Annotated in this window: 52 protein-coding genes, 1 other RNA gene and 1 riboswitch; of the genes, 14 read left to right on the top strand and 39 right to left on the bottom strand. The window is 61.6% G+C overall.

Going from position 1 to position 52,081, the window contains the following annotated elements; genetic code table 11:
• The 7 genes from ACCC94_RS05600 to ssrA form a co-directional block, all read left to right on the top strand.
• Positions 1 to 341 (top strand): winged helix-turn-helix domain-containing protein (locus ACCC94_RS05600; RefSeq protein ID WP_413348395.1); only part of this gene is annotated, 341 nt, incomplete at its 5' end.
• Positions 338 to 1,741 carry a sensor histidine kinase gene (locus ACCC94_RS05595; protein WP_413348394.1) on the top strand — a complete coding sequence of 468 codons (1,404 nt, stop codon included), beginning with the start codon at positions 338 to 340 and terminating at the stop codon, positions 1,739 to 1,741. The genes ACCC94_RS05600 and ACCC94_RS05595, both read left to right, overlap by 4 nt.
• 86 nt (positions 1,742 to 1,827) lie before the next feature.
• Complete coding sequence (locus ACCC94_RS05590; RefSeq protein WP_024764813.1) at positions 1,828 to 2,094, top strand: hypothetical protein; 267 nt, start codon at positions 1,828 to 1,830, stop codon at positions 2,092 to 2,094.
• Between the two features lie 152 nt (positions 2,095 to 2,246).
• The gene (locus ACCC94_RS05585; RefSeq protein WP_413348393.1) at positions 2,247 to 5,531 is read left to right on the top strand and encodes a carboxyl transferase domain-containing protein; all 3,285 of its coding nucleotides are present in this window, start codon (positions 2,247 to 2,249) and stop codon (positions 5,529 to 5,531) included.
• A gap of 36 nt (positions 5,532 to 5,567) precedes the next feature.
• Positions 5,568 to 5,734, top strand: a riboswitch (yybP-ykoY riboswitch).
• A 57-nt stretch (positions 5,735 to 5,791) separates the two neighbouring features.
• Entirely contained in the window at positions 5,792 to 6,805 is a 1,014-nt protein-coding gene (locus ACCC94_RS05580) for a sodium:calcium antiporter (protein WP_413348392.1), read from the top strand.
• An 86-nt stretch (positions 6,806 to 6,891) separates the two neighbouring features.
• Entirely contained in the window at positions 6,892 to 7,569 is a 678-nt protein-coding gene (locus ACCC94_RS05575; protein WP_413348391.1) for a type 1 glutamine amidotransferase domain-containing protein, read from the top strand.
• 74 nt (positions 7,570 to 7,643) lie between these two features.
• Positions 7,644 to 8,001: a transfer-messenger RNA gene (gene ssrA / locus ACCC94_RS05570) on the top strand.
• A 39-nt stretch (positions 8,002 to 8,040) separates the two neighbouring features.
• Here the strand turns inward: ssrA and ACCC94_RS05565 are convergent.
• The 11 genes from ACCC94_RS05565 to ACCC94_RS05515 all read right to left on the bottom strand — a co-directional run bounded on the left by ACCC94_RS05565 (position 8,041) and on the right by ACCC94_RS05515 (position 16,256).
• Positions 8,041 to 9,069 (bottom strand): tyrosine-type recombinase/integrase, encoded by a 1,029-nt coding sequence (locus ACCC94_RS05565; RefSeq protein WP_413348390.1) that lies wholly within the window; start codon positions 9,067 to 9,069, stop codon positions 8,041 to 8,043.
• Positions 9,069 to 10,352, bottom strand: a complete 1,284-nt coding sequence (locus tag ACCC94_RS05560) for a hypothetical protein (RefSeq protein WP_413348389.1) — start codon at positions 10,350 to 10,352, stop codon at positions 9,069 to 9,071. The genes ACCC94_RS05565 and ACCC94_RS05560 overlap by 1 nt, the downstream gene beginning before the upstream one ends.
• Before the next feature lie 147 nt (positions 10,353 to 10,499).
• Positions 10,500 to 11,678, bottom strand: a complete 1,179-nt coding sequence (locus tag ACCC94_RS05555) for a zonular occludens toxin domain-containing protein (RefSeq protein ID WP_413348388.1) — start codon at positions 11,676 to 11,678, stop codon at positions 10,500 to 10,502.
• Positions 11,679 to 11,680: 2 nt separating this feature from the next.
• Positions 11,681 to 11,971, bottom strand: coding sequence for a DUF2523 family protein (locus ACCC94_RS05550; RefSeq protein ID WP_413348387.1), 291 nt, complete (start codon positions 11,969 to 11,971; stop codon positions 11,681 to 11,683).
• An 11-nt stretch (positions 11,972 to 11,982) separates the two neighbouring features.
• Positions 11,983 to 13,698 carry a virulence factor TspB C-terminal domain-related protein gene (locus tag ACCC94_RS05545; RefSeq protein ID WP_413348386.1) on the bottom strand — a complete coding sequence of 572 codons (1,716 nt, stop codon included), beginning with the start codon at positions 13,696 to 13,698 and terminating at the stop codon, positions 11,983 to 11,985.
• Positions 13,699 to 13,766: 68 nt separating this feature from the next.
• Positions 13,767 to 14,012, bottom strand: a complete 246-nt coding sequence (locus ACCC94_RS05540) for a major capsid protein (RefSeq protein WP_413348385.1) — start codon at positions 14,010 to 14,012, stop codon at positions 13,767 to 13,769.
• A 21-nt stretch (positions 14,013 to 14,033) separates the two neighbouring features.
• Positions 14,034 to 14,264: a hypothetical protein gene (locus ACCC94_RS05535; RefSeq protein ID WP_413348384.1), complete on the bottom strand. Its 231-nt coding sequence runs from the start codon at positions 14,262 to 14,264 to the stop codon at positions 14,034 to 14,036.
• Positions 14,265 to 14,479: 215 nt separating this feature from the next.
• Positions 14,480 to 14,827 (bottom strand): hypothetical protein, encoded by a 348-nt coding sequence (locus ACCC94_RS05530; RefSeq protein ID WP_413348383.1) that lies wholly within the window; start codon positions 14,825 to 14,827, stop codon positions 14,480 to 14,482.
• A 367-nt stretch (positions 14,828 to 15,194) separates the two neighbouring features.
• Positions 15,195 to 15,404 (bottom strand): hypothetical protein, encoded by a 210-nt coding sequence (locus ACCC94_RS05525; protein WP_413348382.1) that lies wholly within the window; start codon positions 15,402 to 15,404, stop codon positions 15,195 to 15,197.
• Complete coding sequence (pflM, locus tag ACCC94_RS05520; protein ID WP_413348396.1) at positions 15,401 to 15,703, bottom strand: lysogeny maintenance protein PflM; 303 nt, start codon at positions 15,701 to 15,703, stop codon at positions 15,401 to 15,403. Before pflM ends, ACCC94_RS05525 begins: the two co-directional genes overlap by 4 nt.
• 331 nt (positions 15,704 to 16,034) lie before the next feature.
• Positions 16,035 to 16,256 carry a DNA-binding protein gene (locus ACCC94_RS05515; protein WP_233297223.1) on the bottom strand — a complete coding sequence of 74 codons (222 nt, stop codon included), beginning with the start codon at positions 16,254 to 16,256 and terminating at the stop codon, positions 16,035 to 16,037.
• A 132-nt stretch (positions 16,257 to 16,388) separates the two neighbouring features.
• Between ACCC94_RS05515 and ACCC94_RS05510 the strand changes: the two genes are divergently transcribed.
• The gene (locus tag ACCC94_RS05510; RefSeq protein ID WP_413348381.1) at positions 16,389 to 16,661 is read left to right on the top strand and encodes a DNA-binding protein; all 273 of its coding nucleotides are present in this window, start codon (positions 16,389 to 16,391) and stop codon (positions 16,659 to 16,661) included.
• 55 nt (positions 16,662 to 16,716) lie between these two features.
• The gene (locus tag ACCC94_RS05505; protein WP_413348380.1) at positions 16,717 to 17,079 is read left to right on the top strand and encodes a hypothetical protein; all 363 of its coding nucleotides are present in this window, start codon (positions 16,717 to 16,719) and stop codon (positions 17,077 to 17,079) included.
• Between the two features lie 204 nt (positions 17,080 to 17,283).
• Here the strand turns inward: ACCC94_RS05505 and ACCC94_RS05500 are convergent, their stop codons facing one another.
• The 4 genes from ACCC94_RS05500 to ACCC94_RS05485 all read right to left on the bottom strand — a co-directional run bounded on the left by ACCC94_RS05500 (position 17,284) and on the right by ACCC94_RS05485 (position 20,041).
• On the bottom strand, positions 17,284 to 17,586 hold the full coding sequence (locus ACCC94_RS05500) for a hypothetical protein (protein WP_413348379.1): 303 nt from the start codon (positions 17,584 to 17,586) through the stop codon (positions 17,284 to 17,286).
• Between the two features lie 112 nt (positions 17,587 to 17,698).
• Positions 17,699 to 18,370, bottom strand: coding sequence for a YceH family protein (locus tag ACCC94_RS05495; protein WP_413348378.1), 672 nt, complete (start codon positions 18,368 to 18,370; stop codon positions 17,699 to 17,701).
• A 61-nt stretch (positions 18,371 to 18,431) separates the two neighbouring features.
• Positions 18,432 to 19,187 (bottom strand): cache domain-containing protein, encoded by a 756-nt coding sequence (locus ACCC94_RS05490; RefSeq protein ID WP_413348377.1) that lies wholly within the window; start codon positions 19,185 to 19,187, stop codon positions 18,432 to 18,434.
• A 107-nt stretch (positions 19,188 to 19,294) separates the two neighbouring features.
• The gene (locus ACCC94_RS05485; RefSeq protein WP_413348376.1) at positions 19,295 to 20,041 is read right to left on the bottom strand and encodes a FadR/GntR family transcriptional regulator; all 747 of its coding nucleotides are present in this window, start codon (positions 20,039 to 20,041) and stop codon (positions 19,295 to 19,297) included.
• Positions 20,042 to 20,345: 304 nt separating this feature from the next.
• Between ACCC94_RS05485 and ACCC94_RS05480 the strand changes: the two genes are divergently transcribed.
• Both ACCC94_RS05480 and ACCC94_RS05475 read left to right on the top strand, forming a co-directional pair.
• Complete coding sequence (locus ACCC94_RS05480; RefSeq protein ID WP_413348375.1) at positions 20,346 to 21,839, top strand: aldehyde dehydrogenase; 1,494 nt, start codon at positions 20,346 to 20,348, stop codon at positions 21,837 to 21,839.
• A 137-nt stretch (positions 21,840 to 21,976) separates the two neighbouring features.
• Positions 21,977 to 23,452, top strand: coding sequence for an APC family permease (locus ACCC94_RS05475; protein ID WP_413348374.1), 1,476 nt, complete (start codon positions 21,977 to 21,979; stop codon positions 23,450 to 23,452).
• A gap of 169 nt (positions 23,453 to 23,621) precedes the next feature.
• Here the strand turns inward: ACCC94_RS05475 and tagD are convergent, their stop codons facing one another.
• From tagD to ACCC94_RS05390, 17 genes are all read right to left on the bottom strand, one after another.
• Entirely contained in the window at positions 23,622 to 24,017 is a 396-nt protein-coding gene (tagD, locus tag ACCC94_RS05470) for a glycerol-3-phosphate cytidylyltransferase (protein WP_413348373.1), read from the bottom strand.
• Positions 24,014 to 28,222, bottom strand: coding sequence for a CDP-glycerol glycerophosphotransferase family protein (locus tag ACCC94_RS05465; RefSeq protein ID WP_413348372.1), 4,209 nt, complete (start codon positions 28,220 to 28,222; stop codon positions 24,014 to 24,016). The genes tagD and ACCC94_RS05465 overlap by 4 nt, the downstream gene beginning before the upstream one ends.
• A gap of 185 nt (positions 28,223 to 28,407) precedes the next feature.
• Positions 28,408 to 28,869 carry a hypothetical protein gene (locus ACCC94_RS05460; protein ID WP_413348371.1) on the bottom strand — a complete coding sequence of 154 codons (462 nt, stop codon included), beginning with the start codon at positions 28,867 to 28,869 and terminating at the stop codon, positions 28,408 to 28,410.
• Positions 28,870 to 28,884: 15 nt separating this feature from the next.
• On the bottom strand, positions 28,885 to 29,583 hold the full coding sequence (locus tag ACCC94_RS05455) for an ABC transporter ATP-binding protein (RefSeq protein ID WP_413348370.1): 699 nt from the start codon (positions 29,581 to 29,583) through the stop codon (positions 28,885 to 28,887).
• A complete protein-coding gene (locus ACCC94_RS05450) occupies positions 29,583 to 31,037 on the bottom strand; it encodes an ABC transporter permease (protein WP_413348369.1) in 1,455 nt (484 codons plus the stop codon). Before ACCC94_RS05450 ends, ACCC94_RS05455 begins: the two co-directional genes overlap by 1 nt.
• An 11-nt stretch (positions 31,038 to 31,048) precedes the next feature.
• Positions 31,049 to 31,594, bottom strand: coding sequence for a dTDP-4-dehydrorhamnose 3,5-epimerase (gene rfbC / locus ACCC94_RS05445; RefSeq protein ID WP_413348368.1), 546 nt, complete (start codon positions 31,592 to 31,594; stop codon positions 31,049 to 31,051).
• Positions 31,591 to 32,478 (bottom strand): glucose-1-phosphate thymidylyltransferase RfbA, encoded by an 888-nt coding sequence (gene rfbA, locus ACCC94_RS05440; protein ID WP_413348367.1) that lies wholly within the window; start codon positions 32,476 to 32,478, stop codon positions 31,591 to 31,593. Before rfbA ends, rfbC begins: the two co-directional genes overlap by 4 nt.
• The gene (gene rfbD / locus ACCC94_RS05435) at positions 32,478 to 33,377 is read right to left on the bottom strand and encodes a dTDP-4-dehydrorhamnose reductase (protein ID WP_413348366.1); all 900 of its coding nucleotides are present in this window, start codon (positions 33,375 to 33,377) and stop codon (positions 32,478 to 32,480) included. The genes rfbA and rfbD overlap by 1 nt, the downstream gene beginning before the upstream one ends.
• The gene (gene rfbB / locus ACCC94_RS05430) at positions 33,374 to 34,444 is read right to left on the bottom strand and encodes a dTDP-glucose 4,6-dehydratase (RefSeq protein ID WP_413348365.1); all 1,071 of its coding nucleotides are present in this window, start codon (positions 34,442 to 34,444) and stop codon (positions 33,374 to 33,376) included. The genes rfbD and rfbB overlap by 4 nt, the downstream gene beginning before the upstream one ends.
• 15 nt (positions 34,445 to 34,459) lie before the next feature.
• A complete protein-coding gene (locus ACCC94_RS05425; RefSeq protein WP_413348364.1) occupies positions 34,460 to 35,350 on the bottom strand; it encodes a glycosyltransferase family 2 protein in 891 nt (296 codons plus the stop codon).
• Positions 35,351 to 36,124: 774 nt separating this feature from the next.
• A complete protein-coding gene (locus tag ACCC94_RS05420; protein WP_413348363.1) occupies positions 36,125 to 36,796 on the bottom strand; it encodes a flavin reductase family protein in 672 nt (223 codons plus the stop codon).
• Positions 36,797 to 36,807: 11 nt separating this feature from the next.
• A complete protein-coding gene (locus ACCC94_RS05415) occupies positions 36,808 to 38,307 on the bottom strand; it encodes an amidohydrolase family protein (protein ID WP_413348362.1) in 1,500 nt (499 codons plus the stop codon).
• Entirely contained in the window at positions 38,304 to 39,503 is a 1,200-nt protein-coding gene (locus ACCC94_RS05410; protein ID WP_413348361.1) for an amidohydrolase family protein, read from the bottom strand. Before ACCC94_RS05410 ends, ACCC94_RS05415 begins: the two co-directional genes overlap by 4 nt.
• A 134-nt stretch (positions 39,504 to 39,637) precedes the next feature.
• Complete coding sequence (locus ACCC94_RS05405) at positions 39,638 to 40,690, bottom strand: extracellular solute-binding protein (protein WP_413348360.1); 1,053 nt, start codon at positions 40,688 to 40,690, stop codon at positions 39,638 to 39,640.
• 64 nt (positions 40,691 to 40,754) lie between these two features.
• Complete coding sequence (locus ACCC94_RS05400; RefSeq protein ID WP_138214195.1) at positions 40,755 to 41,546, bottom strand: ABC transporter permease; 792 nt, start codon at positions 41,544 to 41,546, stop codon at positions 40,755 to 40,757.
• Positions 41,543 to 42,454: an ABC transporter permease gene (locus ACCC94_RS05395; RefSeq protein WP_138214194.1), complete on the bottom strand. Its 912-nt coding sequence runs from the start codon at positions 42,452 to 42,454 to the stop codon at positions 41,543 to 41,545. Before ACCC94_RS05395 ends, ACCC94_RS05400 begins: the two co-directional genes overlap by 4 nt.
• Position 42,455: 1 nt before the next feature.
• Complete coding sequence (locus ACCC94_RS05390; protein WP_413348359.1) at positions 42,456 to 43,526, bottom strand: ABC transporter ATP-binding protein; 1,071 nt, start codon at positions 43,524 to 43,526, stop codon at positions 42,456 to 42,458.
• Positions 43,527 to 43,666: 140 nt separating this feature from the next.
• Between ACCC94_RS05390 and ACCC94_RS05385 the strand changes: the two genes are divergently transcribed.
• The gene (locus ACCC94_RS05385) at positions 43,667 to 44,353 is read left to right on the top strand and encodes a GntR family transcriptional regulator (protein ID WP_017516842.1); all 687 of its coding nucleotides are present in this window, start codon (positions 43,667 to 43,669) and stop codon (positions 44,351 to 44,353) included.
• 304 nt (positions 44,354 to 44,657) lie between these two features.
• Here ACCC94_RS05385 and yjiA read toward each other — a convergent pair whose 3' ends face one another.
• From yjiA to ACCC94_RS05365, 4 genes are all read right to left on the bottom strand, one after another.
• Positions 44,658 to 45,656, bottom strand: a complete 999-nt coding sequence (gene yjiA, locus ACCC94_RS05380) for a GTPase (protein WP_413348358.1) — start codon at positions 45,654 to 45,656, stop codon at positions 44,658 to 44,660.
• Between the two features lie 93 nt (positions 45,657 to 45,749).
• Complete coding sequence (locus tag ACCC94_RS05375) at positions 45,750 to 45,953, bottom strand: YbdD/YjiX family protein (RefSeq protein ID WP_015478970.1); 204 nt, start codon at positions 45,951 to 45,953, stop codon at positions 45,750 to 45,752.
• 12 nt (positions 45,954 to 45,965) lie between these two features.
• Positions 45,966 to 48,032, bottom strand: a complete 2,067-nt coding sequence (locus ACCC94_RS05370) for a carbon starvation CstA family protein (RefSeq protein WP_413348357.1) — start codon at positions 48,030 to 48,032, stop codon at positions 45,966 to 45,968.
• Positions 48,033 to 48,218: 186 nt separating this feature from the next.
• Complete coding sequence (locus ACCC94_RS05365) at positions 48,219 to 48,728, bottom strand: DUF3015 domain-containing protein (RefSeq protein ID WP_017520676.1); 510 nt, start codon at positions 48,726 to 48,728, stop codon at positions 48,219 to 48,221.
• Between the two features lie 179 nt (positions 48,729 to 48,907).
• Here ACCC94_RS05365 and ACCC94_RS05360 point away from each other — a divergent pair, with 179 nt between their 5' ends.
• Positions 48,908 to 49,276, top strand: coding sequence for a PilZ domain-containing protein (locus ACCC94_RS05360; protein ID WP_413348356.1), 369 nt, complete (start codon positions 48,908 to 48,910; stop codon positions 49,274 to 49,276).
• 106 nt (positions 49,277 to 49,382) lie between these two features.
• On the opposite strand, the gene radA is transcribed toward ACCC94_RS05360, so the two are convergent.
• The 3 genes from radA to ACCC94_RS05345 form a co-directional block, all read right to left on the bottom strand.
• On the bottom strand, positions 49,383 to 50,762 hold the full coding sequence (gene radA, locus ACCC94_RS05355) for a DNA repair protein RadA (protein WP_413348355.1): 1,380 nt from the start codon (positions 50,760 to 50,762) through the stop codon (positions 49,383 to 49,385).
• Positions 50,763 to 50,817: 55 nt separating this feature from the next.
• The gene (locus tag ACCC94_RS05350; protein ID WP_413348354.1) at positions 50,818 to 51,060 is read right to left on the bottom strand and encodes a hypothetical protein; all 243 of its coding nucleotides are present in this window, start codon (positions 51,058 to 51,060) and stop codon (positions 50,818 to 50,820) included.
• 76 nt (positions 51,061 to 51,136) lie between these two features.
• Entirely contained in the window at positions 51,137 to 51,379 is a 243-nt protein-coding gene (locus ACCC94_RS05345) for a YdcH family protein (protein ID WP_413348353.1), read from the bottom strand.
• 172 nt (positions 51,380 to 51,551) lie between these two features.
• Here ACCC94_RS05345 and mscL point away from each other — a divergent pair, with 172 nt between their 5' ends.
• Positions 51,552 to 51,968 carry a large-conductance mechanosensitive channel protein MscL gene (gene mscL, locus ACCC94_RS05340; protein WP_413348352.1) on the top strand — a complete coding sequence of 139 codons (417 nt, stop codon included), beginning with the start codon at positions 51,552 to 51,554 and terminating at the stop codon, positions 51,966 to 51,968.
• The last annotated feature ends 113 nt before the right edge of the window (positions 51,969 to 52,081 follow it).

Here is a 52,081-nt window from a genome sequence, read left to right as displayed (position 1 = left end):
ACCTCGGCCTGCCGCGCAAGGACGGTCTGGAAGTGCTGCAGCAGCAGCACGGCGAACTGGCGCTGGACCCGGCTACCCACCAGGTCAGCCTGGCCGGGGCACCGGTCGACCTCGCGCCACGCGAGTACGCACTGCTGCGCCTGCTGCTAGAACAGCGCGGCAAGGTCCTGTCGCGCACCCGCCTGGTGGAGGCGCTGTACGGCTGGGACGGCGACCTGGAAAGCAACGCCATCGAAGTCCATATCCATCACCTGCGGCGCAAGCTGGGCAACGGCCTGATCCGTACCGTGCGCGGCATCGGCTACGGCATCGACCGCCCCGAAGGCGCCGCGCAATCTTGAGCGGCACCGTGCGCCGTGCCGGCTCCATCAGCCGCCGCCTGCTGCTGACGCTGATCGGCGGGGTCTCGCTGCTATGGCTGGTGGCGGGCCTGTTCACCTACCAGCTGACCCGCGAACAGGTGAATCGCCTCTACGACCAGGACATGATCGATTTCGGCCAGGCGGCCCTGAGCCTGGTCGACGTCGCCGACGCCATCGACCCGACCTCCAGCGACGCCATGGAAATCCTCGCGCGCAGCCGCAAGGCCATCGAAGGGCTGCCGCTGATCCGCCGCGAAGCCACGCTCGGCTATGCCATCTGGTACCGCGGCCAACCGCTGCTCGCCACCCGCACACCGCCCGCAGGCATAGAAGCGCAGCCGCCGGGCTTCTCCGACCTGTACAGCGGCGGCGTCAACTGGCGCGTCCTGCAGATGCACACGCCCGGCGCCGATGAAGTGCGCATCTGGGTCTTCGAGAACCTGCACTATCGCCACAAGACGCTGCACCTGCTGCTGTTCAGCGCGCTCTTCCCCTTGCTGCTGGCCTTGCCACTGTTCGGCGTGCTGGTGTGGTTCGGCGTGCGCCAGGGCCTCGCGCCGCTGCGCAGCCTGATCGAACAGGTGCACCAGCGCGGCGCCCACAGCCTGCATCCGCTGGCCCTGAGCCGGGCGCCGGTGGAGGTGCACAGCCTGGTCAACGAGCTGAACCTGCTGCTGGAACGCCTGAATCTGGCGCTGGAGGCCGAGCGCCGGCTGACCAGCGACGCCGCCCACGAAATCCGCACGCCACTGGCCAGCCTGCGCACCCACGCCCAGGTGGCGCTGCGCTCGTCCGATCCGGCGGCCCACGCCCACGGCCTGCAACAGGTCAGCCGCAGCGTCGAGCGGATCAGTGCCTTGATGGAGCAGATCCTGCTGCTGGCGCGGCTCGATGCCGAGGAACTGCACGAGATCTTCGCCCCCGTGGACCTGCGCCTGCTCGCCGAGGACGCCATCGCCGACCTCGCCCCGCAGGCCATCGACAAGCAGATCGAGCTGACCCTGGACAGCCAGGACGCCAACCTGCCGGGCGTCGCAGCCTGGCTCGGGGTGATGCTCGCCAACCTGGTCGGCAATGCCCTGCGCTACACCCCCGAAGGCGGCCGGGTGGCGGTCAGCCTGGACGCCGGGGTGGATCGCCTGGTCCTCTGGGTGCGCGACAACGGCCCCGGCGTGGCGCCAGCAGAGCAAGCGGCGATCTTCACCCGCTTCTACCGCAGCCCCAGCGTTGCCAGCAGCCACGGCAGCGGGTTGGGCCTGCCCATCGTCAAGCGCATCGTGGAGATCCACCACGGACGCATTTCCCTGCACGACGGGCTGGACGGCCGCGGCCTGGGCGTCTGCGTCGAACTCCCGACGACCGCTGGGCAAATACTCTGAACCCCGCTCAAAAATTCGCAGTCCACCCTGTACGGCCCGCCGCTGCGGACCGCCGACCATCGGTCAGACGTGACAGGAGAACTGCCATGAAACGCGCCGCTCTGCTCATTACCGCCGCCCTGCTGGCCTCGCCGGCTTTCGCTGACGATCTGTGCAGCACCAACCTGCAGAAAGTCGACGACGCGGTGAAAACCACCACCAACAACACGCAGGCCCAGGAACAGGCCATGCGCCTGCAGGAAAAGGCCGCCCAGGCCCAGGCCGCCGGCAACACCAAGGAATGCATCGCGCACACCGAGAAGGCCCTCAAGCTGCTCAAGGACAACGCCGGCGACGGCGGAGCCAACGGGTGATGCCCGACGCGGCGGCCGGCCGCCCGGTCGGTCGCCGCCCATAAGGCCCGCGAAGCCTGTGCCATTCGCAACGCGGTAGTTGATTTCCCACACGCCTCGCCCGCCTAAGATGGTGCGATTCCCGCCCCCAGGAAGCACAACCGGAATCGCCAATGCCCGTCACCCGCCTGCTCATTGCCAATCGTGGCGAGATCGCCATCCGCATCGCCCGCGCCGCCGCCGAGCTGGGCATCCAGACGCTGGCGATCTTTGCCGAGGACGATGCCACCTCGTTGCATACACGCCAGGCCGACCAGGCCGCCCCCCTCAAGGGACGCGGCGCCAGCGCCTACCTCGACCAGCAGCAGATCATCGACATCGCCGGGGCCCACGGCTGCGACGCCGTGCATCCGGGCTATGGCTTCCTCTCGGAGAACGCCGGATTCGCCCGCCGCTGCGAATCGGCCGGACTCACTTTCGTCGGTCCGTCGGCGCAAGTGCTCGACGTATTCGGTGACAAGGCCCGCGCCCGCGACCTCGCCCGTGACCACGGTGTAGCCCTCGCTGCCGGCAGCAACAGCGCCACCTCCTTGGACGATGCCGAACGCTTTTTCCGCGAACTGCCCTCCGGCGCCGGCATGATGATAAAAGCGCTCGCTGGTGGCGGCGGCCGCGGCATGCGCGCGGTACGAAGCCACGATGAAATCGCTGAAGCCTACGCCCGCTGCCAGTCCGAAGCCCGTGCGGCATTCGGCGATGACCGACTCTACGTCGAGCGCCTGATCCAGCGCGCTCGCCACATCGAGGTGCAGGTGATCGGCGACGGCCGCGTCGTCAGCCATCTGTGGGAACGCGACTGCACCCTGCAGCGGCGCAACCAGAAGCTGCTGGAGATTGCTCCCAGCCCCAACCTGCACCCACGCCTGCGCGGTGCCCTGCTCGCTGCCGCCGTGCGCCTGGCCGAAGCCGTGGACTATCGCGGACTGGGTACCTTCGAGTTCCTGCTCGACGAGGACAACGGCGACTTCGTATTCATGGAAGCCAACCCGCGCCTGCAGGTGGAGCACACGGTTACCGAGGCGGTCACCGGCATCGACCTGGTCCAGGCGCAGCTGCGCATCGCCGCCGGCGCCAGCCTCGCCGAACTGAACCTGACCCAGGCGGAGATTCCCGCGCCACGCGGGCATGCCCTGCAACTGCGGATCAACCTGGAAAACCTCGCGAGCGACGGCACACCCCACCTCGCCTGCGGCACGCTCAGCGCCTACGAGCCACCCAGCGGTCCCGGCCTGCGCGTCGATGGCTACGGCTACGCCGGCTATCGCAACAGCGCGGGCTACGACTCACTGCTGGCAAAGCTGATCGTCCACGGCAACGGCGGTTATCCACAGCTGGTTCAACGCGCCTACCGTGCCCTCTGCGAATTCCGTCTCGAGGGCGTGGCGAGCAACATCCCGCTGCTGCTAAACCTGCTGCGCCAGCCGGCCGTGGCGGAGAACCAGGTCACCACCCGGTACATCGAAGAACAGCTGCCCACGCTCCTGGGCGCACAGGAACATGCCCACCCGCACCGATTCTTCAGCCATGTCGGTGCGACTTCCGAGATCCATCGCGTCGTGGACGCACCGGCCGGCTGCATAGCGCTCGCCACACCGAGTGCGGGGGTACTGGTCAGCCTGAACGCGGCCACTGGTGACGCCGTCGCCCTGGGCCAGACCATCGCCGTGGTCGAAGCGATGAAGATGGAATTCGAGGTGAAGGCCAGCGCCAGCGGCATCGTCCACAGCCTCGCCGCCACACCGGGCGACAGCCTGGGTGACGGCGACGCGCTGCTGTTCGTGGAGCCGGCGGAGATTGAAGCGCAGGACGCTGAAAGCAGCGCCGCCATTGATCTCGACGCCATCCGCGCCGACCTCGCCGAAGTTCTCGAACGCCACGCCATCGGCCTCGACGAGCGCCGTCCGGACGCCGTCGCCAAGCGCCACAGGATCGGCAAGCGCACCACCCGCGAGAACCTTGCCGATCTGCTCGATGACGGCAGTTTCATCGAATACGGCGCGCTGGCCATCGCCGCCCAGCGCCGGCGCCGCAGCGTCGAGGAACTGATCGCCAGCAGCCCTGCCGACGGCCTGGTCAGCGGCCTGGGCAGCATCAACGCCGCGCAGTTCGGCGACGAGAAAGCCCGCTGCCTGGTGCTGGCCTACGACTACACCGTGTTCGCCGGCACCCAGGGCGTGATGAACCACAAGAAGACCGACCGCATGCTGCATCTGGCCGAGCAATGGCGTATCCCGCTGGTGCTTTACGCCGAAGGCGGCGGCGGACGCCCGGGCGACACCGATTTCGTCGGCGTGGCCGGGCTGGACAACATGAGCTTCGTCGGCCTGGCGCGGCTCTCCGGGCTGGTGCCGCTGGTGGGCGTGGTCTCCGGCCGCTGCTTCGCCGGCAACGCCGCGCTGCTGGGCTGCTGCGACGTGATCATCGCCACCCGCGATACCAGCCTGGGGATGGCGGGCCCGGCGATGATCGAGGGCGGCGGCCTGGGCAAGTTCGCCCCCGAGGAGGTCGGCCCCAGCGACGTGCAGAGTGCCAATGGGGTGATCGACGTACTGGTGGAGGACGAGACCGAAGCCACCCGCATCGCGCGCCAGTACCTCGCCTATTTCCAGGGCGACAGCGCCGACTGGCAGTGCGCCGACCAGCGCCTGCTGCGCCACGCAGTGCCGGAGAACCGCCTGCGCGTCTACGACATCCGCCAGGTCATCGAGCAACTGGCCGACAGCGGCTCGGTGCTGGAACTGCGCCGGCATTTCGCCGCGGGCATGATCACCGCGCTGGTGCGCATCGAAGGCAAACCCTTCGGCCTGATCGCCAACAACCCCATGCATCTGGGAGGTGCCATCGACGCCGAGGCAGGCGACAAGGCCGCGCGCTTCATGCAGTTGTGCGATGCCTTCGACCTGCCGATCATCTCACTGTGCGACACCCCCGGCTTCATGGTCGGCCCGGAGGCGGAAAAGACCGGCACCGTGCGCCACGTGTCGCGCATGTTCGTCACCGCCGCCAGCCTCACGGTGCCCTTCTTCACCGTCGTGCTGCGCAAGGGCTACGGCCTGGGCGCGCAAGCCATGGCCGCCGGCAGCTTCCACGCGGCGCTGTTCACCGTGGCCTGGCCCAGCGGCGAGTTCGGCGCCATGGGACTGGAAGGGGCAATCCGCCTCGGCTATGCCAAGGAACTGGCCGCTATCGAGGACCCGCAGGAGCGGCAGAAGCTGTTCGACAAGCTGGTCGCCGCCGCCTACCGCAACGGCAAGGGCCTGAACATGGCGAGCTACCTGGAGATAGACGATGTCATCGACCCGGCCGACACCCGCCGCTGGTTGTTGCGCGGCCTGGCATCGACGCCGAAGCCCGCACCGCGCCAGGGAAAAAAACGCCCATTGATCGATACCTGGTAGCGCAGGGTTGAGCTGCTCGCCCGATCCGCTAGAATGCGCGGCGTCATTGGGGAGTAGCCGACCGTTCGACGAACGGGGGCGACGTCAACACACTTGGCCCACAGGCCATGGCGTCGTCAGCGATACAGCCTGGCAAGACCTTTGACCACGAGATCTCCGCAACGGCCGGGGAGATGCGTGGTCATGGGTACTACACCGGCCGGGAGCTTCACCGTGATGCCCTACCCCACCCTTCGCTCCACCTGCCTGGAGCTGCGCGCATGCTGACCTTCCTCCTCGAGCTGCTCGGCATGCTGCTGGTGATCCTGATCGCCGCCGAACTCTTCACCAACGCCCTGGAACACCTTGGCGAACGCATGGGCATTTCCGAAGGCGTCACCGGCTCGCTGTTCGCCGCTGTCGGCACCGCCCTGCCGGAAACCCTGATCCCCCTGCTGGCGCTGTTCGCCGGCACCAGCAACGTCAATCTCAATGAAGAAGTCGGCGTCGGCGCGATCCTCGGCGCGCCGCTGATGCTCTCCACCCTGTCCACCTGCCTGATGGCCTGCTTCGCCTGGCGCACCCGCGGCCTGCTCGGGCGCATCCGCCCCGAACGCACCGGGTTGCAGCGCGACCTGAACTTCTTCCTGGTCGCGTTCTGCTTCGCCACCATCGCCATGTTCGTTCCCGTTGAACTGCGCTCCGTACGCATCGCCCTCAGCGTGCTGCTGGTGCTCACCTACGTCGGCTACATCACGCTGACCCTGCGCGCATCGCAAGGTCTGGTGGAAGACGGCCACGGTACCGAGGCCGACCACCACATGTACCTGTCGCGCATCGGCCTGCCGACCAACCTCGCCACCATCCTGCTGCAACTCCTGCTGGGCCTGGCGCTGCTGGTGCTGGGCGCCAAGGGCTTCATCCATGGCGTGGAAGGCCTGTCGCACATCCTGGGTATCTCCGCGCTGCTGCTGTCGCTGCTGATCATTCCCATCGCCACCGAGCTGCCGGAGAAGATCAACAGCATCCTCTGGGTGCGCCGCGGCAGGGACACCCTGGCCTTCGGCAACATCAGCGGCGCCATGGTGTTCCAAGGCACGTTGCTGCCCGCCATCGGCATCCTGCTCACGCCCTGGCAGCCGCGCATCGAAGTCCTCACCGGCGTGCTGGTGACCCTGGGGGCCGCGCTCTGGCTGCGGATCAACGCCCAGCGCAGCGGTGGCCTGCCCATCTGGGTATTCATGCTCAACGGCGCGCTGTACGCCGCCTATCTGGGTATCACCCTGTCGCGCTGACGCGGTCGGCTCATTGCCTACACTGACAGTCCGGGCTGCCGTTTCGGCGGCAGCCGCATGACTAGCGATACGCCGAAGGAGTGAGCATGAAAATCCTGGTAGTCCTGACCTCCCACGACCAGCTCGGCAGCACCGGCAAGAAAACCGGCTTCTGGCTCGAGGAGTTCGCCGCGCCCTATTACGTGTTCAAGGATGCCGGCGCCAGCCTGACGCTGGCCTCGCCCAAGGGCGGCCAACCGCCGCTCGATCCCAAGAGCGACGAGGAAGGCGCCCAGACCCCGGCCACACGGCGCTTCCGCGAGGACAGCGAAGCCCAGGCCGCTCTGGCCAACACGGTGAAGCTCAGCGAAGTGAAGGCCGATGACTACGACGCGGTGTTCTACCCCGGCGGCCACGGCCCGCTCTGGGACCTGGCCGAGGACCGCACCTCGGTGGCACTGATCGAAGCGTTCCACTCCAGCGGCAAGACCGTCTCCGCCGTCTGCCATGCTCCTGCCGTGTTCCGCCACCCGCGCGGGCTGGACGGCCAGCCGCTGGTGCAGGGCCGGCATGTCACCGGGTTCTCCAACAGCGAGGAGGAAGCCGTGGGCCTTACCGACGTGGTGCCCTTCCTGGTTCAGGACATGCTCAAGGCCAACGGAGCCCGCTACAGCAAGGGCCCGGACTGGCAGAGCCACGTCGAGGTCGACCGCGGCCTGATCACCGGGCAGAACCCCGCGTCCTCCGAGGCCGTGGCCGAAGCCGTGCTGAAATTCCTGGCCTGACAACACCTTGCGCCGCCCCGGGTGGCTATCGGGGCGGCTTTCCCGTACAATCGTCCGTGACCTTTCAAGGTTTTGGGGCCGATTAGGATTCGACGCCGGTAACAAAACTCGAGGGGCATGCCGAGTAGGTGACAGTTCTCGTAAATCAGCTGCCACAACTTTATAGTTGCCAACGACGACAACTACGCCCTAGCAGCCTAAGTGCCGCTAGCAGACCCTAGGGGATGCCTGTAAACCCGAAGATTAGGTCTGTCATATAGAACAGGATCGCCGCCAAGTTCGCTGTAGACGTAACGGCTAAAACTCATACAGCTCGCTCCAAGCGCCCTGCCACTCGGGCCGCGCGGAGTTAACTCAATAGAGATGGCTAAGCATGTAGAACCGACAGCGGAGAACTGGCGGACGGGGGTTCAAATCCCCCCGGCTCCACCAAACGCAAACAGCCTAAACCCTTGATTTTCCTAGTGAATTTCAAGGGTTTTTGCTTTCTAGGGCATGCCCTTGCCCAAAAATTGCCCTACCAGCTAACGGGTTCAGTCGAACCGCTTCGACCAGATGCTCAGGTGCGAGATGCGCATATCGCATGGTCATAGCAAGGCTGGAGTGCCCCAGAATCTTCTGTAGCGTGAGGATGTTCCCGCCCTTCTGCATGAACCGGCTCGCAAACGTATGCCGGAGCGCATGACTCGCCTGTCCTTTGGGTAACGCGATACCAGAACGATCAAGAGCACGCCGGAATGAAGTGATCGCCGGAGTGAACTGGCCGTGACGTTTCCAATGCTCGCGTAGGAACGCATCGAGGTCGGCAGAGATCGGAACAGACCTCACCCTCGAGGACTTCGTCTGCGAATAGGTCACGGTGCAGTCACGCAACCTTGCAGGCCGCAGGCCTTCCGCTTCAGACCATCGAGCGCCAGTGGCCAGACAAATCAGCACGATGGGCAGCACGTGCGGGTTATCGCAGCCACTACGAATGGCATCAAGCAGCTGATCAACCTCGCCATCATCGAGCCACGACAGCTCCCGTTCCTCTATACGGAAGGGCTTCACCAGCTCCAATGGATTGGCATAGAGGACCTCGCCAAGCCCTTTCAATTCGTTGTAGACCGCCCGCAGATACCCCAGCTCATTGTTCAGCGTCTTAGGCGACGTACCGGCTTCATTACGCACCCGACGATCATGCGCATACACCTGAGGCTTGAGCGTGGACGCCACAGGATCGCCCAGGCGAATAGCCAACGCATCGAGCTTGGAACGACGACGTTCACCGTCCTTCAGCATATGGCCATGAAGGTCATACCAGAGCGTAACCAGCTCAGAGAGTCGGCGACGATCCGGCCCCTTCTCGGCCCACTCCTTCGACTGCGCCGCTTTACCTTGGACGTGCGATTCAAAGCGCAACGCCTCCCCCTTCGTCTTGAAGGTCTTTCGGAACCGCTTCACCGGAGATACGCGGACGTCTACCTTCCACCGCCCATCATCTTGCTTCGTGACTGCCATCAGACGGCCCTCCCCCATCGAACGCTTCGCTCTTCAAGGAGGTCCTTCACGTGCTTATAAATCGCGTCCGCGTCCTTTCCCTTTGCGGCGTAGTGGTCGCGAATAACGGGCCAGCATTCCCATTCCTGAAGTCTGGCCATGGCCTTTTTTGCCCCAACGCGCTCCCGGGCCAGCAGTGAGATGAAATTCCCCATGAAGAGATCGACGTTCTTACCGGAGAAGCCGCGAGAGGTCTTGTAGTAGCGCTTGTAATGCGTCTGATCGAGCAGAGAGGGGACAGGCACCGATACCCTCACATCCATGCGAATCAGCGACCAGAAAGCATCGTAGACGCCCGGACGGGACAGCAGACGGAACAAGGACACACCATAGGACCAGAGGCCATCGAGATGGGGCACCAGATCGGCATAGGAATCGGTGGAAATGAAGTCACCGGTAGCCGTGCTAGCCGAGCCTTCTGCGAACTGCTGAACGACCGAGTGATGGAAACGAAGCTCTATGCGCCACACCGCCTGCTCGGGCTGATAGTTCGCCGGATCCTCGTCATCAAACGGATTGTCTGAACGCGACCAGACCGATTCCCAGTAGTCGAGCTTGTCGACGGCCTTCGCTTGCTCGGTTTTGTTGTAGATCGACAGCTGAATACCGTTGGCCGACCCAAACATGAACGTCTCGCCCCGACCGTACACAGACGCTTTAGCCGCCCACGACAGCTCACTGATGCCGCTGATTTCACGCTGAGCGCGAGCCTTGCAATGCATGCGTGTGGAGAGGTCAGCCGTCGGCACCCATCCCTGCACATCAAGCGCGAGGTGCACCGCGCATTGGTTGCGCTCCATATGAATCAGCACTTCACGCGCCAAGCTATCCATGAGCTTTTGAAGCTCATCGTGGGTCATGCTCTCGATGGTATGCGGACTGACTTCGATCTTGAGGTGAGGACCAATCGCGTCGAGCTTGCTATTGAAGTTCTTCACCAGCAGGACCAACCCGAGGTCGGCATTCTGGAGCTTGTACTGATACCCGCTATCACGGCCAACACGCCCCGAGTGCCAACGGAAACCAGCGAAATCCACCATGCCTGGCTCTTCAAACAGGCACAGCACGTCAGGGCGAACCATGCCCCGGTAGAGCTGGCGAACCGTATCCACGCCACAGCGCAGAATGCGCACGCCGGAAAGGTCCGTGAGCGCCGCAGAGATGGGATCAATGAAGAGCCGACCGCGCGGGTCTTCAAGCGCCGTTTCCACATCCAAACGAACCTGATCAACTGCCTTTTTCATATCCAGTCCTATCCACTTATGTCCATTCGAGCTAGCTAGTTTTCTGACGTGTTACAGGGACGTCAGCCCGGCCCCTTCCAATCCGTGGGCGCGTTTGCTTCGTGCCTCAGCAATTCGCGCCCACGGATCGAAAGGGACCCCAATTTCCTATCGAGGCACATAGTCAAACCCGCCGCCTGACTGGACATAAGTGGCGGACGAACCGGCATTCTTTGAACGCCAGGGGCGCGATGGATACTCGGAATCAGCCACAACGTTGACCTGTACTGCTGGGGTAGGGGCTGGCTCATCCAAGAGCCTTGTTGGCTGCGCAGGAGCCTGCGCGGCGGCTTGCTGAGCCTGCTGGCCACGACCGGACTTCCATGGATCGAACATCCCTTCTTTGATATTCGCTAAGCAGGCTTGCTGCCCCATGGAGATGGGCGTTCCCTGCTGCGTGAAACATCGACACGGACCAGTTTGGAAACGTATACATCCAGCGATCCGCGGGAAGTCTGTAGGCCGGGTTAGCTGGTCATAGACCGGAGCCGTCCAAGGCATGCCGGGGATGCGTGGCTGCATCGTATCGAGCGACCAAACAACTCCATCCCCCGAAACAGCCTTACCCACACTGGAGGCAATTCCTGCTGACTCTTTAGGCGTAGGATTGACCTGCGAGGATTCAATCTCCTTAGGCTTATTTTGATCGCCATTCTGCTCAAGCTTGCTTAAGTAAGCCTTTGCCACAATAACACCACCGATCAACATAACTAGCGCAAATACAGCTATAGCAATCAACTTCCACGGAGGACGAGGCTTATGTGTGTCCAACACAGTAGACGTAAATAGCTCAAACACCTTCGGATTAGCAGAAACAATAGAAGCCTGAGAGTCCCGCTTAGCCGTTTTCGACTCAGGATCGTTCTGCACCGTTTCCCAAGTACGCCTAGATGACTTGGACATATTCCAAGGACGGTTGTAGTGAATATGCCGCTGACACAGCTTGCGCACGAAGGGATCAAGGAAAAGCGGACTCTGAGTGGTAAAAATGAAATCCATACCGTAATGGCGATGGCGGGCAAACTCGCGAATCCACTCAGGAACCTCCTTACCACTCCGAGCCCCCAAATAATCCTGCACCTCATCGACAAAGATCACAGAACCTTCCGGAAGCTCCCGCCAGCCCTTCAAGTCTGGAATCTCGGTTACACCATGCTTTTCCGCATCGAAGCCCTTGATAGGCGTGCAAAACTTCGGGCGACCTTGATATTCCTTATCGTGCAGGAACTTCCAAAGCTCATTAGAAGTTTTCCCGGCTCCGGGCTTACCGGTGACTAGCGTCTGCATGATTAACCTCCTTTCGCCGCCGACTTGGAGAATGCCGCTTTAGCAGCGACCATGCCCAAGAGAACGCCATAAGCGCTAAAGATGATCGATACCGCATCCTGCACGCCCATAAACTGAAGAAACCCGAGAAACTCAGCAGAACCGGAAAGCTGCTCGATGATCTTTCCCTGTAGCCAATTGAGAATCGGCTGAACAGCAGTTTCTGAGAACACGACCACACCCAGCGCCGCGAGAAGACGCGGCAAGAAGTAAGTGCCAGCCGCAATAATTGCTTGAACAAGAACGCCCCACATATTGAGCCTCCTTATATTCCACGCGAAACAATACGGGCCGCAGCCAGATAGGCCATGGCAATCAATGCATAACGAAGCAACACAAGATAAGGGCAGATCTTAGAAAGCGGCAGAGTGAATGTAGCGCCAAATACCTCTAACGACTTATCCGCTAAGCACTGACCACCGTATTGATTGCCGGTGGCTTTAGCTTGGAAGTCAGCGAATAGCCCGGATGCCTTATCGTCCAGCTCATCCTGCAATGCATCAACCTTGCTTATTTCAGCAGCCTTATCCTGCTCAAACTTCGACTTCTCTTCATCAGAAGGCTCAGCCATCAATTCGCAAGTGTCTTTGTGTTGCTGCTGGAGAATGGCGCACATAACCGCATCACCATCGCACTGAATAGGCGCATCACACTTCTTACCGCCGCCATCCGTAGAGCCACCTTCACAGGCCTTAGGGTCGGTCGCTGGGTCGCAGTTAGTCGTGTCGTCACCCTTGCCGCCGTTCCCGCCGCCACCCGTACCACTAGAGCCACTACAGGAATCCCCCTTACATGTAGTCTGTGAATTACTACCAGTAACCTCACCCGCCGCATTCTTAGTCGTAGTCGTTGTAGTGGTAGTAGTAGTCACTTTGCAATCGGAGTACTTTCCCGAACAGTCGTACTTCGTCGCAACATCAGTTTTAGTAGAAGTAGTAGAGCCGTCCGAATTAGCCTTTGTATCAACCTTAGTTGATATATCTATACCGTTTGCAGTGGGAGCCTTACCCACACACTGAAAGGTACCATTTACATCCCCGCAGCTTTGCTGCCCTGGCTCACCACTGAACTGGCGAGAATCGCAAACCTTTCGCCCTTCAGCATCTGTAGTGTAATTACACTGTTTATTTTCTTCAGTTTTAGGCAAATCCGGGAGCTTACAGTTAGCAGGGTCTACGCAGTAACCAGAATTAGCCCCTTCAGGATCGGCAACCTGAAGCCCGCCCGCATCAGACAAAACCCTTCCGGTGAAAGTAACGGAGGCGAGACAAGTGCCTTCGTTCTTTGGCATACAAACCCCCGTACCATTACTATTAGAGCAAGCCGGAGGAGGCATTACACAAGTCGACGATATCTGTATATCCAACTCGCAACCAAGAGCGTTCTTGTAATCCGTATCGGCCGCAGGACTGGTGCCATCGGTATTAAACCTAACTCTAATCTTCTTATATTGAGTACCATAAGAAGCCATGTACTTACACATTGCAGGCCTATCCGCATCCGTTAACGGGACACAACCACCATCCGAAGCTTTGATATAAGCAACCCCACCCGGACCCTTTTGATCACTACAAACTTGTCCAGCCTTAGGATCGGGCAGATCACAACGCCCAGTCGTTGCGTTATAGATGGTTCCAGCGGCACAGCCATCGCCGTAACGAGCAATAGCAAACTGGCTAGAGCTTGCCGTAACACCCGAAGAGTTCTTAATCTGAATAACGCAACCGTATGAACCCTTCGCTGCATCGGTTAACGTGAAAGAAATAATAACCCCTGTCGCGGTCCAAGCCCCTGGAGCCCAAGCTCCGGGTATGCCATCACACACAGCACGAGCACTTGGGAAATAGGTATTAACGAAAGCTGACGAAAGGCTACCCGACGGGGCAACTCGCCAAGAATAATCAGCCGCAAAGACCTCCCCAGAAAGCGCCACGGACCAAAGGCAAAGTGCCAACACCCTCAATATCGACATAACTTTCATATCAAACTCCGGGCAACAAAAAGCCCGGCCCGCTTGCGCGAAACCGGGCTTAGTTGATGGTGCGTTGCTTACAGAGCAGTGCGCACGTACTTGTAGGTCTTGACGACGATAACCACGCCGAGAGCAGCCGACGCAACAGCAGCGACGGCCACAACACATGCAGCCAGCTTGGCGAGGATCGGCGCGGTATCAACATCATCAGCAGCGAACGAAGTCGCCGCCATGGTCAGACCGCCGATCACCATACCGGCACGCACCGGAAGGGACTTCAGACCAGCTTTCAGCATCTCTTTTTTGCTTTGATACTTGATCACGATGGTTTTCCTTTGCAGAGGTTAGAGGTCCATCGCTTCAGCGATTTTCTTATACGAAAACACAATGGCCCAAACCAGCAGACCGAAGTGCATTCCATAATCGATCACTTGCGATAGCGATAAACCCGTTGCCGCAGATACCCCGTTGAACATCTGCGCCATTTCGTTAGTTGTGTAGGTGTAAACAGTCCCGGCACAGCTCAGAACCCCGCCCGCAACCGTCCACTCCCCATCACAACCAACGAAATTCATTTGGCCGCCACCTGACATGCTTGAACGACCCCAGTCATTGCCTGGGTAAACGCCCCGTCCATTTCGCGACCTACGCCATAGATAGAGAGCATCGAGGCCAAAAGGCCCATGGCGAACCCAAGAAACAGGCAGAAGGCCGGGCTATAGAAGGGCTCGCGAATCCCCAACATCGCGAGCCGTGCGAGGCGATACCAGAGAGGCCGTTTCATCGCTTATCAGGCCTTAGCCGGCTCACCAGCGGGCTTGCTAGCCTGCTGGGTTTGCGGTTGCTGAGCGCGCTGAGCACCCACCGCCGCGATGTGGATCACTTCGTTTTTGACGGACTGTTTACCGCCCCGATCCGTCTCGATGGTGAACTGCACCACCTGACCCAGCTTGAACTGCTGGCCGGATTCGAAGACCTCGCGAGCCACCTCGGACTTGATATTCATCTGCTGCACCGAGGCGATGTGCTCGGTCTTGCCGTCCGGCTCCTCACCGATGAACACCTTGCCGTATGCAACACCGTTCACCTCGATGTACTGAGTGCCGAGAATCGGGGCTTCCATGGTCATGCGTGCCATATCGTGTTTCTCCATTGCAGTTACGCTCTCTGAGCGCTTCGGTTGTTTTCCCCATACAGCCCTGCATCCCTCGATGCCCGTCTGCTGACTGGGGTTTTCTTCTCGCGAAGTCATTGCTGCCTGCGTTTCTTAAGAGCCAGATCAAAAGCCCCCTCGGGCTTAGCTCTGGGCAGGGCCTCCATTGCCCAACCCGCCCCGCCGCCATCGGTCACTGCGGACGGTAGGACTGCCCGTCACAGGGGCAAGGGTTCGCTTCGCCCTTCGGCCCTTGCCCCTGCTCCGGTCAGCCCTCCCTAGTCCGCACCGACGGCGACGTGACGGGCAGGGCAATTCGGAACAGTGATCAAGGGCACAGGCTTTGTCGGGTTCACAGGGAGTCGCCCTGGCTTTGCTGATCGGGTTTGATGTCCGGGCAACCAGCCGTTACCCACGCCTGAAGAACTGCACCACCGAGGGACCAAACGTCCGTTTCGCGCTGCACAGCTTCGGTCTGCAAAGCGAGGTAAACGGAGCTGGGAGCCACTACGTAGAAGCGGCGTTCCTTGTCGGTAGGGGCATCTTTGCGTTGGGGAATCATCGGAATAGGTCCTCAGTAAGTGGTTCGCGTATCGGCACATGCGGAGTCGGTCGCCCCGAGTCGTAGATCACATGCCAGTACTTCGGTGGCTTGGCGCTGGGCCCGTGCCGCTTGCAGAAGTGCGCGGGACTCACTGTCCACAGCCCATCGCGGAAGAACGGGCGACCAGCAGGGCGACAGTCGGGGCAAGGCTGCACGGGAGGCGGGGAAGGCTTTGCGCACTCCCGATGAACCCAACACACCACACACGTGCAGTCCTTCAGATGTGGCTTGAACAGGTACTTCGACAGGACCGACATAACGCCCCCTCGGAAACCAAGGCTTCGAACCGAAGCAAGCGCGAACGCATGCTTCAGCGAACGCAGCAACGCCAAACACGAAAGCAACGAGAAGAAGACACACATCAAAGAGACTCATGGCGCACCCCACGGACGCGGTAGCCCTGCAAAGCACGATCGCGAGTCAGCCCCCAAGAGCGGGGGACTTCAGCTTCAGTCGGGAGGCCGGACACAGCCTCATTCACCCAGCTCTGGCAGGCAGAACGAGAAACATCGGTATGAACGCGATGCCAGCGACGCCGACGACTCGGGCCATGGACGGTGGACATTTCCACGATGTAACGGAGGGTCATCAGATGCCCTCCTGCTCAAGCAGCTGACGATTCAGCAGAGCGACATTCACCATCACGTGAGTGCCGATCTTGAAGCGCGGCAGGTAGCCATTCCGAATCCAGCCCCAGACGATTTGCTCGTCTTCACCCATGCCAATCCACTTCGCGAATTCCTTCCACGGAAGCAGAGGCGGAGCCCCTCTGAGATCGGCTGCGGAAACGTTGCGTCCTTCCAGTTCCATGACCCTTTCCTGCGCTATGATTCGGACTTGATTGGATAGGACTGGATAGCTTTAGTACCATGTACAGCCCTATGTACAAATCATAGAGCGCACCCTACCCTTTGTACATATGACAAACGATGATTTGTAACTATGGCAAATAGCCTTACAGATAGAGCGCTGCTATTAATCGAAAAAAGCAGCCTCAACGACCTGACCCGCGCAGGAAAGACCGATTACAACCGCTGGGTAAATATCAAGCGTGGACGAGCACGCGTTGGCGCAGATGAGATCGAAGTTCTCGCATCGTTCTACCCTGGTTATCGCTGGTGGCTACTTACCGGGGAGACCAAGCCTACGGACGGACAGACAAGCCCTGAATACGACGAGGCCAATACAAACTTGTCCAATCAAAGCGCGGGATAGCGATCACTCAGGAAGTAGGTAGGCGCTGGTTTTCCCGAAGGAACGGAGGATAGGAATGAAAGGACTCACAGCAATCACGACGCTGATCTACCTAACGATTTGCTACTCCCCAACCCAAGCGGAAGCAAAAGAGGCAGCAGAAGTAATTCAGCTTTCTGCAATGTCTCCAAAAGTAGAAAAGCACCGCTGGGCTTGGGTTCGCATGGGGCTAAAAATCAACAACAAAGTAACCCCAGTCGAATACGAATGGAGAGACGGGCACGTAACGATCTCCACCGTATGCAGAAATGCAAACGCAAACCTCTCATATGAGGACTGCATGAAAGCTGCAAAAGCTATCTTTGGGCAAAGATGCAAAGCACTTAACGAAGCCCCATATTGTGAAGCCTCAAAAAGCCTAGAAGACGAAGACCAGTGACCAAAAAGTGCCCACAGCGCTTACCGACCCTTTCCAACGCTATCCCGTGCGAAACGGCTAGAAGCCCCGGAAACACTGGCGCTATCCAAAGAATGCCAGCGCTTTCCAGACGCTTAGCCGGGTTCAAATCCCCCCGGCTCCACCAATCCAAGAAAAAGGCGCTGAGCCTCAAGTCCAGCGCCTTTTTTCTTGCCCGTGATTTGCCTAAAGCGTCAGGAACCCCAGCCGCGGCATCAGCGGCTCGACCTGCTCTTCCACCACCCTTTCCACGCAAGGCTTGCGCAGGCGCAAGCGTTCGGCGTTGCACAGCAACGGGCCGTCATCGTCCTCGGCGCCGAATGGATCGTCGACCAGCACGCCCTTGATCAATCCCTGGCGGAAGAGTTCGCGGATGACCAGGAGGTTGGCCTCGCGCGGACCGGCGAGATCGCCAATGGATTTGAAGTCGGTTTCCGTGAGCTGGCTGAGCACGGCGTTCAGCTGGGCCTGGGAGGGTTTGCGACTCATGGGGTACTCCGGGGTGAAGCGGGGGCAAGCATGACTATCGGGGGCAAATATTAACGCTGGATTAGCGGACGGACAGGCCGACCTTGGTCGACCTGCCGGGGAACGTTCCCATTCAGTCGCGCGGAAGGCCAAGCTCCAGCAGGGCGAGGCGCTCTTCCAGGGCGGCGATGCGACCTTCCAGTTCCACCAGTCGCCCTTCGTCATGCCCGGCACCATCGCTGCGCTCGCTGGAGGCGCGGCTGCCGCTGGAGGCAATCGCCGCCTCGCGGTCTTCCTCGGTGCCCAGCAGGTGCATGTAGCGATCTTCGCGCTGGCCGGCCTGACGCTCCAGCTGCACAGCCATGCCACGTCCGGCGAGGCGTTCGAGCTGGTGGCGGACTTCTTCGGTGTCGTCGAAGTCGTGCATGCGCTGGCTGCGCGTGAGCAGCTCGTTGAGGGTCTGCGGGCCGCGCAGGAACAGCAGGCCGAGCAGGATGACCTGCGGCTTGACCAGTTCCAGCGCCTTGTCCAGGCGCTGCTCCCAGCGATCGGCACGGCTGCCCATGACCAGGCGGGTCATCTCGCGGCCTTCCAGGTGGCGCAGCGACTGGCCGACCTGGCCGGGGGTGAGGTTCATCACCGGGTCGCGGCTGGTCTTCTGGTTGCACGCGGTGACCAGGGCGTTGAGGGTCAGCGGGTAGGCTTCGGGGGTGGTGAGCTGCTTTTCGATCAGGCACCCGAGAACGCGGGCATCCACTGCACTCAAGGGTTCGAAATCGGAAAGGGTGTCGAGCGACTGGCTCATGGCGGTATCCGTCGATGAGGGAACCGCCCTAGCCTAGCCGTTTACGCAGCGTTTGGCAGCCTCAGGCGGCGCCGGCGAGACGGCGGCTCAGCGGTCGCTCGATGACTGCCCAGTGCGAGAAGGAGGCCGCCAGCTCCTGCTCGCGCCCCTGCGCAGCACGCCCGAGCGTGCGCCGGGCCAGGTCGCCGGCGAACCAGTTGGCGGTGTTGGCTGCGACAACGCGCCCTTCGCCATTCACCACCAGGGCTTCGTGGCCCATCTGCATCAGACTGCCCAGCAGCACGCCTTCGAATTCGTGCAAGGCGATGTCGGCGGCGGCGACGCCGATGAAGCGGCCGTCCACCTGGATCGGCACGGAGAAGGCGAGGATGTACAAGTCAGTGCCGTAGAGATCTACGAAGGGCCCGACCACCGAGGGCTGGCCGCTGGCACGCGGGCGGGAGAACCACGGCATGTTGAGGTAGTTGTAAAAGCTTTCGCTGCGCCGGTTGAAGTTCAGGCTCATGGGCACGACCTTGTCGCCGCGGCCGTGGTACCACCACTCCAGGTACATCTCCTGGTCGGCCAGCTCGCCTGGCTCGATCACCACGCCGGTGCCGTGCAGGCGCGTGCCGTCATCGGTCAGGTCATGCTGGATGCGCGGGCGCAGGGCGCCGAGGTCCTTGGAAGATGGGCGCTTGCCCTCCTGCGCCAGCGTGCGCCAGATCGCCACGACCTCGCCGGCCAGTTCGTCAAGGCGCTGGAAAACGTTACGGATGGAAGCGTCGATGCGCTGGGCGCAGCGCTGGAGTTCATCCGTGGGTTGGTCGCTGGACATGACCGGAGCCTCGCTATTCTTGTTATCGCGCAGGCCAGAGAGGCCTGCGCCGAGTCGTTGCCTGCGTCCTTGCAGACGCGCCGGGAAAGCAGCAAGCGCTGTGCCAGTCAGCCGTCATCGGCCAGCAGGCTCAGGCGCAGGTTGATCAGCCGTTTGATGCCGCGGGTAACGTGAGCTTCGGCCAGCGCGCCGGCCAGGTTCGAATCAGCGGCGCTGATCGCTTCGAGAATGGCGCGGTGCTCCTGCTCGATGGCCGGCGCACCGGGAAAGCCGCTCACCAGCAGCCAAAGCCACTCGCCGATTTCCGCCTGCAGGCGCGTCTCCGCGTGGGTCAGGCGCACGGACTGGGCGGCGACGGCGATCTCGATATGGAAACGCGCATCGGCGCGGCGCTGCTCCTGCCGGGTGGTGGCACAGGCCAGCGCATCGAGGTATTGAGCGATGCGCGCCTGCTCATCGGAGGTGGAGCGCTGCGCCGCCAAGCGAGCAGCAGCTCCGGCGATGGCGACATGCTCGTCGCCCAGGTCGCGCAGCTCCAGTGCACTCATCTGGCGCAGTTGCCCCAGCAGCGCGTCCTCGGATGTGTGCTGCGGCGAGCAGACGAAGCTGCCACCGTTGCGCCCACGCCGGGTCTCGATCACGCCACGTTCGCGCAGCTCCGCCAGGGCGTCGCGCAGGGTCACGGTGGCGACGCCGAACTGCATCGCCAGCTCGCTTTCGCTGGGCAGTTGCTCGCCTTCGGCGTAGAGGCCGAGGTCGACCATCTCCACCAGCCGGCGCGCGACTTCCTCGGTGCGCCCTTCCTGGCGCAGGCGCATGAAACTGGCGGGGCGGACTTTCCTGAATTCGTTCATAGGCAGCAGGGCGCGGAGCGTGGGCGCTTCCGACGCGGAATATTCCTGTTCTGGCGTTCTGTTCTGGTGATGGCGAAGTCTACGGCATGCCCGCCGCGGCTTCGCGCAAAACTATGTCTTCATATTTTTTAATCGCCTCGCGGTCTTTCAGCAAGGTCTTTTGCCGCGAAACGTCCTCAGAAACGCGTCTTTTCCACCCCGTATTGGCAACCGCAAAAACATAAGATATGGTTTCAAATGTATTTGCCAGCGACGGTCCGCAGGCCGTCTCCGCCAACAACAGCAAGAACGAGGAGCGATACGCATGAGCCAGCCAACCCGCGCCGATTGGGAAGCCCGCGCCAAGGTCCTGAAGATCGAGGGCCGCGCCTTCATCCAGGGTGAGTACCTTGCCGCCGCCTCCGGCGAAACCTTCGATTGCATCAGCCCGGTGGACGGCCGCCTGCTGGCCAAGGTCGCCAGTTGCGACGCCGCCGACGCCGAGCGCGCCGTGCAGAGCGCCCGCGCCACCTTCGACTCCGGCGTCTGGTCGCGTGAAGCGCCGGCCACCCGCAAGGCCGTGATGATCCGCTTCGCCGCCCTGCTGGAAGAGCACGCCGAGGAACTGGCGCTGCTGGAAACCCTGGACATGGGCAAGCCCATCGGCGATTCGCTGAACGTCGACCTGCCGGGCGCCGCCGACTCCCTGCGCTGGAGCGGCGAGGCCATCGACAAGGTCTACGACGAAGTGGCTGCCACTTCCCACGACCAGCTCGGCCTGGTCACCCGCGAGCCGGTAGGGGTGGTCGCCGCCATCGTGCCGTGGAACTTCCCGCTGATGATGGCCGCCTGGAAACTCGGCCCGGCACTGGCCACCGGCAACTCGGTGATCCTCAAACCGTCGGAGCGCTCGCCGCTGACCGCCATCCGCATCGCCCAGCTGGCCATCGAGGCCGGCATTCCCGCCGGCGTACTGAACGTGCTGCCGGGCTACGGGCACACCGTCGGCAAGGCCCTCGCACTGCACATGGACGTGGACACCGCGGTGTTCACCGGCTCCACCAAAATCGCCAAGCAACTGATGGTCTACGCCGGCGAGTCGAACATGAAGCGCATCTGGCTGGAGGCCGGCGGCAAGAGCCCGAACATTGTCTTCGAGGACGCACCGGACCTGCAGGCCGCCGCCGAAGCCGCCGCCGCGGCCATCGCCTTCAACCAGGGCGAAGTCTGCACCGCCGGCTCGCGCCTGCTGGTGCAGAAGTCGATCAAGGCGAAGTTCCTGCCGCTGGTGGTCGAGGCCCTGAAAGGCTGGAAGGCCGGCCACCCGCTGGACCCGGAAACCAACGTCGGCGCGCTGGTCGACGGCCGCCAGCTGGAGCAGGTGCTGGGCTACATCCAGGCCGGCCAGGACGAAGGCGCGAAGATCCTCACTGGCGGCAAGCGCGTGCTGGAGGAAACCGGTGGCACCTACGTCGAACCGACCCTGTTCGACGGCGTGAGCAATGCGATGAAGATCGCCCGCGAGGAAATCTTCGGCCCGGTGCTTTCGGTCATCGAGTTCGAGGACGCCGAGGAAGCCATCCGCATCGCCAACGATACCCCGTACGGGCTGGCAGCAGCGGTCTGGACTCGCGACATTTCCAAGGCCCACCTCACCGCCCGCGCCCTGCGCGCTGGCAGCGTGTGGGTGAACATGTACGACGGCGGCGACATGACCGCGCCCTTCGGCGGCTTCAAGCAGTCGGGCAACGGTCGCGACAAGTCGCTGCACGCCTTCGACAAGTACACCGAGCTGAAGGCGACCTGGATCAAGCTGTAACCCGGCGAGAACCAGCGACACGAGAGGTTTGGAGCAAGACGGCGCGCGGCCGACCCCGCGCGCCGAACAATAACAACAACGCTTTCCGTTGCACCCGATTGGCTGCCGACGCGAAAACCTCAGACAGGACACCCACGATGAACAGCTCGATCCAGCCCCTGGACCGCGACGCGGAACAACTCCGCGCGCTGGGCTACACCTCCAATTTCGAACGCAGCATGACCCTCTGGCAGAACTTCGCCCTGGGCTTCACCTACCTCTCGCCGGTGGTCGGCGTGTACACCCTGTTCGGCCTGTGCCTGGCGGCCGGCGGCCCACCGATGTTCTGGTCCTACCTGCTGGTGGGCATCGGCCAGCTGCTGGTGTGCCTGATCTTCTGCGAGGTCGTCTCGCAGTTCCCCATCTCCGGCGGCGTCTATCCCTGGGCACGACGCCTGGTAGGCAAGCGCTGGGCCTGGATGGTCGGCTGGATCTACTCGGTATCGCTGTGCGTGACCATCGCCGCCGTGGCCCTGGGCGCCGGCCCGTACATCGCCACATTGCTCGGCTTCGAATCCACACCGGTGACCAACACCTTCGTCGCCCTGGCGCTGACGGTGATCGCCACCCTGCTCAACCTGTCCGGCACCAAGCTGCTGGCCCGCGTGGCGATGTTCGGCTTCATCTGCGAACTGCTCGGTGCGCTGGTGATCGGCACCTACCTGCTGATCTTCGAGCGTCACCAGCCCTTCTCGGTGCTGTTCAGCACCTTCGACATCCGCATCGACGGCAGCTACTGGCCCGCCTTCCTCACCGCCTCGCTGGCCGGCATGTTCCTCTACTACGGCTTCGAGGCCTGCGGTGACGTCGCCGAGGAAACCCCGAACCCCAGCCGGCGCATTCCCAAGGCCATGCGCATGACCATCTGGATCGGTGGCGGCGCCGCGATCTTCGCCGCACTGGCGCTGATCCTCGCGGTACCGGACATGCAGGCGGTAATCTCCGGCGCCGACAAGGACCCGATGACCACCATCCTCGACAACGCCTTCGGCGTGACCGGCGCGCGCCTGGTGATGGCGGTGATCATCGTCTCGTTCGTCTCCTGCGTGCTCAGCCTGCAGGCCGCCGCCAGCCGCCTGTTGTACTCCTATGCACGCGACGAGATGGTGATGGGCAGTGGCCTGCTCAAGCGCCTGTCGCCCAACACCCACGTACCGGTGGCCGCGCTGATCGCCTGCGGCGTGATCCCCAGCGCGATCGTCTGCGCCGGCTTCTACCTGCAGAACGCCATCGCCATGGTGGTGAGCTTCGCCGCCATCGGCATCTACCTGTCCTTCCAGATGATCGTCAGCGGCGCCCTGTTCGCCCGCCTGCGCGGCTGGAAACCGAGCGGCGCCTTCACCCTGGGCAACTGGGGCTGGATCGTGAACATCCTGGCGCTGACCTACGGCGTGCTGGCGATCATCAACATGTCCTGGCCGCGCACGCCGGATGCCCCGTGGTACCTGAACTACGGGATCGTCCTGGTGGGCGGCATCGTGATCCTGCTGGGCCTGGCCTACATGACTCTGTTCCGCCCGTACGACAAGGGCACCGCTCCCCACGGGGATGCGTGGAAACTGCATCAGCAGTAAGTCAAAGCGAAACGAAAACGCCCGGCAGGATGCCGGGCGTTTTTCTATCCTGGGAAGATGGGTGAGGCCACTGAGTCTGGTGTGAACGGTCTGTCGGAGTCGACTTGGCCCTTCACAAACCGGCACAGGCCCAGACAATCTGCTCAGGCTGTCCGGTCTCTCCTGTGAATTACACGTCGGCTTCGCTTAACTGCTCACGAATTTGCGTCGAAGAGATGCCGTTGGTACGCGACAGATAAACGACCTCGCAATGAGGTTTCAGAAAATCAAAGTGTCCTTTCCAATCATCGCCGATGACGAAAACATCCACTGAGTATCTGCTGACATCGTGAACCTTTTGCTCCCACTCTGCCTCTTCCACCACCAGGTCCACATAGCGAATAGACTCCAATACAGCTTTACGGTTGCTATAGTCCAGCAATGCGCTTTTATGTTTACCTGCATTAAACTCATCATTGGATAGCGCTACGATGAGGCGATCACCCAGCGCCCGGGCGCGTTTCAGCAATCGAATATGCCCAGCATGAAGGACATCGAAAGTTCCGTAGGTAATAACAGTTTTCATACGCTCCCCCTCTCCATTTCTCTTGCAACATGCTCGAGCACGCGCTGAGTATTACCATCATCAACATGGTCAAAGAAAATCTTGCGTTTGAACTCGTACGAGATTTTGCTTTCAAGTTGCTGCCCCGCCAACGTTTCATCCAACGACTGCAGCAGCGCACGGAAGTCATGGCAAACCGGACCTGGGAAAACATCCGTCAATTCGTAGAACAATCCCCGCTCGGAGCCTGCGTAGGACTCGTAATCATAGGCAAAGCAAATTTCTGGCTTACCAGTCAGCATGAAGTCAATAAAACAACTTGAGTAGTCGGTGATCAGCAACTCGGACTCTCGATAAAGAAGCTCGATATCCGCGAAGTAGCGCCGATCGAGACTGATGACGGGCATGTCAACGCCACTCAACGCCTGTGAATAGCTATGAGCCTTGTCCGCCATATGCTCACGAACGCCCAATACCGCATTGTGCGCCAACAGGCATTCGGCCAGGGCCTTACGCTCTGCTTCGCTGAACGCGTAATAGGCTTCGGCCTGCGCATTGCGGAATGTGGGTGCGAACAGTACCAGTCGGCGACCAGCCAACGTCTCGCGAAGGCGCACCAATTGGTCCTGAAAGTCCATAGGCAGTAATGTCTCTTCCCGCAAAATGACATCATTGCGTGGCAAACCAGTCACCCAGACATTATGGAAGCTCAGTGGATAGAACGCTGATGCCATGGCCATGCGATCGATTTTCGAGGAAGCAATGACCGAATGACAGCGAGCATGCTCCGCGGAAATGGACTGTAGTTTGTCCTGCAGATCGAGCGACGCGTAACCGATACGCTTCAGCGGAATGCCGTGCCAGAGGTTAATGAAGCGATGCTGCTTGGCATCCAACGGGAAAGTGGTATTGATGCGTGGCGCGTGCTTCACGAATATGTAGCGCGATTGCATCAGCAGACGCTGGCCAGCCAAACTCTTAAGCGGAACGATATCGACATTGACACCTTCCGCCTGTACGCACTTGCTGCGAGTCAGAATAATTTTTCGTATGTTCGGGTCATTCTTCACGGACTCGAACACCATTCGCTCGTTACCGCCCAGCAAGTGATCATAGGCACACACGGGGAAGGCCCAGCAACGATCATTCTTGACCACTGCGGCGTCCTCCTTGATGAACTGCGCATCGCTCAGCAAGGTTTCAGGCCAATGCCTACCGTCCGCCGGAATATGCAAGCTTCGATAGAGCTTGTCGGCATTACCAATACGCAGCAAGTTACTTTCTGCAGCTTGCAGATCAGCAGCTGGAAGAATTTCTAAAACCCACTGCTTCCAGCGCCACAGTTCTGGAACATGGTAGTGATTCTCCGTGAGGAAAAATCTCTTGAATAATGGGAAGCCTTCCCTAATCAGATCATAATGATATTTTGTATATATCGGATGGAACGGGTACAGATGATCGATAAAGGTTGCGGGCTTGTGACCAGCCAACAGCATCCTTCGGGTCATACCAATCTCATAACGCAGGACAATGTTCTTCTTACTCCGCTCCTTTCGAACACTATCCAGCAACTGCTGCAAAACACCCTTCTCTTGTAGTACAGGCGCACGGAAAGCGAGGAAGTACGAACCGATATGGAAGTCGTAGCATTCGTCTTTTTCGTAACTTGGCACGAGACGACGAAGCACAGTCTCCATGGCAATTTTTTCGTCAAAACGGTTGCTCGCTACATCACGGGTAGCGGTCAGCCCCTTAGTTGCCTGAAGCCCCCACCAGTCGCAGCGCTTCGCATCCATCTTGTCGAAGACTGGCTTAAGGCTGCTGAGCAGGTAGCTGCTGTCATTGACCAGAAGCAACTCGTCGAAGGTCCGAATCGTCTCCCAGCCGACTAGGTCCCGGGCCAGGCGAGAGTATGACCCGAAGTCATACTCACCATGCCGGAAAGCCCAGGCGCCCTTGGTAATCAGCGCCAGCTTCTGCAGCTCGCCTGGCTGCAAATCGCCATCCGCAAGATAATAGACGTCGGCGTACTTCTGCAGCTCCTTGATGAAGTCCAGAACATACTGGTCAATCAAACCATCGGGGTCGTAACCTGCGAACAGGCACACACGCTTAGTTTTGCGCTCTGTCGGCAATCGATGCCCAGACGACATATCCAGCATCTTTCGCGCAGGACGGCGCAGCAAACTCTGGCGCTGTTGGCATATTGCGTAGTGGAGCAGCGGGTTGATCGGGCTACGCCAGTGCTCAAGGTACTCGGACGTGTACCAGACGGCATCGAAGTCTGTGCCAAGTGCAGGCTGGCGCAGTTCCCGCCAACCGAACTGGCTGTAGTGCCTCAGCGGCTCGATCTTGGCACGCGCGACATCGGGATTGGCCTGCAGATAGGATTTGCTGTCGAAATAGCCTGTCGCGCTGATCAGAGCCATCAGCGCCGTGATGTTTTCAGCGGCAGGGAAGCAGTTGCGGCCTTCTTTAGCGCCGTGCTGCAGATAGTGGACCAAGGGGCTGCAACGATTATTCAGCGTGTCCTTGTTTTCATCCCAGTACCATGCCGAATCGAAATTCGGGTTAGGGTTGCAGCGCTCGTACACCCCATACCGCAGGTAATGGACTACGGCATCCATGTCCAGCATCCGCACATGCGGATAGGCATCGAGATAAAACTGTTGACTGAACTCAGCTCGCTCTTGAAGAAACTCGACGTTTTTCTTCAGGTTGATATAGCCGGCCAGCGATGCGCCAACAGGATAAGGGCTGCCACTTTCCAGAGAACTTTTATGCGCCAGCATTACGCGGGTCGTATTACCCTTTTCGTCCGCACTGTAAACGACTGCAGTATGTTGGCCATTCATCGAGGGCAGCAGGCCCATCACCCGCTCAAGCGCATGCCAGGTAGAACTGATATTCCCGGTCTGCTCATTGGCAGTAATGGTCAGTTGCTCGAGCATCGGGATCAGGTCGCTCAGGCCCTTGAGCAACGAAGGACGAGTCCAGAATATGCTACCGGCAAAGAAGCCCCAGCGCTGTCCCGGATCTGCCGACGGCTTCAAAAGTTGAACTAAGCGAGAAACTTCGACTTCGTTGCCATACATCAGATGGCGCGCTGACTTGTAGAAGTCCGCCGCCCCCACCATGCCCAAATCCGGCTGGGTGGCGAAGGCATGCAGCACCTGGCGAACTGCCTCTTCGCTGCCCATCAGGGGGTTGAGCAGCATGTCCAGCCAAGCATTGCCTGCTTCCGGATACAGCTTTTCTAGATTAGCCAGCCCCTTCTTAGTGTGCAGCTTGCACACCAGGTCGTACTCGCCCTCAATAATACGGGGCAACATCTTGATGAAGGGCAGTATGTCGTAACCGCCGTTTTCGACCTGAACGATCTGGATGTTACGCCGCTCGACAGGCGAACTGGCCAAGCATCCTTCGAGGGCTTCATGCTTGTCCGGTGCCACAGTCAGAAACACATCGTGCTCGACCTTGATGTTGTTCAGGCGCCAGAGCAGCTCCGGCAGAACATCGAAGTGGAACACGTGAATGACGACCGCGATGCGCATCTGGGCGTCAGCCTGCGTGAACTGCTCGCTGGCCACCAGGACTTCCGGCGAAACCGGCTGGGCAAGGAAGGCACGCCGCTCCAATGGCAAATTGGCTGCTCCCTGGGCTGGCTTGATCGGTGCACCGCCAAGTTTATGAGCGGCAAGAACCGACTGATCCGAGGCGTGGCGACGCAGTCGCGAGCGGATACCGCCCCAGCCTTCTCGCCGATAAACTTCCATTGCCTTGCGCACGCTCTGCTTCAACCCACCACCGCGGGAGAACAAAGAGGTGATCGTGGCTTTCAGCAAGCGAGCACGCCGAGTCAGCACACCAAATTTGCGAACAGGCCGGGTGATCCTCCAACTGGTCGACTCCTGGAACTCCTTGCGCAACGCTGAATACTTTCGCTCGCGCACAGCGATTTGCTGACGCAGCCGAATGACTTCATCATCTGCCTGCTTTTTTAGCAGGCGCATTCTCTCGCGCTCAGCCTTGATGCTCTCCTCGGATTCAAGCACCTGGGCTTCCAGCAGAGCATTTTCCTTCCGTCGCTCTGCAAGTTCGTCGTGCAGCAGCATGTTCAGGCTGACTATAGGGTCGTTGTCGGCCACGGCATCCCGGTTCCCTGATACAGCGATGCCATTGAGCTCTGACGGCCTGACTTGCTTTTTCCTTGCACTCTTTTTCATGCTGGTCTAACTCAACCCGAAATTACAAATTTGTAGCGTTCAGCCAGATAATCGATCCTGCAGGCCGGGCATTCAGACAGCCCCGCACGCCCTGCGTGTATCGAATGGCTTTAACTTGAACGAAGTGTCCTCTCCGCTTCCACCAAAAACTGGCAGAAACACACTCCGTCCAAAAACGAAACCCCTTAAATGATGCGCACTGCCTTCTTGGTAGAGCACATGACCGCCCCGTGTTTCACAGGCATCTGCAGCGCCACTCCGTATGTACCTTTTGCCAATCCACTCAGGTCTATGTTGGCCTTGAAGCCGGACTTGAGCAGCGTTGGTTGATTGAAGTACTTGACGACATCCGGGCGATCCAACCGGCCGGATACCTTATAGGCGGTGGCGACGTTGCTGTTCAAATCAGTGATCACAATATTCAGCGCCGCAGGGACAGTACTGCTGTTACTGTCCGCCGCCCACCCGCTGAAGCTGATAATCCCCGGCCTCATCCAGACGACATCTCGTCTTTCCCCCGCGATAACATCCACCGCGCACTTATTGCTATTCAGCACCGCGGCCTTGCGCTCAATTTCCTGACCGCAACCCGCGAGGATCATCAGAACAATCGCAGAAATCAGAAAATCCACCCTATTGCCGAACATCCAACTGCTCCTTGACTATTGCACTTGCATCATCTGGTCGTAGTGCTTCAATGTTTCGTCCACCGAGGCATATTCAATCAGCGTCCCCTGATGCAAGATCACACAACGGTCACAGAGGTTGGCTACCTGCGTTCTGGAGTGCGAGACCAGAACTACCGTCTGGCCAGCCGCGATCTTCTGCATCATGGTTCGCTCGGCCTTCTTCTTGAAATGTGCGTCACCAACACTCAGGACCTCATCTACCAGCAGGACTTCAGGACTTATGATGGTGCTGATCGCAAAGCCCAGCCTTGAGGCCATACCGCTGGAATACGTCCGCAATGGCTCGTCGAAAAAATTGCCCAATTCCGAATAGGCCTTGACCTCTTCCAGACGGGCTAGCACTTCCCGCCGCTTGTAACCTAGCAACATGCCGCCGAACAGCGCGTTGTCCCGCCCACTCAGGTTCAGGTCAAAACCAGCCTGTAAGGCGAGCAACGAAACCGTGGCGCCATGGTTAATCACTTCTCCACGATCAGGACGAAGCGCTCCGGACATCACCTTGAGCAACGTCGACTTGCCAACTCCGTTACCTCCCAATATGCCCAGTGTCTCCCCGCGATAAACATCGAGGGTGATGTCTTTCAATGGCTCGACGAAGCCATTGCGATTACTTTTTCCACTGAGCGCAAAACGCACGCCTACATTACGTAACGATAGAAATCTGTTAGCCATCAGCGCATGCACCGGCGTACGAACGTTCGCCGATGATGGCGATACAACACATAATCAAAAACAATCACGATCAATGCTACAAACCCCACATAAATCAAATTCGTCCATTCCGGATGCCGACCATCCAGCACGACTTCGCGATAGCAGGCGATCAGAACGGCCATGGGGTTGTATTCAAGTATATGGGCACCCCCTCCGGGTATATGACGGTAGTCGTAAATAACCCCGGACAAGAACATCAGCAGCGTCAGACCTGTTGCGACCAAATTGGCCAAGTCCCGCAAAAACGGAATAATCGCAGCCAATAACAATCCCAACGCGAGGGTAAAAAGAAACTGAACCAGTAGTATTCCAGGCAACCACAGAATATTCAGGCTCAAGCTCTTCTCATCAACCGCAAGCCCAAGCGCCAGCAGGAAAAGCAGCGCCGGCAATTGCTTCATTGTCGCTTGAACTATCGCGACCAACGGAAAGAAAGACGGCAAGATTCCGGTATTCAACATCAGGCCCTGGCCGGCGATGATGCTGTTCGCACTCATGGAAATGGCCTTGGAGAACCACATCCAAGGCACCAGGCCACACAATAGAAACAACCCGTAGTTCTCACCGCCGCTGTTGAGCACTTGGGAGAACAGTAGGTAATAGATAACCAGGTGCAACAGCGGCTCGATGACCACCCATGCATAGTTCAGGTGATTTCGTGATGACTCGGACTTAAGATTGAGCAACGCCTTGATCAGGACAAGCTGAATGAAGTGCTCTCCACCCTGTGATGCCTGACTCTTGCGTTCCATCCCCTGCACTGCCGCGGGAGCGGACACGGAATCGACACCGTACAGTGCAGCCAGGCGGTACTTCTTCGCCTCCGCCAGCTTCCCCTGCTGCTTACAGGCATGCGAAAGCTGCGTATAGCCCCGCGAATACTCAGGCTTGGCCTCTATGACCTGACGCCAGCGAGACTCGGCCTGCTCCCAGTCCTCACACAACTCGGCAATTTCCGCATGCTGCAACAAGGGCTCGATACGCCCTTTGGCATGCTCTCGAGCCAGATTGTTGAAACCCTCGGCCTCTCGGGTGTTGCCGGTTCTCAGCTCAAGGTCAGCAGACTTACTGAGCAGTTCCCAGTGATCAGGACATTGCCCGCAACCCTCCGCCAACAACTCTCGCTCCAGAGTCGGGTTCTTCTGCAGACGCGCCCATTCCGCACTACTCAGCCAGGTGCTGGAGTGCTTGGAAAAATGTTCTCGCGCAAATGCCAGCAACTCTCCAGCGGCGCCCAAATCGCCTTGACGCATCAAACTGATGGCCCCCTGTATCCAGGGCGCTGGGTGGCCCCGGTACTGTTCGCGAAAGACTTTCCAGAGAGCAGAAGCGTCGGCCCAGCGCTTCTCTCGCATGGGCTTGAGCGCGAGCTCAAAGGCCTCCGCGGCAGCAAGAGGCTCGATTCTGGACATTGTTTTGGCTGTCATTCGTACACGTCGGCATCGGTCAGACTGCTGCCGGCGTGGTCCTTTGCCGACAACTGTGGTTGGCCGTCGAACGGCCACTCGATACCGATCTTTGGGTCATTCCAGGCAATACAGCGCTCATATGCCGGGGCGTAGTAATCGGTGGTCTTGTAAAGGAACTCGACGGTCTCGGAGAGCACCACGAACCCATGAGCAAAGCCTTCCGGCACCCATAGCTGATGCTTGTTCTCGGCAGACAGGTGCGCACCGACCCATTGGCCGAAGGTCGGCGAGCCGCGGCGAATATCCACGGCCACATCGAACACTTCGCCCTGCACCACCCGTACCAGCTTCCCCTGGGGTTGCTGCACCTGATAATGCAGGCCGCGCAACACTCCCTTGACGGAACGCGATTGATTGTCCTGGACGAAAGTCACGGGGCGTCCGACCACCTCGTCGAAGACCTTCTGGTTGAAGCTCTCGTAGAAAAAGCCGCGCTGGTCGCCAAACACTCGGGGTTCGAACAACACCACATCCGGGATGGCCATCGGGATTGCCTTCATCCGTAGATCGTCTCCTGGAGCAAGCGCTTGAGGTACTGGCCATAGCCGTTCTTCAGCATCGCAGCGGCGAGCTCTTCCAGTTGCTCGGGCGTGATCCACTGCTGCCGGAAGGCCACTTCCTCAGGGCAGGCGACCTTCAGGCCCTGGCGGTGTTCGATAGTCGCAATGAAATGGCTCGCTTCCAGCAGCGAGTCATGGGTACCGGTATCCAGCCAGGCGTAACCGCGGCCCATGATCTCCACCGACAGGTCTTCCTGCTCCAGGTAGATCCGGTTGACGTCGGTGATTTCCAGCTCACCGCGCGCGGAGGGCTTGATGCTCTTGGCGATGTCCACGACCTGCTGATCGTAGAAGTACAAGCCGGTAACGGCGTAGTTGGACTTGGGCCGCAGCGGCTTTTCTTCCAGGCTGACGGCCTTGCCTTGGCCATCGAACTCGACCACGCCGTAGCGCTCGGGATCGTTCACGTGGTAGGCGAACACCGAGGCACCCTGCGCACGCGCAGATGCGCTGTCGAGCAGCTCGCTGAACTGGTGGCCATAGAAAATGTTGTCGCCCAGCACCAGCGCCGAGAGATCGTTACCGATGAACTGCTCGCCGATCAGGAACGCCTGGGCCAACCCGTCCGGCGAGGCCTGTACGGCATAGGAGATGTTCACACCCCAGCGGTGGCCGTCGCCCAGCAGCTGCTCGAAGCGCGGCGTGTCCTGCGGCGTCGAAATGATCAGGATGTCGCGGATACCAGCCAGCATGAGGGTGGTCAGCGGGTAGTAGATCATTGGCTTGTCGTACACCGGCAGCAACTGCTTGGAGATCGACAGGGTCGCCGGGTGCAGTCGGGTGCCTGACCCGCCGGCGAGGATGATTCCTTTACGTTTGCTCATCATTGCTTCTCGATAATTTCCGTCAGCATCCGTGCTACCCCGTGTTGCCAATGGGGGATATTCAGCAAGAAGGCTTTTTGCAGTTTTTCGGTATTCAGGCGGGAGTTCGCAGGACGCCTAGCTGGCAACGGATAGGCATCCGTGGTCAGCGCGTCGATGGTCCGGCCTGTCACTTTCAACTCGACACCTGCCGCTGCGGCCTCCTCGAGGACGAAGCGGGCGTACCCGCACCAGCTGGTTTCACCGCCAGCGGCCAGGTGGTAGAGCTCACACAGATCGGGGGCACGCAAAGCCGCGGTGATAGCGTGCGCGGTGACATCGGCAATTAGCTCGGCACCGGTGGGCGCGCCGAACTGGTCATCGACTACGCCGAGGGTGTCGCGCTCTCGCGCCAGGCGGAGCATGGTCTTGACGAAATTGTTGCCACGCGCGGCATAGACCCAACTGGTGCGGAAGATTAGGTGCCGGCAGGCGGAGGCCTGGATCGCCTGCTCGCCCACCTGCTTGCTCTGGCCATAGACGTTCAGCGGACCGACATCGTCGACTTCGCGCCAGGGCGTCTGGCTGTGGCCGGGGAACACATAGTCGGTCGAGTAGTGCACCAGCAGCGCACCACTGCGCGCGGCAGCCCCGGCCATTACGCTCAGCGCTTCGGCGTTGACCCGTCGGGCTTGCTCAGGCTCGGACTCAGCCTTGTCGACCGCGGTGTAGGCGGCAGCATTGACTATTACATCCGGCGCAAAGCGCTCCAGCGTCGCGGCCAGCCCATCGAGGTTCGACAGATCGCCACAATAGCTGGTGCTGCGCGAGTCCAGCGCCAACAGCTCACCCAGGGGAGCCAGGCTGCGCTGCAGCTCCCAGCCCACCTGGCCATTCTTACCCAGCAGGAGAATCTTCACGCGCTGCGTCCGGCGTAGTTCTTCTCCACCCATTCGCGGTAGTTGCCGGACTGTACGCTTTCGACCCAGCCCTGATTCGCCAGATACCACTCGACAGTCTTGCGGATGCCGGTCTCGAAGGTTTCGGCCGGTTTCCAGCCCAGCTCACGCTCAAGCTTGCGGGCGTCGATCGCATAACGACGGTCATGGCCGGGACGATCGGTGACATAGGTAATCTGCTCGCCATAACGCTTGCCGCTGGCTCGCGGACGCAGCTCATCGAGCAGAGCGCAGACGCGATTGACGATTTCCAGGTTGGGCTTCTCATTCCACCCGCCTACGTTGTAAACCTCACCCAGCCTGCCTGCCTCAAGCACTCGGCGAATGGCACTGCAATGGTCTTTCACGTACAGCCAGTCGCGAATCTGCTGGCCATCGCCGTATACCGGCAGCGCCTTGCCCGCCAGGGCATTGACGATCATCAGCGGAATGAGCTTTTCCGGAAAATGATAGGGGCCGTAGTTGTTCGAGCAATTGGTGGTGAGTACCGGCAGGCCATAAGTGTGATGGTAGGCGCGGACCAGATGGTCGCTCGCGGCCTTGCTGGCCGAGTACGGGCTGTTCGGTTCGTACTGGTGTTCTTCAGTGAAGGCCGGGGCTTCGCTGGACAACGATCCGTACACTTCATCGGTCGAAACATGCAGGAAACGGAACTTTTCCTTTTCACCGCCTTCCAAACCGTTCCAATAGGCACGCACCGCCTCGAGCAGGCGGAACGTCCCGACAATATTGGTCTGGATGAAATCTTCCGGGCCGTGGATGGAACGATCGACATGCGACTCAGCCGCGAAATTGACGACCGCCCGCGGACGATACTTGTCCAGCAATGCCTGCAGCAGCTCGCCGTCGGCAATGTCGCCGCGCACGAAGACGTGCCGTTCATCACCATCCAGGCTGGCAAGGTTTTCCAGGTTGCCGGCGTAGGTCAGCTTGTCCAGATTGATGACGGTTTCATCCGACTGGGCAACCCAGTCGAGCACGAAGTTGGCGCCGATGAAACCTGCGCCCCCAGTTACCAGAATTGTCATGTGATCAGATCTTTTTCAGTAGTGTCGCGCGAGAACCAGTCCAAGATTCCCCAGGAGCGTCTGCCGGTGCAGTCCAGCCCTGAGGATCCAGGCAACCCTGCCGGGCAGGCGTCGCTTGCATGCAGCCTTGAACAGCTTGAGAGTCTTGTAATGGTCAGCGCCCGGGCGATGACTGATCGATTCAAGGGCGTGAATGTTCTGGGCACGCCACTCGCAGAAGCGTCCCTGGAAGACCATGGCCAGGCGCCGGAAACGAGCGCGCCAGTCGGAGTTGCTGCCTATCACGTTCCCGCCGTGCTGGCGGTAGAACACGTGCGGCTGCGGATCGTAATGAACGATCCCTCCCGCCCCGGTGATCAGTTGGTAGCACCACCAATCATGGGAAGGCACCTTCAGCTCGGCACCGGCTTCGGTGATCAACACCCGCGCGGCTTGGTTGAACACCATGGTGTTGCCGCCCCCGATGCTCTGCACCAAGGCATTCTTGAAACGTGGCGGCAGCGAAAAATGCGGTGACAGCCCCAGGGGGGGCCCCGTTTCGCCAATGATCAGGGTGCGACCGCAGTAAACAGCCGGGACTTCGGAAGGAATGCTGCGGAGCCAGTCGATGGCAACCCGCAGCTTTTCGGCACTCCAGATATCGTCCTGATCGGACCAGGCGAAGTAATCAGCCTCGATATCGGCTCGGCACGTCAACGACAGGAAGTTACGGGCAAAGCCCGCCTGCGGCCCGTCAACCACCCTCAACCTGCGCTCACCCCACTGTTTAGAGTAAGCCTGCAGCACTGCGCGCGTGCCATCTTCCGAACCATCGTCGGAGACATGTAGCGACCAGTTGCGATAAACCTGCCGTTCGAATGAATCGAGTTGCTGGGCGAGGAACTGTTCGCCGTTGTAGGTGCACATGAGGATGGCGACAACGGGGGTGCCCGGGAGGCTGAGCTCTCGGGAAAACGCCTGATTACACGGTATGTCGACGCCAGGAGGCTGGAAAAGCACCGCCACTGAATCTTCGTCCCTGAATGATGCTCGCCGAGGCGAGGCGTCCCCTAAGAAAGTACCATCAAAAAGCCATTACAAAAAACGCGGGAAGGTTATCACGCCTTCAGAGATTTCTTAAGGATTCGTTAAGAAATCGTGAAAGCCGAAGGTCTATCCACTGACATTTACTGCGTAAACAATCCAGAAGATCCGTCTCGAAAAGTCTCGAAGATGTCAAAAATTACAGAAAAAACGTCGAAAATTTCGAATAATTCAGAGGTTTGCCTTTCGAGAGCCTCTCGTCAGGATTTTGCAAAACGACGCAAAACGGTCATATCTTGTGACATCTTTATCGAGGAGCGGCCGCTCTAAACTGCGCCAACGGAGGCATCGACATGCCCATTGGCCATTACCAGGCACCGCGCTCAGCGCCTCCGATGACGCTTCCAAGGGAAGGCCCTGGAAACGGAAATGGTATTCGCCACCTCACCGGTGCGACGGATACATTCCTCCCGTCGGTTTCTGCCATCCGATATCGAGGCACTTCGAAGGGACCTCCACTGGTCACCGAACATTCCTGGCTCGGAAAATGAGCATGCGCAGGGACACACAACCGTCAAGGTAGAGCCCCTGTCGGCAAACGCGTAAAAAGCCCGCGCAGCGGCAACTACCCGATGGACGCGACCGTTCCCTGCAGACTCAGGCGATATCCTCGGCGATGGGCCAAAGTCGCTCTCCCGCACCGGGCGTTTCCAACCACTGCTTCAACGAACGCGTCGGCAGGTCGAAATACTCCCGCGTGCGTGAGTAGCCATGCCCGCCCATGCGGCCGATGGCGTCAAGGCCAAGCTGATCGATGTAAAGCGTGGCCGGGTCGATCAGGTCGTCGCGCACGTGGGCCATCAGCACTTCGCCGAGGATGATCTCCCGCGACTGGCCGATGGACAGCGCCATCATCCGTCGGCACTCCAGAGCCACCGGCGCCTCCCCGATGCGTGGGCAGCCTACGCGGGTGCCGGGGATGGCGGTGAGGCCGGCGGCGACCAGTTCGTCGAAGCCCGGTTCGAAGGGCACGGCGCAGACGTTCATGGCCTCCACCAGCGCGTCGGAGACGATGTTCACAGTGAACTCCTGGTTGTGCCGGATATTCAGCGTGGTGTCCTTGGGGCTCAGGTCGCTGTAGTTCTCCACCCCCAGGGCGAGGATCGGCGGGTCGGCCGAAAGAGCGTTGAAGAAACTGAAGGGCGCAGCGTTGGCGTGTCCCTCGGCGTCGATGGTGGTGACCAGGGCGATGGGCCGCGGCACCACGCTGCCGATGAGGATCTTGTATTTCTCGCGGGCGGAGAGCTGCTGGAAGTCGAAGCTGAGCATGGCGTGATCCTTCACAAGGCAGTTGCTGCGTGCGCGTCGAGCAGCGGTGCGGCGGCGCTGTATGAGTCGGCAAAGGGAATCGCGGAGCGGAACAGCGTGCGCCATGGCGGGTTGCCGAAGGCGCGGTCAGCGTGGTGCTGCATCTGCTTCTGGAACAGCGCGTCGGCGCGGCGTTGCAGGTCGGCGTAATCGACGCCGATCACCTGGCCGTCCTGCATCACGCTGCGCCCGTCGATGAAACTGGTGATGCAATCGTCACCGCGGCCGGCGGTGAACAGGTTCTTCAACGGGTCGAAGAACGGGCCCTGGTGGAAGGCGTCAAGGCGGAACACCGTGATGTCCGCGCGGGCGCCGACGGCGAGGCGGCCCAGGTCGTCGCGGCCCAGCGCCCGGGCGCCGCCGAGGGTGGCGGCGTTGTACAGGTCAAGCATGCGCGTGTGTTCGGCATCGCCCTCCTTCACCCGCGCGATGTTCAGTCCTTGGCGCAGGTTGTCGAGCATGTCCGAGGGGAAGGTGTCGGTGCCCATGGCGAGGTTGATACCGCGAGCGCGATAGGCGCCGAACGAATCCAGCGCGTCGCCTTCACGGGCGAACACCACCGGGCAGTGCACCAGGCTCGCGCCGGTATCGGCGAGGCGCTGCAGCTCGTGCTCCCCGCTGTGCAGGATGCCGTGGGGTAGCACGCTGCGCGGATTGAGCAGGCCGTAGCGGTCGAGCCACTGCAGCGAGGACGTATCGCGCAGGCGGCGCACCAGCTCCACCTCGTAGCGCGACTGGCAGCAGTGCAGGCGCAGCGGCGCGTTCAGTTCGCGCTGCACGGCGGCGGTGCGCTCCAGCAGCGCAGGGGTGCAGGTTTCGATGCGGTCCGGCAGCAGCGCGCCGCGCACCAAGCCACCGTGGGCGCCGTCGAAGTCGCGGAAGAATCGCTCAGCCTCCTTCAGTCCGGCGAGGCCGGCGGCTTCGTCCCAGTGTTGCGCGGGGGTGCCATCGGCGCGAGCGTAGGTCATGCCGCTCATGTAGCAGGGGCCGAGGTAGGTGCGCAGTCCGAGCTCGCCGGAAAGCGCAGCGACCCCGGCGAATTCGTCGTAATGCTCGGCCCAGCGCCGGTAGTACATGGAAGTGATCGGCATGGCAGTGGTGATGCCGTTGCGGATCAGTTGGGTGAAGGCATAGCGGTACTTGAACAGCTCCTCGTCCGGGCTGTAGCACTCCGTTGGCCCTGCACGCAGGTAGTCCTCGGACCAGACGCGGCCCATGTTCCACTCGGCGCCGTTGTCCAGGGTGAGCACCGTGGAGTCAAGGTCGCCAAGGGCATCCAGATCGATGAAGCCGGGGCCGATCAGCGCGTGGCCGTAGTCGATCCACTGGCTGACTTCACCAGGAAAGCCACGGCCGACGAAGAGGATTTTCCCGTCCTCGAACACCACCTCGCCGTGGCGCCACAACACATGCTGCTGGCCGTCGAAGCCGACCACGAAGCTGGCTTTCAGGCCAATGCGTAGCGCACTCACAGGCGCGACTCGACGAGGCGGCCGTGCTCGGCGATCAGCTTGCCGGCCTTGAATACCTGGCGCTGCGCCGGGCGTGCAACCACGGCTTCACCGAGGGTCTCGGCCGGCAGCAGAAGGAAGTCCGCCGGCGCGCCGACTTCGATACGCGCCGGCTCGCGACCCAGCGCACGGGCGCCGTTGGCGGTGGCGGCGGCGAAGGCAGCAGCGAGGTCGTCGTCCTTGCACAGGTCGAAGCGGAAGGCGAGAAACATGGCGCGCTCGAGCATGTCGCCGTTGCCCATGGGCGACCAGGCATCGCGGATGCCGTCGCTGCCCAGGCACAGGTTTACGCCGGCTTCGCGCAGGGCGAGGAACGGCGGCATCGGTGTATCGGCGGGCGCAGAGCTCATCAGGGAAATACCCAGCTCGGAGAGTCGCTCGGCCAGCGGCTCGACCTGCTCCCAGGGCGCCATGCCCAGGCAGTAGGCATGGCTGATCATCACCTTGCCCTGCAAACCGTGGCGTTCGGTGTAATCGGCGATGCGGGCGATCTGCCAGAAGCCCAGTTCGCCCTTGTCGTGCAGGTGGATATCCACGCCACGGCCGAACTCCACGGCCAGGCCGAAGACGATATCGAGCTGGGCGATGGGGTCGTCGTCGATGCCGCAGGGGTCGAGGCCACCGACGTTTTCCACGCCCAGTGCCAGTGCCTCGCGCATCAGCTCGGCGGTGCCGGGGCGGCTGACCAGGCCGGTCTGCGGGAAGACCACGAACTCCATGTCGATCAGGTCGGCGTATCGCTCGCGCAGCGCCTGCATGGCGACCACATGGCGCAGACCCAGCTCGGGGTCGATGTCGACGTGGCAGCGGAAGGTCAGCGAGCCACGGGCGATGCACTGCTCGAGCAACGCGCCGGCGCGGGCGGCGATGGGCGCCTCGATCTCGCGCAGCACGCGGCGCTCGTTGGCGATGTAGTCCTTGAGCGTGGGACCGGCGCTGTTGGGGCGCCAGGGCTGGCCCCAGAGGGTCTTGTCCAGGTGGCAGTGGCTTTCCACCAGCGGCGGCAGCAGGAGCTGGCCGGCGCCGTCGATATCGCCGGCCTGCGGCGCAGTGTGGCTCACGAGCCGGCGCTCGGCGATGCGGCCGTCACGGATGAGGAAGTCTTCCGCTGCATGGCCCAGCGGACGGATGTTGCGCAGCCAGTAGCTGTCGGTCATGGGGACCTCGAACAAAAGAGTTGAATCGGTAACGACTTGTAGGAGCGGGCTTGCTCGCGAACAGTTTCCGGATTGGCACCGGCATTGTGCGGTTCGCGAGCAAGCTCGCTCCTACGAAAAGCAGAAGCGGTTTTTCAGCCCTTGAGCTTGGACCAGATGCGGTCCTGCAGCTCACGGGACTTGTTGCTGCATTCCTTTTCCAGGCGCAAACGCTGCGCGTATTCCTCGGGCATGTTGATGGCGTCCATCACCTTCCACTTGGCGTCCAGCAGGTGGTCGGTCTGGATACCGTTGGAATAGGCGATGGCGTTGGTCACCGCGGCAGCGTTCTCCGGCTTCATCATCCAGTTGATGAAGACCTTGGCGTTCTCCGGGTGCGGCGCGCTTTTCGGCACGGCGAAGTTGTCCTGGAAGGAGGCCACGCCCTCTTTCGGATAGACGTACTTGATGGTGTTTTTCTGCAACGTGGCGCGGGCGGTGGAACCGTTCCAGTTCTGCATCAGCACCACTTCGCCGGAGGCCATGCGGTCCACGGTGTTGTCCGAGCTGTACATCTTCAGGAAGGGCTTCTGCTTCTGCAGCAGGTCGAGGATCTTCTTCGCGTCCTGCGGGTTCTCGGTGCACTCGTCGACGTTCAGGTAATGCGCCGCGGCGTTGATCAGGCTGCTCGGGGTATCCAGCGCGGCGACCTGGCCCTGCAGCTCCGGACGCGGCTCGAAGAACTCCTTCCACGAGTCATCCAGCTTGCCGCCCGGCACCCGCGCGCTGTCGTAGGAGAACCCGGTGGTGCCCCACAGGTAGGGCGCCGAGTACTTGCGGCCGGGGTCGAAGCCCGGATCGCGGAAGGCCGGTTTGACGAACTGGAAGTTGGCCAGCCTGGGCGTGTCGATTTCCAGCAGCAGGTCCTGCTTGATGAGTGTCTGCATGATCGAGTGCGACGGCACGATCACATCGTAGGCAGCGCCGCCGGCCTGCAGCTTGGCCAGCAGGGTTTCGTTGCTGTCGTAGCCGTCCATGGTGACCTTGATGCCGGTCTCCTTCTCGAACTTCGCCAGCAGCTCCACCGGGTAGTAGTCGGTCCAGTTGTAGAAGAACAGCTGCTTGGGCTCCTCGGCCTGGGCGAGGCCCGCGGCCAGCAGAGTGAGGGACAAACCGGCAAGGCCGTGACGCAGGGCATTCAACTTCATGACGTTCTCCATATACGAAAAGCCCGAAACGAAAGATCCGAAAACGAAAGGTCGGCAGCCTTGATCAGGCGTCCGGTTTGCCGCGCTGGCCGAGCCAGTACGACAGCACCACGAGGACGATGGAAATCACCAGCATGAGGGTCGAGATGGCATTGATCTCGGGTGTCACCCCGGCCTTGATGGCCGAGAAGATGTAGACCGGCAGCGTCGTCGAGCCGGGGCCGGCGACGAAGAAGGTCATGATGAAGTCGTCCAGGCTGACCACGAACGCCAGCACCGCCCCGGACAGCACCGCCGGCCACAGCAGTGGCAGGGTCACCCGACGGAACACTTGGTAGGGACTCGCGTACAGGTCGCCGGCGGCTTCCAGCAGGCTCTTGTCGAGGTCATTCAGGCGCGCACGGATCGGCAGGTAGGCGAAGGGAATGCAGAAGCCGACGTGGGCGACGATCACCGTCATCAGGCCCAGCTTGATGCCCAGGGACATGAACAGCAGCAGCGTGGCCACCGCGATGACGATCTCCGGCAGGATCAGCGGCAGGTTGATCCCGCCTTCCACCAGCCGCCGACCGTAGAACGGCCGCGAAGTGGCGAGTGCCGCCGCCAGCGCGATAGCCGTGGACAGCACGGTGGCGAAGCCGGCGACCACCAGCGAGTTGAACGCTGCTGCCTGGATAGAGGGGTTGGCGACTATCTTGCCGTACCAGGCGAAGGAGAATTCCGTCCACACCGTGGCCGAGCGGTTGGCGTTGAAGCTGTAGCCGATCAGCACGAGGATCGGCAGGTACAGGTAGGCCAGGACCAGCAGGCTGGTTTCGCGGGTGCCGGGGAGTTTCTTCAGGTGCTGGGCGATCATGCGTTGGCTCCTCCCAGGTGGACGGCCTTGGCGGCGCGGCGGCTATACAGGGCGAACGCGATCAGTGCGAGGAGCATGATCGCCAGCAGCAGGAACGACAGCGAACCGCCCAGGGGCCAGTTGCGGGCGGTGCCGAACTGCTGCTGGATCAGGTTGCCGATCATCAGCGTCTTGCCGCCACCGAGGATCGCCGGGGTGATGAAGGCGCCCAGGCTGGGTACGAACACCAGCAGGGAGCCTGCGATCACGCCGGGCATGGACAGCGGCAGGATCACCCGTTGCAACGCCTTCCAGCGGTTCGCACCGAGGTCGTAGGCAGCCTCGACCAGGCGCCAGTCGAGCTTCTCCAGGGTCGAGTAGATCGGCAGGATCATGAACGGCAGGAAGCTGTAGACCAGGCCAACGCAGACCGCGAAGTCGTTGTACAGCAGGGTGATGCCGCCGGCCTGGGGGAACAGCGCGTTGACCGACTGGGCGATCCAGCCATGCTCGCGCAGGATGATCAGCCAGGCGTAGTTGCGGATCAGCAGATTGGTCCAGAACGGGATGGTGATCAGCAGCACCATCAGGTTGCGCGAGCGCTCGCTGAGGCTGGTCATCCACAGCGCCACCGGAAAGCCGAACAGGAAGCACAGCAGCGTGGTGCCGCCGGCCTGGAACAGCGAGCGCAGCAGCGCCTGCGCGTAGACCCAGTTGAGCTCCAGGTTGCCGTCGAAGTCTTCCTGGAAGAACAGCTGCACGTAGCTCTGGATCTGCCAGTCGGCGTGCCAGTCGACGCCGCCGTAGAGGTTGCGCGGCAGCAGGCTGATGTACCCCATGATCGCCAGCGGGATGGCGATCAGCCCGAGCAGCGTCAGCGCCACGGGGCTGAGCAGCAACAGGCGGCGAGTGGTGGGCGACTCGTTCATCTCAGGCCTCCATCAGCAGGCAGGCCTGGGGCGGCAGGTGCACGGCCACAGCCTCGCCGACGTCGCGGGCGCGGCCGCCCTCGTTGCTCTCGCGCAATGTGATCTGCGAGGCATCGGGCAGGCGGCAGCGGTACAACGTGGCGGTGCCGACGTACATCACCGTCTCGATCACCGCGCGCAGGTGGTGCGGCTGCGACGGGTCGACCAGCTTCGAGCGCTCCGGGCGGAAGGCCAGTTGCACGCTGGCGCTGCTCAGGCCCGCCGGCAGTTCGCAGGGGATTTCCGCCGCCATGGCGTTGGGGTGGAAGCCGCCCTGGCGCATCTGCCCGGGGAGGAAGTTGATGTCGCCGATGAACTGCGCGACGAAGCGATGCGTCGGGCGTTCGTAGATCTCGTTGGGCGTGCCGATCTGCATGATGTTGCCGTGGGACATCACGGCGATGCGGTCGGACAGGGTCAGTGCTTCTTCCTGGTCGTGGGTGACGAAGATGAAGGTGATGCCCGCCTCTTCCTGCACGCGCTTGAGCTCGACCTGCATCTCCTTGCGCAGCTTCAGGTCCAGCGCGGACAGCGGTTCGTCGAGCAGCAGAACCGAAGGCTTGGGCGCCAGCGCACGGGCCAGGGCCACGCGTTGCTGCTGGCCGCCGGACAGCTCGGCCGGCTTGCGCCGGGCCAGGTGTTCCATCTGCACCAGCGCGAGCATTTCCTTCACCCGCCCGGGAATTTCGCCGCGCGCCAGGCCCTGCATCTCCAGGCCGAAGGCGATGTTCTCGCTCACCGACATGTGCGGGAACAGCGCATAGCTCTGGAACACGGTGTTGATGCGGCGGCGGTAGGGAGGCAGGTCGTTGACCCGCTCGCCGCCGACGAGGATGTCGCCGGAGGTGACGTTCTCGAAGCCGGCGATGCTGCGCAGCAGCGTGGTCTTGCCGCAGCCGGACGGCCCCAGCAAGGTGAAGAACTCATTGTGGGCAATGTCGACCGACACCTCGTTGAGGGCGGGAGCGACGCTGGGATCATCGGTGTAGCGCTTGCTGACCCGACGCACCTCGACTGACGACGAGTGATTCATTTTGGTGCATTCCTCTTGTTTTTGTATGCAATATTTGAATGCAATCTAGAAATAGCTGATGTATTTTTCTTCTGCAACTGCTTTTGCACGGACGGTTTTGCGGCATCCTTCCCAGGGTCAAGCAAGAGGCGGAGTCGGTCATGACGGAGAAACACCCCGAGTCCACGGTGGAACGCGTCTACCAAGGGGTTTACGAGGCAATCAGCAAGCGCACCCTGCGCCCCGGCATGAAGCTGGGCGAGGCGGCATTGGCGGAATTGTTCAAGGTCAGCCGCACTTCGGTGCGCGCGGCGCTGAAACATCTGGAAGCGGACGGGCTGGTCTCCAGCGCGCTCAACAAGGGGGCATGGGTGTCGTTACCCAGCGACGAGGAGATCCGCTCGCTGTTCGAAACCAGGCGGCTGATCGAAATCGGCATCGTCAGCGAGCTGTGCCGCCGCGCGGACAGCGCGATCATCCAGGACCTGCGCGACCACGTGGCGCTGGAAGAGGCGACCCACGATCAGGATCACGCGCGGTTCGTCCACCTGCTGGGCGAGTTTCATCTGAAGCTGGCGGCGGCGCTGAACAACCCGGTGCTGCTGGATTTCTTCCGCAAGCTGATCGAGCGCGCCTCGCTCTACGCCACCACCCTGGACGACGACCAGCACGAAACCTGTCGCGGCAACGAGCACCAGCGGCTGATCGAGTACATCGAGTCGGGCAATCAGGCAGCGGCCATCGAGCTGACCTGCATGCACCTCAATGCGATCGAGCAGGCGATCATCAAGGCGGCCGGGAACCTGAAGGCGGATTACCACCCGCTCAAGCACCTGATCGGCGGCTGAATCCAACTGTAGGAGCGAGCTTGCTCGCGAACCGAGGCGCCAACTGATACGAATTCCATTCCCACGCCGGACAGCCCCCTCTCCCTTCAGGAAGAGGGTTGGGGAGAGGGGTAAGGAGCTTGGCTGAACGCCACTGTTCGCCTTGGCAGCGTATCCCCCTCCCTAGCCCTCCCCCTGAAGGGAGAGGGGACCGGTCGGTGCGTGATTGCACTATGGCGTTAGCCGCGAGCAACTGTTCGCGAGCAAGCTCGCTCCTACAAAGAGCGGCAGAGAAAAACGCCCGGCACAGGCCGGGCGTTTTCATTCAGGCAGTCGGGCCGCCAGTGATGCGGTCGAAACCCCGGCGAATCTCTTCTTCGGGCAGGTTGTCACCGATGAAGACGATCACGCTCTCGCGCTGTTCGTTGCCCTTCCAAGGCGTGTCCCAGTCGAAGCCATACAGCCGCAACACGCCCTGGAACACCAGCCGGCGCTCCTCGCCGGCGATGTTCAGCACGCCTTTGTAGCGCAGCAGCGAGTTGCCGTGCCATTGCAGCAGGTCGTCCATGAATTCGCTGAGGCGTTCGATATCCAGCGGGTTGTCGCTGCGCAGCACCAGAGTGGTGATGCGGTCCGTGGTGTCCGCCGCCGGTCGCACCGGGCGCAGCAACGGACGCAGGCCGACATCGGCGTTGAGGTTGAAACCGCGCACGTCGAGCAGGCGTTCCAGCTCGATGGCGCCGTGTTTCACGGCGTGGATCTCGGCGCGGCGGTTGATGCGCTGCAAGCGCTCGACCAGTGCGTCGTACTGTTCCTGCGAAACCAGGTCGGCCTTGCTGACCAGGATGCGGTCGCCGAAGCCGACCTGGGCCTGGGCGATCGCCTCCTGCAGATGGCGGTCGGCGTTGGCGGCGTCCACCAGGGTGATGATGCCGTCGAGCAGGTAGCGCTCGCGCAGGGTCTCGTCGACGAAGAAGGTCTGCGCCACCGGGGCCGGGTCGGCCAGGCCGGTGCACTCGATCACCACGCGGTCGAACTCCAGTTCGCCGTTGTCGCGGCGCTCCAGCAGGACGTAGAGCGCGCGCTCCAGGTCGCTGTTGATGGTGCAGCAGACGCAGCCGTTGGACAGCGTCGTCACCTGAACCGCTTCGTCACCGAGCAGTTGAGCGTCGATCGGCGTCTCGCTGAATTCGTTCTCGATCACGGCGATCTTCAGGCCGTGCTCGGCCTTGAGGATGTGCTTGAGCAGGGTGGTCTTGCCGGCCCCGAGGAAGCCGGTGAGGACGGTCACCGGAATCTGCGGCGCGCTTGCGGAATCGGTCATGGAAACATCCAGGCAAATCAGAAAGGAAACGGGCAGAAAGGAAAACGGGCCGCGATCGCTCGCGGCCCGTCCGTTATACACCCATCCGCGTGGTCAACAGCAGCGGATCGGCCTCCCCTTGCCGCCACCGTAGCGCGCCTCCTGGCGCTCGCGGAAGAACTCCTCGTAGGTCATCGGAGTCTTGTCCGGGTGCTTGTTCTGCATGTGCTGAACGTAGGTGTCGTAATCGGGCATGCCGACCAGCATGCGTGCGGCCTGCCCGAGATACTTACCCATGCGGCTGAGGTCGTTGAACATGATGCTCCTCCGTCAGGCGTCCGGGATCGGCTGGAACGGAGCTTCCTTGTCGGTGCGCTCCTTCTTGGTCCAGGCGCTGGCGCCGACCCTGATCGCGTACACCAGCACGCTGAACACCACCAGCAGGAACAGCACGGTGAGGCCGGCGTTGATGTAGGCGTTCATCATCACGTGCTGCATCTGCCCGATGTCCTTGGCCGGGGCGATGATCTGCCCGGCGTCGAGACCTGCGGAGTACTTCTTGCCCAGGGCGATGAAGCCTACGGCCGGGTTGCTGTCGAACAGCTTGATCAGGCCGGCGGTGGTGGTGCAGATCAGCAGCCAGGCGGCCGGCAGGGCGGTCACCCAGACGTACTGCTGGCGCTTCATCTTGATCAGCACGACGGTGGCGAGCATCAGCGCGATACCGGCGAGCATCTGGTTGGAGATGCCGAACAGCGGCCAAAGCGTGTTGATGCCGCCCAGCGGGTCGACCACGCCCTGGTACAGCAGCCAGCCCCACAGCGCGACGCAACCGCCGGTGCCGATGATGTTGGCAGTCCAGGATTCGGTCTTCTTCAGCGCTGGGACGAAGTTACCCAGCAGGTCCTGCAGCATGAAGCGCCCGGCACGGGTGCCGGCGTCCACCGCGGTGAGGATGAACAGCGCCTCGAAGAGGATCGCGAAGTGGTACCAGAAGGCCATGGTGTTCTCACCCGGCAGCACCTGGTGGAGGATGTGCGCGATGCCCACCGCGAGGGTCGGCGCACCACCGGCACGGGCCAGGATGGTGGTCTCGCCGATGTCCTTGGCAGTCTGGGTCAGCACATCCGGAGTGATGGCGAAGCCCCAGCTGCTGACGGTCGCGGCCACCGCGTTGACGTCGGCGCCGACCACGGCCGGCGGGCTGTTCATGGCGAAGTAGATGCCCGGTTCGATGACCGAGGCAGCGACCATCGCCATGATGGCTACGAAGGACTCCATCAGCATGCCGCCGTAGCCGATGTAGCGGGCGTCGGGCTCGCGGTTGAGCAGCTTGGGCGTGGTGCCCGAGGAGATCAGCGCGTGGAAGCCGGACACCGCGCCACAGGCGATGGTGATGAACAGGAACGGGAACAGGCCGCCCTTCCACACCGGGCCGGTGCCGTCGGTGAACTGGGTCAGGGCCGGCATCTTCAGCTCCGGCGAGACGATCACGATGCCGATGGCCAGGGCGATGATGGTGCCGATCTTGAGGAAGGTCGACAGGTAGTCACGCGGGGCCAGCAGCAGCCACACCGGCAGCACCGAGGCGACGGCGCCGTAGCCGATCAGCATCCAGACGATCTGCACACCGTGGAAGGTGAATACCGGAGCCCATTCGGGACTGGCGGCGATCTGCCCGCCGAGCCAGATGGAGCCCAGCAGCAGCAGGATGCCGACCACGGATATCTCGCCGATGCGGCCCGGGCGGATGTAGCGCATGTACACGCCCATGAACAGCGCAATCGGGATGGTCGCCAGCACGGTGAACATGCCCCACGGGCTTTCGGCCAGGGCCTTCACCACGATCAGCGCGAGAACCGCGAGGATGATGATCATGATCAGGAACGCGCCGAACAGAGCGATGGTCCCCGCCACCTGCCCCATTTCCTCGCGCACCAGTTCACCCAGGGAACGCCCGTTGCGGCGGCTGGAGATGAACAGAACCATGAAATCCTGTACGGCACCGGCCAGCACCACACCGGCGATCAGCCAGAGCGTGCCGGGCAGGTAGCCCATCTGCGCGGCCAGTACCGGGCCGACCAGCGGGCCGGCGCCGGCGATGGCGGCGAAGTGGTGACCGAAGAGGATGTGCTTGTTGGTCGGGACGTAGTCCAGGCCGTCGTTGTTGAGGACCGCGGGGGTCGCTCGGTTGGGGTCCAGTTGCATCACCCTGGTGGCGATGAACAGGCTGTAGTAGCGGTAGGCGACCAGGTAGATGGCTACCGCCGCGACGACGATCCACAGTGCGTTGATGGCTTCGCCGCGACGTAGTGCCACGACTCCCAAGGCAAATGCACCGACTATCGCCACTGCCAGCCAGGCGAGGTGACGTAGCAGGCTGTTGTTATTGTTCATAGCGAGGCTTCCGACAGTTTGAAGGCGAGAATTCGCAGAAAAATTCTAGTCTTTTCCGGCGACCCATTCATACGACCTTAGTCTAGAGGGGTTACGCGTTTATTGCCGGAGGTCAAAGGCGCTAAACCGCAGGGTCAGAAAATGAAAAGGCCCGCCTGGGGCGGGCCTTTGCGGCGTTGCAGTCGATCAGGCCGGCTGTTTGGCGTACTGCGCCAGCACCTGGTCGCGGCTCATCACCGCCAGGGTGTTGTTCAGCACCTGCTCGCCGGTGGCGTTCTGCGAAGTGAAGATCTCACCGAAGTGCTGCTGGGTGACCTGGGCGAAGTGCGCGCGGTCCTGGGTCGGAATACCGAGCAGGACGGCATAGGCGTCCAGTGCCTCGCCATGACCCTGGGCCATGTTCTCGGCGATGTTGTCGAGCATGCCGTTCATGGCGAAGATCGAACGGCCGCCATAGGAAATGCGCTGGCTGGCGTCGCAACCGTTGGTACCGGAGGTCAGGCCGAAGGTGGCGTTGCCCGAGGTGCCGTTGGTGGTGGTGGCCAGCAGGTGCGGGAACAGGCCGCGCTGACCGTCGAAGACCATGTTGCCCCAGCCGCACCCCTTGCCGCTCTGGCCGGCTTCATCTGCGTGCGCTGCCAGGCTGGCAACGCTGATAACCCCAAAAATCAGACCCTTGATGAGTTTCTTGTCCATGCTCTGCACTCCGCAGTTGTAGTGGTTAAACGCACATGGAGCTTTGGCGAGGGTCCGCAAGCTGTCAAACCCGCGCGGGCTGCGTCTGTCGGACGAAACGTCAGCAATCGGTGTACGACGCGTCAGCAATGCCTTGCGTCTATAGTGAGGCGAAGCAGAAACGGCCGGAGAGCCACGACATGACTGACGATCACGACGAGCGCCGGCGCTTCCGGCGCATCGCCTTCGACGCCGGCACGGAGATCAGCCAGGGCGACCAGCGCTGGAAGGTGACGCTGCTCGACCTGTCCCTGCAGGGGCTGCTGGTGCAGCGGCCGGAACACTGGAACATCGTTGCCCAGGAGCCGGTGCAGGTACGTATCTACCTGGGCTTCGACGTCAACGTCTATATGGAGGCGGACCTCGCCTGGGAGCGCGAAGGCCTGCTGGGCTTCAACTGCCGGCACATCGACCTGGACTCCATCAGCCACCTGCGGCGCCTGGTGGAGCTGAACCTGGGCGACGAATCCCTGCTGGAGCGGGAGCTGACGCTGCTCAGCGAGCACTGAGCTGTTCCTGTAGGAGCGGGGGACGTCATCGTTATTGCTCGCGAACCGCCTGACGCTGGAGCAGCCGGAAAATGTTCGCGAGCAAGCTCGCTCCTACGAAAAGCAGCTACTCGAACAACGCATCCAGCGCCTGCTCCAGGCGCGTCACGGCGATCACCTGCAGACCGGGCGGCGACTCCTTCGGCGCATTGCCCTTGGGCACGATGGCGCGCTTGAAACCGTGCTTGGCCGCTTCCTTCAGGCGCTCCTGGCCACTGGGTACCGGACGCACCTCGCCGGACAAGCCGACCTCGCCGAACACCAGCAGTTGGTGGTCCAGCGGGCGGTTGCGCAGGCTGGACATCACCGCCGCCATCAGTGCCAGGTCCGACGCCGTTTCCAGAACCTTCACACCGCCAACCACGTTGAGGAACACGTCCTGGTCGTAGGTCGGGATGCCGCCGTGGCGGTGCAGGACCGCCAGCAGCATGGCCAGGCGGTTCTGGTCCAGCCCCAGGGTCACCCGGCGCGGGTTGGCCAGGTGGCTGGTGTCCACCAGCGCCTGTACCTCTACCAGCATCGGTCGCGAACCTTCCCACGTGGCCATCACTACGCTGCCCGGCACCGATTCCTGGGCGCGGGTGAGGAAGATCGCCGAGGGGTTGGAAACTTCCTTCAGACCGCGATCCGTCATGGCGAACACGCCCAGCTCGTTCACCGCGCCGAAGCGGTTCTTCACCGCCCGCAGCAGGCGCAGGCGGCCGTCGGATTCGCCCTCGAAATACAGCACCGTGTCGACCATGTGCTCCAGCACGCGCGGGCCGGCCAGGGAGCCTTCCTTGGTGACGTGACCGACCAGGAAGATCGCCGTGCCGCTCTGCTTGGCGAAACGCACCAGCAACGCCGCGCTCTCGCGTACCTGGGCGACGCCGCCGGGCGCGGATTGCAGCTGTTCGGTGAAAATGGTCTGGATCGAGTCGATCACCATTACCTTGGGCTTTTCCTGGCGCGCCGTGGCGATGATGGTCTCGATGCAGGTCTCGGTCATGACCTTGAGCTTGTCTTCGGGCAGGCCCAGGCGGCGGGCGCGCATGGCGACCTGCTGCTGGGATTCCTCGCCCGTGACGTAGAGCGCCGGCAGGCGCGTGGCGATGTTGCAGAGGGTCTGCAGGAGAATGGTGGACTTGCCGATACCGGGGTCGCCGCCGATCAGCACCACCGAGCCGTCGACCAGGCCGCCGCCCAGGGCGCGGTCGAGCTCCGCCGAGGCGGTGGAGAAGCGCGGCATTTCCTCGACGCTGACTTCGGCGAGGGTCTTGATGTTGGCCTGCTGGCCGGCCCAGCCGCCACGGCCGGAAGCACTGCCGCCCGAGCCGCCGGTGGGCGTGGTATCGACGACGGTCTCGACCAGGGTGTTCCAGGCACCGCAATCAGGACACTGGCCGGCCCATTTCGGGTAGGTGGCGCCGCACTCGGTGCAGCCGTACATGCGCTTGGCCTTGGCCATGGGGGACTTCCGTCGAATGCAAAGTCCCCATCATAAGCCAATCGGGTGGAGCGGTTCAGCTCGCCAGGCGGCGGTACTGGCTCTCCATATCGTGCTTGAGGCTTTCACGGCGCATCAGCAACGAGGCCAGGGTGCAGTCGGGGCGTTCGATGCCCTCCTCCACGCGACCGATGCGCTGGTCCAGCAGCTCGTATTGCAGCTTCAGGCGAACCAGCCGCTCCTGCGCGCGCAGGGCTTCGACGTTGCGTTTGGGGAGCTTGGTGACGGTATTGCCAGAGGACGAAATGGCTTTACGCATGGCGGTGGCACCGGTTGGAAAGAGATGACAGGAGCCTACGCCTCGCTCCGACACGCACCCTTGACTCCGATCAAGCTCAGCCGGATCGCTTGAGCAGGTCGGCGATCTCGTCCTTCAGCGTCACGCGTTGCAGCTTGAGGGAATTCAGAGCGAGGTCGTCCATCGCCTCGCGGCCGTCCTCGATATCGTAGATTTTCCTGTCCAGCTCTTCGTAGCTGGCGGCCAGTCGGGTGAAAGTCGTGTCCTTGCCGTGCAGACGCGTCATCAGGGCCTTCTGGTCAGGGAATTCGCGGGATAGCGGATGATGCTCGAGCGGCATGGCGGGCCTCCTTGGTTGCGGGTGAACATTCCCTTGAGCCTAGACCAGGCCGCGGAAGCTTCCCAGTCCGGCGGTCACACAGAACATCGGTATGAATTTTCGGAATGAACGCGGCTCTATTGACCGCTAAACTGCGCCTGTCCCCCTCTATTGCGTAACAAGGAGTCTGTGCATGAGTCTGCTTAGCGAATTCAAGGCCTTCGCCGTCAAAGGCAACGTGGTCGACATGGCCGTCGGTATCATCATCGGTGCCGCGTTCGGCAAGATCGTCTCGTCCTTCGTCGGCGACGTGATCATGCCGCCCATCGGCCTGCTGATCGGCGGCGTGGACTTTTCGGACCTCGCCATCACGCTCAAGGCCGCCGAAGGCGATGTGCCAGCCGTGGTCCTGGCCTACGGCAAGTTCATTCAGACCTGCCTGGATTTCATCATCGTCGCCTTCGCCATCTTCATGGGCGTGAAAGCGATCAACCGCCTCAAGCGCGAGGAAGCGGCCGAGCCCAGCGCACCGCCGGTTCCTACGCCCGAGGAAACCCTGCTGACCGAGATCCGCGACCTGCTCAAGCAGCAGAACAACCGCGCTCCCTGAGCAGATCGCTGATCGGGCCGGGCGCCGCCCGGCGCGGCCCCCCCCCCGCCCCGCCGACCCCCCCCCCCCCCCGCCCCGCCCCGGCCCGGGGGCAGACGACGCCCCGCCCCCCC

This window comes from Pseudomonas sp. Pseusp97, from assembly GCF_047304025.1.
In the GTDB taxonomy this organism is placed as follows: domain Bacteria; phylum Pseudomonadota; class Gammaproteobacteria; order Pseudomonadales; family Pseudomonadaceae; genus Pseudomonas.
This window is presented reverse-complemented; position numbering and strand designations above follow the sequence as displayed.

Excerpts from the sequence above, each read along its gene's own strand:
- ACCC94_RS05590 (WP_024764813.1), top strand. The coding sequence starts at position 1,828 with ATGAAACGCGCCGCTCTGCTCATTACCGCCGCCCTGCTGGCCTCGCCG.
- ACCC94_RS05585 (WP_413348393.1), top strand. The coding sequence starts at position 2,247 with ATGCCCGTCACCCGCCTGCTCATTGCCAATCGTGGCGAGATCGCCATC.
- ACCC94_RS05580 (WP_413348392.1), top strand. The coding sequence starts at position 5,792 with ATGCTGACCTTCCTCCTCGAGCTGCTCGGCATGCTGCTGGTGATCCTG.
- ACCC94_RS05575 (WP_413348391.1), top strand. The coding sequence starts at position 6,892 with ATGAAAATCCTGGTAGTCCTGACCTCCCACGACCAGCTCGGCAGCACC.
- ACCC94_RS05565 (WP_413348390.1), bottom strand. The coding sequence starts at position 9,069 with ATGGCAGTCACGAAGCAAGATGATGGGCGGTGGAAGGTAGACGTCCGC.
- ACCC94_RS05560 (WP_413348389.1), bottom strand. The coding sequence starts at position 10,352 with ATGAAAAAGGCAGTTGATCAGGTTCGTTTGGATGTGGAAACGGCGCTT.
- ACCC94_RS05555 (WP_413348388.1), bottom strand. The coding sequence starts at position 11,678 with ATGCAGACGCTAGTCACCGGTAAGCCCGGAGCCGGGAAAACTTCTAAT.
- ACCC94_RS05550 (WP_413348387.1), bottom strand. The coding sequence starts at position 11,971 with ATGTGGGGCGTTCTTGTTCAAGCAATTATTGCGGCTGGCACTTACTTC.
- ACCC94_RS05545 (WP_413348386.1), bottom strand. The coding sequence starts at position 13,698 with ATGAAAGTTATGTCGATATTGAGGGTGTTGGCACTTTGCCTTTGGTCC.
- ACCC94_RS05535 (WP_413348384.1), bottom strand. The coding sequence starts at position 14,264 with ATGAATTTCGTTGGTTGTGATGGGGAGTGGACGGTTGCGGGCGGGGTT.
- ACCC94_RS05530 (WP_413348383.1), bottom strand. The coding sequence starts at position 14,827 with ATGGCACGCATGACCATGGAAGCCCCGATTCTCGGCACTCAGTACATC.
- ACCC94_RS05525 (WP_413348382.1), bottom strand. The coding sequence starts at position 15,404 with ATGATTCCCCAACGCAAAGATGCCCCTACCGACAAGGAACGCCGCTTC.
- pflM (WP_413348396.1), bottom strand. The coding sequence starts at position 15,703 with ATGTCGGTCCTGTCGAAGTACCTGTTCAAGCCACATCTGAAGGACTGC.
- ACCC94_RS05515 (WP_233297223.1), bottom strand. The coding sequence starts at position 16,256 with ATGGAACTGGAAGGACGCAACGTTTCCGCAGCCGATCTCAGAGGGGCT.
- ACCC94_RS05510 (WP_413348381.1), top strand. The coding sequence starts at position 16,389 with ATGGCAAATAGCCTTACAGATAGAGCGCTGCTATTAATCGAAAAAAGC.
- ACCC94_RS05505 (WP_413348380.1), top strand. The coding sequence starts at position 16,717 with ATGAAAGGACTCACAGCAATCACGACGCTGATCTACCTAACGATTTGC.
- ACCC94_RS05500 (WP_413348379.1), bottom strand. The coding sequence starts at position 17,586 with ATGAGTCGCAAACCCTCCCAGGCCCAGCTGAACGCCGTGCTCAGCCAG.
- ACCC94_RS05495 (WP_413348378.1), bottom strand. The coding sequence starts at position 18,370 with ATGAGCCAGTCGCTCGACACCCTTTCCGATTTCGAACCCTTGAGTGCA.
- ACCC94_RS05490 (WP_413348377.1), bottom strand. The coding sequence starts at position 19,187 with ATGTCCAGCGACCAACCCACGGATGAACTCCAGCGCTGCGCCCAGCGC.
- ACCC94_RS05485 (WP_413348376.1), bottom strand. The coding sequence starts at position 20,041 with ATGAACGAATTCAGGAAAGTCCGCCCCGCCAGTTTCATGCGCCTGCGC.
- ACCC94_RS05480 (WP_413348375.1), top strand. The coding sequence starts at position 20,346 with ATGAGCCAGCCAACCCGCGCCGATTGGGAAGCCCGCGCCAAGGTCCTG.
- ACCC94_RS05475 (WP_413348374.1), top strand. The coding sequence starts at position 21,977 with ATGAACAGCTCGATCCAGCCCCTGGACCGCGACGCGGAACAACTCCGC.
- tagD (WP_413348373.1), bottom strand. The coding sequence starts at position 24,017 with ATGAAAACTGTTATTACCTACGGAACTTTCGATGTCCTTCATGCTGGG.
- ACCC94_RS05465 (WP_413348372.1), bottom strand. The coding sequence starts at position 28,222 with ATGAAAAAGAGTGCAAGGAAAAAGCAAGTCAGGCCGTCAGAGCTCAAT.
- ACCC94_RS05460 (WP_413348371.1), bottom strand. The coding sequence starts at position 28,869 with ATGTTCGGCAATAGGGTGGATTTTCTGATTTCTGCGATTGTTCTGATG.
- ACCC94_RS05455 (WP_413348370.1), bottom strand. The coding sequence starts at position 29,583 with ATGGCTAACAGATTTCTATCGTTACGTAATGTAGGCGTGCGTTTTGCG.
- ACCC94_RS05450 (WP_413348369.1), bottom strand. The coding sequence starts at position 31,037 with ATGTCCAGAATCGAGCCTCTTGCTGCCGCGGAGGCCTTTGAGCTCGCG.
- rfbC (WP_413348368.1), bottom strand. The coding sequence starts at position 31,594 with ATGAAGGCAATCCCGATGGCCATCCCGGATGTGGTGTTGTTCGAACCC.
- rfbA (WP_413348367.1), bottom strand. The coding sequence starts at position 32,478 with ATGAGCAAACGTAAAGGAATCATCCTCGCCGGCGGGTCAGGCACCCGA.
- rfbB (WP_413348365.1), bottom strand. The coding sequence starts at position 34,444 with ATGACAATTCTGGTAACTGGGGGCGCAGGTTTCATCGGCGCCAACTTC.
- ACCC94_RS05425 (WP_413348364.1), bottom strand. The coding sequence starts at position 35,350 with ATGTGCACCTACAACGGCGAACAGTTCCTCGCCCAGCAACTCGATTCA.
- ACCC94_RS05420 (WP_413348363.1), bottom strand. The coding sequence starts at position 36,796 with ATGCTCAGCTTCGACTTCCAGCAGCTCTCCGCCCGCGAGAAATACAAG.
- ACCC94_RS05410 (WP_413348361.1), bottom strand. The coding sequence starts at position 39,503 with ATGACCGACAGCTACTGGCTGCGCAACATCCGTCCGCTGGGCCATGCA.
- ACCC94_RS05405 (WP_413348360.1), bottom strand. The coding sequence starts at position 40,690 with ATGAAGTTGAATGCCCTGCGTCACGGCCTTGCCGGTTTGTCCCTCACT.
- ACCC94_RS05400 (WP_138214195.1), bottom strand. The coding sequence starts at position 41,546 with ATGATCGCCCAGCACCTGAAGAAACTCCCCGGCACCCGCGAAACCAGC.
- ACCC94_RS05395 (WP_138214194.1), bottom strand. The coding sequence starts at position 42,454 with ATGAACGAGTCGCCCACCACTCGCCGCCTGTTGCTGCTCAGCCCCGTG.
- ACCC94_RS05390 (WP_413348359.1), bottom strand. The coding sequence starts at position 43,526 with ATGAATCACTCGTCGTCAGTCGAGGTGCGTCGGGTCAGCAAGCGCTAC.
- ACCC94_RS05385 (WP_017516842.1), top strand. The coding sequence starts at position 43,667 with ATGACGGAGAAACACCCCGAGTCCACGGTGGAACGCGTCTACCAAGGG.
- yjiA (WP_413348358.1), bottom strand. The coding sequence starts at position 45,656 with ATGACCGATTCCGCAAGCGCGCCGCAGATTCCGGTGACCGTCCTCACC.
- ACCC94_RS05375 (WP_015478970.1), bottom strand. The coding sequence starts at position 45,953 with ATGTTCAACGACCTCAGCCGCATGGGTAAGTATCTCGGGCAGGCCGCA.
- ACCC94_RS05370 (WP_413348357.1), bottom strand. The coding sequence starts at position 48,032 with ATGAACAATAACAACAGCCTGCTACGTCACCTCGCCTGGCTGGCAGTG.
- ACCC94_RS05365 (WP_017520676.1), bottom strand. The coding sequence starts at position 48,728 with ATGGACAAGAAACTCATCAAGGGTCTGATTTTTGGGGTTATCAGCGTT.
- ACCC94_RS05360 (WP_413348356.1), top strand. The coding sequence starts at position 48,908 with ATGACTGACGATCACGACGAGCGCCGGCGCTTCCGGCGCATCGCCTTC.
- radA (WP_413348355.1), bottom strand. The coding sequence starts at position 50,762 with ATGGCCAAGGCCAAGCGCATGTACGGCTGCACCGAGTGCGGCGCCACC.
- ACCC94_RS05350 (WP_413348354.1), bottom strand. The coding sequence starts at position 51,060 with ATGCGTAAAGCCATTTCGTCCTCTGGCAATACCGTCACCAAGCTCCCC.
- ACCC94_RS05345 (WP_413348353.1), bottom strand. The coding sequence starts at position 51,379 with ATGCCGCTCGAGCATCATCCGCTATCCCGCGAATTCCCTGACCAGAAG.
- mscL (WP_413348352.1), top strand. The coding sequence starts at position 51,552 with ATGAGTCTGCTTAGCGAATTCAAGGCCTTCGCCGTCAAAGGCAACGTG.